62 protein-coding genes and 3 pseudogenes (1 of these 65 only partly in view) are annotated in these 53,985 nt (G+C 70.1%); 36 read left to right on the forward strand and 29 right to left on the reverse strand.

What is annotated here, in order from left to right:
* The first annotated feature begins 385 nt into the window (after positions 1-385).
* The 9 genes from ACIRHA_RS04585 to ACIRHA_RS04625 all read left to right on the forward strand — a co-directional run bounded on the left by ACIRHA_RS04585 (position 386) and on the right by ACIRHA_RS04625 (position 2,573).
* Positions 386-598 carry a hypothetical protein gene (locus ACIRHA_RS04585; protein WP_403839764.1) on the forward strand — a complete coding sequence of 71 codons (213 nt, stop codon included), beginning with the start codon at positions 386-388 and terminating at the stop codon, positions 596-598.
* 136 nt (positions 599-734) lie between these two features.
* A complete protein-coding gene (locus ACIRHA_RS04590) occupies positions 735-857 on the forward strand; it encodes a hypothetical protein (RefSeq protein WP_403839766.1) in 123 nt (40 codons plus the stop codon).
* Complete coding sequence (locus tag ACIRHA_RS04595; RefSeq protein WP_403839768.1) at positions 854-1,108, forward strand: hypothetical protein; 255 nt, start codon at positions 854-856, stop codon at positions 1,106-1,108. Before ACIRHA_RS04590 ends, ACIRHA_RS04595 begins: the two co-directional genes overlap by 4 nt.
* Positions 1,105-1,311, forward strand: a complete 207-nt coding sequence (locus tag ACIRHA_RS04600; RefSeq protein ID WP_403839770.1) for a hypothetical protein — start codon at positions 1,105-1,107, stop codon at positions 1,309-1,311. The genes ACIRHA_RS04595 and ACIRHA_RS04600 overlap by 4 nt, the downstream gene beginning before the upstream one ends.
* Positions 1,308-1,523, forward strand: a complete 216-nt coding sequence (locus ACIRHA_RS04605) for a hypothetical protein (protein WP_403839772.1) — start codon at positions 1,308-1,310, stop codon at positions 1,521-1,523. The genes ACIRHA_RS04600 and ACIRHA_RS04605 overlap by 4 nt, the downstream gene beginning before the upstream one ends.
* Complete coding sequence (locus tag ACIRHA_RS04610) at positions 1,520-1,771, forward strand: hypothetical protein (RefSeq protein ID WP_403839774.1); 252 nt, start codon at positions 1,520-1,522, stop codon at positions 1,769-1,771. Before ACIRHA_RS04605 ends, ACIRHA_RS04610 begins: the two co-directional genes overlap by 4 nt.
* 8 nt (positions 1,772-1,779) lie before the next feature.
* Complete coding sequence (locus ACIRHA_RS04615; protein WP_403839776.1) at positions 1,780-1,959, forward strand: hypothetical protein; 180 nt, start codon at positions 1,780-1,782, stop codon at positions 1,957-1,959.
* Complete coding sequence (locus tag ACIRHA_RS04620) at positions 1,952-2,233, forward strand: hypothetical protein (protein ID WP_403839778.1); 282 nt, start codon at positions 1,952-1,954, stop codon at positions 2,231-2,233. The genes ACIRHA_RS04615 and ACIRHA_RS04620 overlap by 8 nt, the downstream gene beginning before the upstream one ends.
* On the forward strand, positions 2,223-2,573 hold the full coding sequence (locus ACIRHA_RS04625; protein WP_403839780.1) for a hypothetical protein: 351 nt from the start codon (positions 2,223-2,225) through the stop codon (positions 2,571-2,573). The genes ACIRHA_RS04620 and ACIRHA_RS04625 overlap by 11 nt, the downstream gene beginning before the upstream one ends.
* 35 nt (positions 2,574-2,608) lie before the next feature.
* Here the strand turns inward: ACIRHA_RS04625 and ACIRHA_RS04630 are convergent, their stop codons facing one another.
* Together ACIRHA_RS04630 and ACIRHA_RS04635 are read right to left on the reverse strand one after the other, a co-directional pair.
* A complete protein-coding gene (locus ACIRHA_RS04630; RefSeq protein ID WP_403839782.1) occupies positions 2,609-3,271 on the reverse strand; it encodes a hypothetical protein in 663 nt (220 codons plus the stop codon).
* Positions 3,268-3,783, reverse strand: coding sequence for a hypothetical protein (locus ACIRHA_RS04635; protein ID WP_403839784.1), 516 nt, complete (start codon positions 3,781-3,783; stop codon positions 3,268-3,270). The genes ACIRHA_RS04630 and ACIRHA_RS04635 overlap by 4 nt, the downstream gene beginning before the upstream one ends.
* A 618-nt stretch (positions 3,784-4,401) precedes the next feature.
* Between ACIRHA_RS04635 and ACIRHA_RS04640 the strand changes: the two genes are divergently transcribed.
* Positions 4,402-5,529 carry an NAD(P)/FAD-dependent oxidoreductase gene (locus tag ACIRHA_RS04640; RefSeq protein WP_403839786.1) on the forward strand — a complete coding sequence of 376 codons (1,128 nt, stop codon included), beginning with the start codon at positions 4,402-4,404 and terminating at the stop codon, positions 5,527-5,529.
* A gap of 278 nt (positions 5,530-5,807) precedes the next feature.
* Here ACIRHA_RS04640 and ACIRHA_RS04645 read toward each other — a convergent pair.
* The 4 genes and pseudogenes from ACIRHA_RS04645 to ACIRHA_RS04660 all read right to left on the reverse strand — a co-directional run.
* Positions 5,808-6,299 (reverse strand): annotated as a pseudogene (locus tag ACIRHA_RS04645) (transposase); the annotation flags it as partial.
* 72 nt (positions 6,300-6,371) lie between these two features.
* On the reverse strand, positions 6,372-7,349 hold the full coding sequence (locus ACIRHA_RS04650; RefSeq protein WP_403839788.1) for a PH domain-containing protein: 978 nt from the start codon (positions 7,347-7,349) through the stop codon (positions 6,372-6,374).
* Between the two features lie 59 nt (positions 7,350-7,408).
* Positions 7,409-8,329 carry an excalibur calcium-binding domain-containing protein gene (locus ACIRHA_RS04655; protein WP_403839790.1) on the reverse strand — a complete coding sequence of 307 codons (921 nt, stop codon included), beginning with the start codon at positions 8,327-8,329 and terminating at the stop codon, positions 7,409-7,411.
* A gap of 366 nt (positions 8,330-8,695) precedes the next feature.
* On the reverse strand, positions 8,696-10,504 hold the full coding sequence (locus ACIRHA_RS04660) for a TerD family protein (protein ID WP_403842095.1): 1,809 nt from the start codon (positions 10,502-10,504) through the stop codon (positions 8,696-8,698).
* 393 nt (positions 10,505-10,897) lie between these two features.
* Between ACIRHA_RS04660 and ACIRHA_RS04665 the strand changes: the two genes are divergently transcribed.
* The gene (locus tag ACIRHA_RS04665; protein WP_403839792.1) at positions 10,898-11,689 is read left to right on the forward strand and encodes a VWA domain-containing protein; all 792 of its coding nucleotides are present in this window, start codon (positions 10,898-10,900) and stop codon (positions 11,687-11,689) included.
* A 169-nt stretch (positions 11,690-11,858) separates the two neighbouring features.
* Positions 11,859-12,047: a hypothetical protein gene (locus ACIRHA_RS04670; protein WP_403839794.1), complete on the forward strand. Its 189-nt coding sequence runs from the start codon at positions 11,859-11,861 to the stop codon at positions 12,045-12,047.
* Between the two features lie 253 nt (positions 12,048-12,300).
* Here the strand turns inward: ACIRHA_RS04670 and ACIRHA_RS04675 are convergent, their stop codons facing one another.
* The 6 genes from ACIRHA_RS04675 to ACIRHA_RS04700 all read right to left on the reverse strand — a co-directional run bounded on the left by ACIRHA_RS04675 (position 12,301) and on the right by ACIRHA_RS04700 (position 17,414).
* Positions 12,301-12,909: a sortase domain-bontaining protein gene (locus ACIRHA_RS04675; protein ID WP_403839796.1), complete on the reverse strand. Its 609-nt coding sequence runs from the start codon at positions 12,907-12,909 to the stop codon at positions 12,301-12,303.
* Positions 12,910-12,985: 76 nt separating this feature from the next.
* Entirely contained in the window at positions 12,986-13,795 is an 810-nt protein-coding gene (locus tag ACIRHA_RS04680; RefSeq protein WP_403839798.1) for a hypothetical protein, read from the reverse strand.
* A 430-nt stretch (positions 13,796-14,225) separates the two neighbouring features.
* A complete protein-coding gene (locus ACIRHA_RS04685; RefSeq protein WP_403839800.1) occupies positions 14,226-14,528 on the reverse strand; it encodes a hypothetical protein in 303 nt (100 codons plus the stop codon).
* Positions 14,529-14,702: 174 nt separating this feature from the next.
* Positions 14,703-15,161 carry a transposase gene (locus tag ACIRHA_RS04690; protein ID WP_403839802.1) on the reverse strand — a complete coding sequence of 153 codons (459 nt, stop codon included), beginning with the start codon at positions 15,159-15,161 and terminating at the stop codon, positions 14,703-14,705.
* Positions 15,162-15,697: 536 nt separating this feature from the next.
* Positions 15,698-15,862 (reverse strand): hypothetical protein, encoded by a 165-nt coding sequence (locus ACIRHA_RS04695; protein WP_403839804.1) that lies wholly within the window; start codon positions 15,860-15,862, stop codon positions 15,698-15,700.
* 565 nt (positions 15,863-16,427) lie between these two features.
* On the reverse strand, positions 16,428-17,414 hold the full coding sequence (locus ACIRHA_RS04700; RefSeq protein WP_403839806.1) for an erythromycin esterase family protein: 987 nt from the start codon (positions 17,412-17,414) through the stop codon (positions 16,428-16,430).
* Between the two features lie 249 nt (positions 17,415-17,663).
* On the opposite strand from ACIRHA_RS04700, the gene ACIRHA_RS04705 reads away from it, so the two are divergent.
* The 8 genes from ACIRHA_RS04705 to ACIRHA_RS04740 all read left to right on the forward strand — a co-directional run bounded on the left by ACIRHA_RS04705 (position 17,664) and on the right by ACIRHA_RS04740 (position 24,353).
* Positions 17,664-18,239: a hypothetical protein gene (locus tag ACIRHA_RS04705; RefSeq protein ID WP_403839808.1), complete on the forward strand. Its 576-nt coding sequence runs from the start codon at positions 17,664-17,666 to the stop codon at positions 18,237-18,239.
* Between the two features lie 39 nt (positions 18,240-18,278).
* Complete coding sequence (locus ACIRHA_RS04710) at positions 18,279-18,779, forward strand: hypothetical protein (RefSeq protein ID WP_403839810.1); 501 nt, start codon at positions 18,279-18,281, stop codon at positions 18,777-18,779.
* A 1,518-nt stretch (positions 18,780-20,297) separates the two neighbouring features.
* Positions 20,298-20,633: a MerR family transcriptional regulator gene (locus ACIRHA_RS04715; protein ID WP_403839812.1), complete on the forward strand. Its 336-nt coding sequence runs from the start codon at positions 20,298-20,300 to the stop codon at positions 20,631-20,633.
* Between the two features lie 483 nt (positions 20,634-21,116).
* Complete coding sequence (locus ACIRHA_RS04720) at positions 21,117-21,320, forward strand: cold-shock protein (protein ID WP_403839814.1); 204 nt, start codon at positions 21,117-21,119, stop codon at positions 21,318-21,320.
* Between the two features lie 235 nt (positions 21,321-21,555).
* Positions 21,556-23,067, forward strand: a complete 1,512-nt coding sequence (locus ACIRHA_RS04725) for a DEAD/DEAH box helicase (RefSeq protein WP_403839816.1) — start codon at positions 21,556-21,558, stop codon at positions 23,065-23,067.
* A 46-nt stretch (positions 23,068-23,113) separates the two neighbouring features.
* The gene (locus ACIRHA_RS04730; protein ID WP_403839818.1) at positions 23,114-23,518 is read left to right on the forward strand and encodes a CBS domain-containing protein; all 405 of its coding nucleotides are present in this window, start codon (positions 23,114-23,116) and stop codon (positions 23,516-23,518) included.
* Positions 23,519-23,574: 56 nt separating this feature from the next.
* A complete protein-coding gene (locus ACIRHA_RS04735; RefSeq protein ID WP_403839820.1) occupies positions 23,575-23,886 on the forward strand; it encodes an SCO5918 family protein in 312 nt (103 codons plus the stop codon).
* A gap of 38 nt (positions 23,887-23,924) precedes the next feature.
* Positions 23,925-24,353: a hypothetical protein gene (locus ACIRHA_RS04740; protein WP_403839822.1), complete on the forward strand. Its 429-nt coding sequence runs from the start codon at positions 23,925-23,927 to the stop codon at positions 24,351-24,353.
* Here the strand turns inward: ACIRHA_RS04740 and ACIRHA_RS04745 are convergent.
* The 6 genes from ACIRHA_RS04745 to ACIRHA_RS04770 form a co-directional block, all read right to left on the reverse strand.
* The gene (locus tag ACIRHA_RS04745) at positions 24,333-25,490 is read right to left on the reverse strand and encodes an MFS transporter (protein WP_403842097.1); all 1,158 of its coding nucleotides are present in this window, start codon (positions 25,488-25,490) and stop codon (positions 24,333-24,335) included. The two genes, ACIRHA_RS04740 and ACIRHA_RS04745, sit on opposite strands and share 21 nt — an antisense overlap.
* 35 nt (positions 25,491-25,525) lie before the next feature.
* Positions 25,526-26,089 (reverse strand): Chromate resistance protein ChrB, encoded by a 564-nt coding sequence (locus ACIRHA_RS04750; RefSeq protein ID WP_403842099.1) that lies wholly within the window; start codon positions 26,087-26,089, stop codon positions 25,526-25,528.
* A 23-nt stretch (positions 26,090-26,112) separates the two neighbouring features.
* A complete protein-coding gene (locus ACIRHA_RS04755) occupies positions 26,113-26,829 on the reverse strand; it encodes a hypothetical protein (protein WP_403839824.1) in 717 nt (238 codons plus the stop codon).
* 147 nt (positions 26,830-26,976) lie between these two features.
* Positions 26,977-27,852, reverse strand: coding sequence for a phosphatase PAP2 family protein (locus tag ACIRHA_RS04760; RefSeq protein WP_403839826.1), 876 nt, complete (start codon positions 27,850-27,852; stop codon positions 26,977-26,979).
* Positions 27,849-28,727 (reverse strand): VTC domain-containing protein, encoded by an 879-nt coding sequence (locus ACIRHA_RS04765; RefSeq protein WP_403839828.1) that lies wholly within the window; start codon positions 28,725-28,727, stop codon positions 27,849-27,851. Before ACIRHA_RS04765 ends, ACIRHA_RS04760 begins: the two co-directional genes overlap by 4 nt.
* A complete protein-coding gene (locus tag ACIRHA_RS04770) occupies positions 28,724-29,413 on the reverse strand; it encodes a DUF4956 domain-containing protein (protein WP_403839830.1) in 690 nt (229 codons plus the stop codon). Before ACIRHA_RS04770 ends, ACIRHA_RS04765 begins: the two co-directional genes overlap by 4 nt.
* 151 nt (positions 29,414-29,564) lie before the next feature.
* Between ACIRHA_RS04770 and ACIRHA_RS04775 the strand changes: the two genes are divergently transcribed.
* Together ACIRHA_RS04775 and ACIRHA_RS04780 are read left to right on the forward strand one after the other, a co-directional pair.
* Positions 29,565-30,257, forward strand: coding sequence for a response regulator transcription factor (locus ACIRHA_RS04775; RefSeq protein WP_403839832.1), 693 nt, complete (start codon positions 29,565-29,567; stop codon positions 30,255-30,257).
* Positions 30,254-31,693, forward strand: coding sequence for an ATP-binding protein (locus ACIRHA_RS04780; RefSeq protein ID WP_403839834.1), 1,440 nt, complete (start codon positions 30,254-30,256; stop codon positions 31,691-31,693). Before ACIRHA_RS04775 ends, ACIRHA_RS04780 begins: the two co-directional genes overlap by 4 nt.
* Positions 31,694-32,044: 351 nt before the next feature.
* Here ACIRHA_RS04780 and ACIRHA_RS04785 read toward each other — a convergent pair whose 3' ends face one another.
* A complete protein-coding gene (locus ACIRHA_RS04785) occupies positions 32,045-33,442 on the reverse strand; it encodes an ATP-binding protein (protein ID WP_403842101.1) in 1,398 nt (465 codons plus the stop codon).
* A 121-nt stretch (positions 33,443-33,563) separates the two neighbouring features.
* Positions 33,564-34,271: a response regulator transcription factor gene (locus ACIRHA_RS04790; RefSeq protein ID WP_403839836.1), complete on the reverse strand. Its 708-nt coding sequence runs from the start codon at positions 34,269-34,271 to the stop codon at positions 33,564-33,566.
* Between the two features lie 190 nt (positions 34,272-34,461).
* Between ACIRHA_RS04790 and ACIRHA_RS04795 the strand changes: the two genes are divergently transcribed.
* Together ACIRHA_RS04795 and ACIRHA_RS04800 are read left to right on the forward strand one after the other, a co-directional pair.
* A complete protein-coding gene (locus ACIRHA_RS04795) occupies positions 34,462-35,766 on the forward strand; it encodes a glycosyltransferase family 4 protein (RefSeq protein WP_403839838.1) in 1,305 nt (434 codons plus the stop codon).
* Positions 35,767-36,024: 258 nt separating this feature from the next.
* Positions 36,025-36,168, forward strand: coding sequence for a hypothetical protein (locus ACIRHA_RS04800; RefSeq protein ID WP_403839840.1), 144 nt, complete (start codon positions 36,025-36,027; stop codon positions 36,166-36,168).
* 579 nt (positions 36,169-36,747) lie between these two features.
* On the opposite strand, the gene ACIRHA_RS04805 is transcribed toward ACIRHA_RS04800, so the two are convergent.
* Positions 36,748-37,815 (reverse strand): sodium-dependent transporter, encoded by a 1,068-nt coding sequence (locus ACIRHA_RS04805; RefSeq protein WP_403839842.1) that lies wholly within the window; start codon positions 37,813-37,815, stop codon positions 36,748-36,750.
* Between the two features lie 199 nt (positions 37,816-38,014).
* Here ACIRHA_RS04805 and ACIRHA_RS04810 point away from each other — a divergent pair, with 199 nt between their 5' ends.
* The 3 genes and pseudogenes from ACIRHA_RS04810 to ACIRHA_RS04820 all read left to right on the forward strand — a co-directional run bounded on the left by ACIRHA_RS04810 (position 38,015) and on the right by ACIRHA_RS04820 (position 39,524).
* Positions 38,015-38,860: a hypothetical protein gene (locus ACIRHA_RS04810; protein WP_403839844.1), complete on the forward strand. Its 846-nt coding sequence runs from the start codon at positions 38,015-38,017 to the stop codon at positions 38,858-38,860.
* Between the two features lie 19 nt (positions 38,861-38,879).
* A pseudogene (locus ACIRHA_RS04815) lies at positions 38,880-38,936 on the forward strand (hypothetical protein); the annotation flags it as partial.
* On the forward strand, positions 38,937-39,524 hold the full coding sequence (locus tag ACIRHA_RS04820; RefSeq protein ID WP_403842103.1) for a hypothetical protein: 588 nt from the start codon (positions 38,937-38,939) through the stop codon (positions 39,522-39,524).
* Here ACIRHA_RS04820 and ACIRHA_RS04825 read toward each other — a convergent pair.
* Genes ACIRHA_RS04825 through ACIRHA_RS04845 form a run of 5 tightly spaced genes read right to left on the reverse strand, consistent with a single transcriptional unit; the run spans position 39,479 to position 43,482 of the window.
* Positions 39,479-40,834: a sensor histidine kinase gene (locus ACIRHA_RS04825; protein ID WP_403839846.1), complete on the reverse strand. Its 1,356-nt coding sequence runs from the start codon at positions 40,832-40,834 to the stop codon at positions 39,479-39,481. The genes ACIRHA_RS04820 and ACIRHA_RS04825 overlap by 46 nt on opposite strands.
* A complete protein-coding gene (locus ACIRHA_RS04830; protein WP_403839848.1) occupies positions 40,831-41,493 on the reverse strand; it encodes a response regulator transcription factor in 663 nt (220 codons plus the stop codon). The genes ACIRHA_RS04825 and ACIRHA_RS04830 overlap by 4 nt, the downstream gene beginning before the upstream one ends.
* Positions 41,447-42,178, reverse strand: coding sequence for a phosphatase PAP2 family protein (locus ACIRHA_RS04835; protein WP_403842105.1), 732 nt, complete (start codon positions 42,176-42,178; stop codon positions 41,447-41,449). Before ACIRHA_RS04835 ends, ACIRHA_RS04830 begins: the two co-directional genes overlap by 47 nt.
* An 18-nt stretch (positions 42,179-42,196) precedes the next feature.
* Positions 42,197-42,811 (reverse strand): phosphatase PAP2 family protein, encoded by a 615-nt coding sequence (locus ACIRHA_RS04840; RefSeq protein WP_403839850.1) that lies wholly within the window; start codon positions 42,809-42,811, stop codon positions 42,197-42,199.
* Positions 42,808-43,482, reverse strand: coding sequence for a DedA family protein (locus tag ACIRHA_RS04845; RefSeq protein WP_403839852.1), 675 nt, complete (start codon positions 43,480-43,482; stop codon positions 42,808-42,810). Before ACIRHA_RS04845 ends, ACIRHA_RS04840 begins: the two co-directional genes overlap by 4 nt.
* 128 nt (positions 43,483-43,610) lie before the next feature.
* Here ACIRHA_RS04845 and ACIRHA_RS04850 point away from each other — a divergent pair, with 128 nt between their 5' ends.
* Together ACIRHA_RS04850 and ACIRHA_RS04855 are read left to right on the forward strand one after the other, a co-directional pair.
* A complete protein-coding gene (locus ACIRHA_RS04850; RefSeq protein WP_403839854.1) occupies positions 43,611-43,982 on the forward strand; it encodes a BlaI/MecI/CopY family transcriptional regulator in 372 nt (123 codons plus the stop codon).
* Positions 43,979-44,914 carry a M48 family metalloprotease gene (locus ACIRHA_RS04855; protein ID WP_403839856.1) on the forward strand — a complete coding sequence of 312 codons (936 nt, stop codon included), beginning with the start codon at positions 43,979-43,981 and terminating at the stop codon, positions 44,912-44,914. The genes ACIRHA_RS04850 and ACIRHA_RS04855 overlap by 4 nt, the downstream gene beginning before the upstream one ends.
* Positions 44,915-45,060: 146 nt before the next feature.
* Here the strand turns inward: ACIRHA_RS04855 and ACIRHA_RS04860 are convergent, their stop codons facing one another.
* A complete protein-coding gene (locus tag ACIRHA_RS04860) occupies positions 45,061-45,696 on the reverse strand; it encodes a LysE family translocator (protein ID WP_403839858.1) in 636 nt (211 codons plus the stop codon).
* Positions 45,697-45,856: 160 nt separating this feature from the next.
* Positions 45,857-46,162 (reverse strand): annotated as a pseudogene (locus ACIRHA_RS04865) (YbaK/EbsC family protein); the annotation flags it as partial.
* Positions 46,163-46,297: 135 nt separating this feature from the next.
* On the opposite strand from ACIRHA_RS04865, the gene ACIRHA_RS04870 reads away from it, so the two are divergent.
* A complete protein-coding gene (locus tag ACIRHA_RS04870) occupies positions 46,298-47,389 on the forward strand; it encodes a DUF5937 family protein (RefSeq protein ID WP_403839860.1) in 1,092 nt (363 codons plus the stop codon).
* Between the two features lie 292 nt (positions 47,390-47,681).
* On the opposite strand, the gene ACIRHA_RS04875 is transcribed toward ACIRHA_RS04870, so the two are convergent.
* Complete coding sequence (locus tag ACIRHA_RS04875) at positions 47,682-48,299, reverse strand: TetR/AcrR family transcriptional regulator (RefSeq protein ID WP_403839862.1); 618 nt, start codon at positions 48,297-48,299, stop codon at positions 47,682-47,684.
* A 101-nt stretch (positions 48,300-48,400) separates the two neighbouring features.
* Between ACIRHA_RS04875 and ACIRHA_RS04880 the strand changes: the two genes are divergently transcribed.
* From ACIRHA_RS04880 to ACIRHA_RS04905, 6 genes are all read left to right on the forward strand, one after another.
* Positions 48,401-50,782, forward strand: coding sequence for a xanthine dehydrogenase family protein molybdopterin-binding subunit (locus ACIRHA_RS04880; RefSeq protein WP_403839864.1), 2,382 nt, complete (start codon positions 48,401-48,403; stop codon positions 50,780-50,782).
* A complete protein-coding gene (locus tag ACIRHA_RS04885) occupies positions 50,779-51,663 on the forward strand; it encodes an FAD binding domain-containing protein (protein ID WP_403839866.1) in 885 nt (294 codons plus the stop codon). Before ACIRHA_RS04880 ends, ACIRHA_RS04885 begins: the two co-directional genes overlap by 4 nt.
* Complete coding sequence (locus ACIRHA_RS04890; RefSeq protein ID WP_403839868.1) at positions 51,660-52,148, forward strand: (2Fe-2S)-binding protein; 489 nt, start codon at positions 51,660-51,662, stop codon at positions 52,146-52,148. The genes ACIRHA_RS04885 and ACIRHA_RS04890 overlap by 4 nt, the downstream gene beginning before the upstream one ends.
* Positions 52,145-52,762 carry an SRPBCC family protein gene (locus ACIRHA_RS04895; RefSeq protein WP_403839870.1) on the forward strand — a complete coding sequence of 206 codons (618 nt, stop codon included), beginning with the start codon at positions 52,145-52,147 and terminating at the stop codon, positions 52,760-52,762. Before ACIRHA_RS04890 ends, ACIRHA_RS04895 begins: the two co-directional genes overlap by 4 nt.
* A gap of 92 nt (positions 52,763-52,854) precedes the next feature.
* The gene (locus tag ACIRHA_RS04900; RefSeq protein WP_403839872.1) at positions 52,855-53,691 is read left to right on the forward strand and encodes a mycofactocin-coupled SDR family oxidoreductase; all 837 of its coding nucleotides are present in this window, start codon (positions 52,855-52,857) and stop codon (positions 53,689-53,691) included.
* A protein-coding gene (locus tag ACIRHA_RS04905) for a cytochrome P450 (RefSeq protein WP_403839874.1) crosses the window boundary here: on the forward strand, positions 53,688-53,985 show its beginning. It continues 893 nt past the right edge of the window; only the first 298 of its 1,191 coding nucleotides appear in the window; it begins with the start codon at positions 53,688-53,690; its stop codon lies beyond the right edge, outside the window. Before ACIRHA_RS04900 ends, ACIRHA_RS04905 begins: the two co-directional genes overlap by 4 nt.

Below are 53,985 nucleotides of genomic sequence, written 5' to 3' on the forward strand. Positions count from 1 at the left end.
TCGACGTGGTGCTGTCCATCTTCGGAGCCGTCTGGCTTCGGCGCCGTCTGGTTCGTGCACCCCGGCACGCTCCTGCCCCTGGTCCGCGAGCGTATGAACGCGGGCGGCCCCCTCGCCTTCTCCCACCTCCCGCCCGGCACCCAAGAACTCCAACCCGGCGCCAAAGCCGTATGCGCCACGACCACACGCCCGACGAGTGGGCCGGCCTCCTGCGCCACCACGGGTTCCGGGACGTGAAAGCCGAGATCATCGAACCGTCCGTGGGCCATGACGTCGGCACGGTGCTCGTGCGGGCCACGGCCTGGAACGGCGCGTCAACCGCAGCCCCGGTCCCGGAAGCCAGACAGGGCATAACCGGGGGCGCGTACGTGCCGTTGCACAGTGCATGAGTGAGGACGAGCGATTCACCGAACGGGACTTCGCACAGCTCACGGACGCCTACTGGCTCGACGCCCCACACCGTCCTGACGCTTCGTACGCCTGCCCTCTCGACCACACGCCCCAAGGCGACATCATGACGTGGCTGCGCCCGTGGCTCGTCGGCTTGAGCGCGGCGCTCATCGCGGTCGGCGGCACCGTCGCCATCCTGACCGGCTGAGTCGCCGGCCGGGTAGCCCCCGGCGTGAGATGCACAACGAACCCCCATGATCCATTTCCGTCCGCTCCGCACCGCCGCCTAACGTCCCCCGGACACATCGACAGCCGGGGGGGGCTAACAAAGCGGAGCGCGAACCATGATCCCCCTGGCAGGGCGAGTGCCGTACATCAGCGGCGAGCCGGTTTCGAACTGGGTGGGGATACCTCTGCTCGTCCTGATGGCCGGTGTCTGCGTCTGGGCCCTCTGGAAGCGCAAGTGAAGAGTGCAGGCCTCGAACGGTGGGCGGAATGGGCCGTGCTCGTCGGGGCGGCCATCGTCTTCATCGGCAACGCCATGGACACGGACGGCGCGACCGGCTGGCGGTTGTGGGACTTGTTCCTGCCCGCCTTCGTCGCCTTGACCGCCATCCGCGTGATCCGCCGCGACCGGCGTAAGCGCCTCGCCCGACGCCGGGCCCTGCTGACCCGTCTCGACCGGCTCATGCAGCGCGAGGTACGGAGGCGGCGATGAAGGTGCGCACGCAGCGACGGGTGTTTGTGGGCGGGCAGTCTCTGGTGCTGGTCTCGGGCCTCGGGCAAATCGCGACCAGCCCTCATCTGTCGGCCTGGAAGATTGCGGTGCTCGCCGTCGCCGGGACATGCATGGTCATCGGAATCGTCCTCGTGCTGCGCGACTTCCGGCGCCTGGAGCGGCGGGAAGAGGCGGGCGAATGAAGAAGCGGCTGAAGAAGATTGGGGCGGTGCCGGGCGCGGCCGCGGCGGGCTTCGGAGGGTACGGCGGCGCCACGGGCGGCAGCGACGTCGGCTGGACCGTACCGCTATGGGTGTGCGCGGTCGTGGGAGCCGTGTGCGCCGTCTTCATCGTGGTCATCATCAACGACGTCCGCGAGGCCGTCCGCCTCGACCGCGAGGGAGGGCCTCGATGAAGCAGTGGTGGCGAGGGTGGCGGGCGTTCTTGGGCGCCTACCCGGAGCCACCCAAGAAGCTCACCGTCCGGGAGGCCGTGGCGAGCGCCGTCGTGTACGCCGTCTTCCTCTGCGGCGTGGGGCTCATCACCGGATGGTGGACCTATGTGATCGGTGGAGGGCTCAGCGGCGCCGGAGGCAATCTGCTGTACCGGTGGTGGTTCTGCCACACCGACCGGCCCGAGCACGAAGACGAGGTCAGCGAATGAGGGCGGCTGTGCGGACTGCCGCAGGGAACGCCGCCCTGTCTGTGGTCATCTTCGGCGCCTACGGCCTCATCAGCGGCGATGGGGACAACGCCGTCCTCTACGGGCTGATGTGCACCGTCCTCTACTCCAAGCGCGACTGGCGGAAGGCCCGCCGCGCCGACAAGCGGAAGGAGAACGACGATGAGTAGCCCCGGCGGGTTTGGCGGGCCGCTCGGGCCGTTCCAGACGGACGATCCCGACGAAGCCATGGGCTGTGCGAGCGGCTGCTTCATCGTCGTCTTCGGCGCCGTTCTTGGGTTCGTCGTGGGGATTCTCGTACAGGCGGCGTGGAGCATGAGCTTGCTGACCCTCGCGGCCGGGCTGCTTGCCTCGTTCGCTGGGTTCTGGGCCGGTAACCGGCTCTGGCCGCGCGTGGAGCGCTACATGCCCGACCCGTACCCCGAGGACGAAGATGATCATTAACGTCCTGGTCCGGAGCATGTACGCGCTCATCTTCGGCGGCATGATCGCCTACGTCGCCCAGGGCCTCTTCCACGACGGCTGGGTGTCCGCGGCCTTCGGTGCCATCATCGTGGCCGCCTGCGCCGTCTGGAACCTGCGCCGAGCCACGGTGCAGCGCGACCGGCGCCTCGGCCGCACGGGTACCCGCTTCAGCCACTTCATGGTCTCCCGTACCGGCCTGGTGGTCGTCCTCGTCGCGCTGGCACTGTGCGCGGCGCTTGTCATCGCGATCGGCGACGATGACTGCCCCTCAATGGATGCCGCCGGGAAGTGCGGCATGCCCAGGCACATGAACTGGTAGCCACTGCCTTGACTGAGAGTTGGCCGCACGCGCCATCAGTTCTCCACCCTGCTCGCCAACTGGTAGGCGCCGCGCACGGCGGACAACAGCTCATAGAGGGAGGCCGGTTGCGGGTTCGGGTCGTCTTCGACGATCTCCGCCTCGTGAACTTGGCGCAGCGATGAACCGGTGACCTTGCCCGTGGCTGCCGCGCGCTCGTACTTGACGCGGCCGGCCTCCTCGCCGTGCTGCTTGATCACGGGGGCGATCTCGCGGGTGTGCGCGCCGGGCAAGAGTTCCAGCGGCTCGGCGGGTTTGTCGCCAGCCGGCGAGAGAGCCAGCGTCACTTGGTAGCGCTCGATCCCGCGGTAGGCCCACTGGCGGCCCTTGTCGAACCGCTCGTCGACGTACTCCTCGAACGTCGTGTGGGTGGCCCGGTACCGGCGCCGGTCACGCACGTTCGCCATGGCCTTCGCGACGACCACCGTGTCATCGAGCCAGGGCTGTACGGCCCGCTCGCACAGCCCCAGCAGCTCGCTCTCGTCCTGGTCGAGGGCGCCGGACTTGTCGCCGACGTCGACGGGGTCGGGGTCGGGGTCGGGGTCGGGGTCGGGGTCGGGAAGATCGTCGAGGCGTACGCGCTCGTAGTGGCGGCCCTGGGCGATCTGGCCGGGCGCGGGAGCAGCGGGCGCCGTGGAGCCGATCTTCGGGCGGCTCACAACAGAACCCCCTGATCCTTGAGTTCCGTGGCGAGGGCGGCATGGGCGGAGCCGCTCGGGTCGAGGGGGAAGCCGGCGCCGGTCTGCGCGTACCGCTGGACGGAGGGAATCATCGTCGACAGCACCGTGAACCCGGAGGCGGTCATGTCGTCGCGGGTCTCCTTGGTGGCGCGCGTGCCCGGCTGGCAGCGCGTCAGGAGCACCGTAGGAACGTCGCTGTCCCGCAGGCTGTTCACGTCGTCGAGGAACCCGCCGAGCGGCAGGTTCGTCAGGCGCTCGACGTCCGAGGCGGTCGGCACGAGGTTGACGAGGACGAGGTCGGCGATGCGTACGACGGACCGGGCAACGTCCGGATGCTCCTCAATGTGGCCCACGTCCACCACCGCGATGTCCTCGGCACCGAGGGCCTCGCGGATGTTCTGGTGGGCTATGCGGGACGCCGCACCGAACACGGGGAACGGCCAGCCGTTCGCGGCGTGCCAGTCCCTGCCACTGGTGCGAGAGGTCCGCATCGAACCCCTTGACCGGATAGCCGCGCGCGTGGAGCGCGTTGGCGAACCAGGCGGCCTTCGTGGTCTTCGACGACGTGCGTCGGTCGGCGGCGGGATCCCGGATGCCGGCACGGTGGGTGGCCGTGTCCGTCGCTGTCGGTGTTCTCCTCGACGAGCGGCTTGTCGTCGGTGGTGCGCGTGGTGGTCTGTGTCCAGCTGTGCAGGACGGCTGGAGGTACGGGCGGTCCTGACGGAACTTGAATGCGGCGCCCGAACTGATCGGCCTGGACAACGACAAGGCGCGGGATATCGTCCGCCGCCACGAGCGCTGGTGGCACGAGGTGCTCGCCGACCTCGCCCAGCAGGCAGGAGCGGACGAACCCGGCCCTATGGCAGAGGAGTTGCTGCTTCTGCTGGACGGCTCCAGTGCCCGTGTCATGGTGGAGGGCACGGCCGGTCCTTGTCGCGCGACGCATGGCCGAGAGCCTCTTGGCCCGCGCGGGATTGCGGGACCGGCGGTGACCCGACACGAGGACGCGCGAGCGAGCCAGGACCTACGGGCCGTCCGGGCCGCGGCAGTGGCCTCCGCCGGTGCATGCCCTCTGCAGACAGGGTAGTTGGGAACAGGAGGGGACGCGGATGAAGGTCGCAGTCGTCGGTGCCGGTGTCATCGGGAGCGCAATAGCGTGGCGGCTCGCGCAACGGGGCACGGAAGTGCTGTTGGTCGACTCAGGCCAGCCCGGGGAAGCGACCAGCAGGTGCAGCTTCGCGTGGGCGAACGCGAGCAGCGTAGAAGATCCCGCGTACTTCGCCCTGCGCGAGCACGGGCTGCGCGAGCTCAAGGGGCTGGCCGACCACCTCGGTACACGATGGGTGCTGGCCACCGGACACCTGCGCTGGGCCGCGGCCGAAGCCGACTCGGCGAAGCTCCGTGGCAGAGTCGCCGCCCTCGCCGCACGCGGCTACCCCGCCGAGATCGTGACCGCCCGGCACGCAAACGACGCCATCGAGCCACACGTACGGTTCCCGGACCCCCATCACCCTGTGGCGCACTTCCCGACCGAGCCGTCAATCGACGCTCCACGGCTGGCCAAACAGCTCACCTCGCTCGCTGTCGCACACGGAGCCACCGCCCTACTGGGAAGACCCGTAAAGGCTGTTGGGGTGAACCGGACCCGCATCACTGACGTCACGGTCGGGGCGACCAGCTACCCGGTCGACGCGGTCGTCAACGCCGCAGGCCCACACAGTGACCTCGTAGCAAAAATGATCGGACGGGAACTTCGCCTGATCGAAGAGCCCGGCCTCGTGGCCCGCCTCCGTTGCACGACCGCCCCCGTCCGGCAGGCCATGCACGCACCTTGCGTGGAGATCCGCGTAGACGGACGACACAAAGTCCTCATCCACAGCCGGATCGTCGACAACAAGCTGGGCCCAACCGGCTACGCACAGCCCTCGCACATCGAAGAACTACGCTCCCTGGCCGGAGAAGTTGTCCCGGAGCTGGCCGATGCGGAGCCGGCCGACGCGCGCGTCGGCTGGAGACCCATCCCCTGGGACGGTTTCCCCTCCCTCGGATCAGCAGCAGGAGTACACGGATACTACGAGGCCGTCACACACAGCGGAGTGACCCTGTGCGCAATCGTGGGCCTCCTCCTGGCCGACGAGATACTCACGGACGCGAAACACCCACTCCTCGCCCCGTTTCGACCCGACCGCAGCGACCACACCACCCAGGCCCCCAGCTCACCACCACTTCCGCTCTGAGACTCAGCAGGTCTGCGAGCTTTTGCGCCGGGGGAAAGAAGCAGGATGGTCAACCGGGCGGATCGGTGCTCGGCGCATGGGGCGGTCCGGTCACCATCGGGTAGCCAACTGTCTTTTGCGGTCAGGTCTGGAGTTGGATCTCACCGCAGGCGGACTCTCCGGATGACAGGCCCCGCCGACCACGGCCGCACGCTCAGTACGATCAGGGGCTACCGGTTCACCGCCCACCGGTGGCCCGCTGAACGTCGCCGCACCAGCATCTCCTTTGACCTGCCCCACTATTTGGGCTCCAGGCTCGGTGACCAACCGGCAGCCGGGATGGTGTCGTTCTCGGGGAGTAGTTCGTACTCGATGGGGGTGCGGCAGCCCAGAGCTGAGTGTCGTCTCTGGCGGTTATGGAAGATCTTGATGAACTCAAAGATCGCGTTGGCCAGTTCGACCCCGGTATTCCACCGCCTGCGGTTGAGCAGCTCGATCTGCATGGAGGACCAGAACGGCTCCATCATCGCGTTGTCCAAGCCGTCCCCGACGGTGCCGAACGGCGGCAGAAGGCCGGCGGACCGGATCCGCTCCCCGAAGCCCCAGGAGGTGAACTGGGCGCCGTGATCGGCGTGAATGATCCCGCCCGGCTCGGAGCGGCGGTTACGGATGGCCATGTCCAACGCGTTGACCACGGGAGTGGAGTCCTGTCGTGAATCGATGGACCAGCCCACGATCCTGCGGCTGACCGCGTCCAGGACCGCTGCGCAGTAGACCCACCCTTCCCGGGTGCGCTGTTGTCCTCGCACGATGCCGCGTCCGTGTCCGCGTTCGGTGGTGGGTAGGTCGAGAGGTCTCTCGAGTCAGAGGCGGGTGAGGAGTTCGGCTTTCTTGGTCTGGAACTCGGTGTCGTCGATGATGCGGGCGGCGTGGAGTTCCGACAGCTTGGTGATCTGCGCGAAGACGTCGGCCTGCGGTGCGGGCGGTGCCGGGGAGGCCGTGGGTGCCGGTGCTGTGGTCCGGGCCATGGCCGAGTCGGTGATCCTGCCCATTTCGGTGCGGATGGCGTCGGCCAGGGGGCCGAGATCGCGCGTGCTGATGTGCTTGATGGTGGAGATGTTGCCTGAGACGTGGATCGTCAGTGTGCCCAGGCCGAACGTGGAGCTGGTCTGCACTGAACTGATGCGTTCGAGCGGGAAGTCGGCCAGGCGGCTGCCGGTGAAGCCGTGGCGCAGCATCAGGACACGGCGGTCGGTCAGGACGACGAGGCCGGTGGCGTCGTCGTAGTTGCCGGAGGCCATGAAGTGGACGGTCTCGCCCGGCGTGAGGTGTTCGGGAAGCTTCTTGATCTCGCGTTTGCTGCCGAGGGTCCAGTTGAGGCGGGCGGCGGCTCGGAGGATGTCCTCGCGTTCGGCTGCTGTGCCGATCCGTGCGGCCATCTTGGTGGCCTTCTCGTTGTGGTGTGTGTGCAGGGCGTCGTCGCACTGGGCGTAGGCGGCGGCGCAGTCGACGGCGTGGGTGTCGTTGTGGTCCGTGACCGAGCGCAGATAGTCGTAGAGGCGGCCGAAGGCATGGCGCTGGCCGTGGGTGAAGATCACGGTGTTGGGCTCGGACGCGGCAGCGGCGGCGTCCAGGGTGGGCAGCGGTTGGCCGCCGAGGCCGAGGCGCAGCCGGCCGTTCTTCGCGATGTTGGCGCGCACCAGGTCGACGCTGCTGATTGCGGCCAGGGGGATGTTCCGGTGCTTTACGGTCTGGCGGCTGATGCGGGCCCCGGCCCCGGTGCGGGTGAGGACCAGCTGGTCGCCGTGGATCTCGATGGTGCCGTTGTGGCCCTTGTACATGTCGTGCATACCTCGCGGTCGGGGTTTGTTGTGTGAGAGCTCGGCGAGGGTGGGGCAGGTCAGGTGTCGCAGCCGATGCCGTCGCCGTCGCGGTCCAGGTGGGGTGCGTAGCCGGGCTCGCCACGGTGGATCGGAGCGGCGCCGGCCGCACGCGCGGCGGTGCAGTTGTCGTAGGAGACGCTGGGGGAGTCATTGGAGCTGGAGTCATTCGAGCCGGAGGAGCTCGTGCCGGTGTCCGTGTGCCGGTCCCTGTGCTCGTGGTCGTGCAGGTAGAGGTCATCGCCGGAGGGGCATGCCGTGCCTGCCTTGACGACGTCCAACTCCACGCTGGTGCTGTCCGGGCGGGTGACCTTGGTGTCGGCCTCGGGGCTCTGGGTGCAGACCTTCCAGGCATCCGGGTGGGCGGGGTCGTCGACGTCGAGATAGGCGCTGGGCGCGGAGATGGTGGTGATCGCCGTCTCGTCGATGATCTTCTTCTCGGCGTCCGCGTAGGTCATGCCGACGACGTCCGGCATCTCCTTGTAGTCGACGGCCTGATTGTCGGCGGCCGGGCACGAAAGGCCGGTGCGGACCACCCCGAAGTCGATAGTGGTGGACCCCGGCGTCGTGTCGGACTTGACCCTGGTGGGGCTCTGAAAGCAGACCGTCCAAGCACTGTCGTCCCACTGTCCGGCGTCCTGCTCGGAGGCGTCGTGCGAGGTCGTCGTGAGGCCGTCGTCGGTGGCGGCGCGCTTGGCGTCGTCCAGGGGCATGCTCGTGTAGTCGGCGAACTTCGTGTACGCGCGCTTCTCCTGCTGGGCTGCCGGGGAAGAGGCCACTGTGGGGGCCGCGTCACCCGTGTCGTTGTTGGGGGAGACGAGGGGCGCGATGAACCAGAGAGCGGCGACGGCTGTGGCGATGAGCTTCGCCGCCCGGCGCCACCCGGTGAGCCAGACCAGCACGACACCGAGGGGCGGGAGGACCACCAGCAGGGCGATCACCAGGACTGGGTGCTGCCACCACCGACGGGGGCGCGGGCCCGGTGCCGGCGGTGGAGCGTACGGATGGGGTGGGGCGGCAAACGACACGGAGGGACCCTCAAGGCGTCAAGTGGGGCAATGTATCTACCACTTCACCTGAGGAGTGGTGCGTCTTCATTGCTGGTTTACGGAGATCTGTTCCGCGTGTGGGCGGGAGTCGGCCACTCCACGTTAGGTATTCCGCATGCCGCCTCAGCGGGGCATAAAGGCCTGAAAGGCAGGTCTTTGGTCCCGTCTCCCCGTCAAATGGTTCGGTCGACACCTGCGCCGGAGGGCACTGGCGCAAGTAGGTGAGGCCAGGCCCGCGGGAGGTCGGGCTTGGAGGGGCTATTCGACGTCGACCCCGTGGGCTCGGGCGAGACCGTCGAGGCCGTCCGCCCAGCCCTGGCCCACGGCTCGTAGTTTCCAGGCGGTGCGACCGTCGAGGGGGTGCTGGTACAGCTCGGCGACGACCATGGCGCGGATGCCGGGATCGGCGGGTGGCTGGAACGACCAGGCCGTCCCGGTGGCGGCCTCGATGCGCAGGGTTGTGTGCGTGAGGGCGTCGCAGGTCAGCCCGGTGTCGACGTCCATGTTGATGGCCACGGCGACGCGGCGTACCCGGGGCGGGAGCGCGGCCAGGTGCAGGGTGGCGCGTTCCACGGTCTGCGGCCCGTCCTGCTGCTTGCCCAACAGTCGCGCGGCGCCACCGGCCGCGGCGGGTTGGTGGTAGAAGACGAAGTCGTCGTCCGCGGCAACCCGTCCCTCGGCGCTGGTCAGGAGCAGGGTCAGATCCGCGTCCGCGCCGGCGAAAGCGAACGTGATGGTCAGTCCCTGCCAGGCATCTTCGGGCAGCGGCACGGTCTGACCGGGGACGAGTACGGTCGCGGCGGGCCCGGGCGCCGGTTCTGGCAGCGGTTCGGACGACGCCGCGTGCTTCCACTCGGTGAACGACCTGATGCGGAACGGGTCGCCGGCCGGAACCTGGCCGCTGGCCGGGTCGATGGAGCCGAGGGCGATGTCGAGGCCCGCGAGCGGGCTCTCGGCGGAGTCGGATTCTTCCTGGGCGTGATCCAGTAATTCCTGGAGGCCTGCGACGCGGGCCGTGTCCAGGGGCTTGATGGTGCTGGAGAGATTGCCCGACGCGGTGGTGGCCACGGCGCAGGAGACGTCCTGGCCGATGTCGAGGAAGCGCAGCGCGTCTTCCGGTGTGCGCCAGGGCGTGGACTCGACGGCCTGACGGGTCCAGCGGCCGTAGGCGACAAATCCGAGGCGCTGGGTGTCGGGCAGGCGGGTCAGCACGGCAAGGTCGATGGCCGTGATGCCCGGCGCTGTGGCGAAGCCCTCCTTGAGAGTGGCGACGATGTTGGAACCCATGGCCGTCAGCCACCACAGGACGCGGTCCCGTTTGGCGAGCTTCTTCAAGGTAGGGCGCCCGGCGGGAGTCATCGCCGGAGTCTGGGTCGGCATCGCATCGAGATCCTGCTGCCGCATGACGACCGACATGACCGTGCCGTCCACGCCGACGGCGCAACCAGCGGCCGGGTTGTCCGAGAAGGCAGTGTTCACCGCTTCGCAGACCGTGTCCTCCTCGTTGGTGACAAGAGCCCGCCACCACTGCTCCGCTTCGGTTTCCAACTGCCGCTGAATCCCGTGCAGTCGGGCGAGCTCTGCGGACAGGTAGGCGGGCGCGTCCTGCTCCGCCCGTTGCCGGGCGGCGGCCCGCTGTGTGCGGGCCAGCCGGCCGACACCTTGGAGGTGGAAGGTGCGGGCTTCGGCGAGCGCCCACGGGAAACCCAGCTGAGGCGGCTCCGGGAGGACGGGCGGATGGGCTTCGGGGAACGACTGCAGATGCACACTGGTCGTCTGGCGCCGCAGCTCGCGCAACTGTGAGATCGCCGCGTCGCGTTCCGCTTCCTGCTGGGCCCGCTCCGCCTGCCGACGCGCCCGGTCCAGTGCGGTGGCCGACGGGGCGGTCGTCCGTGCACGCGGGGAGCGGTGCGTGCTGGACCGTCGTCGACCGTTGCTCAGTGAATTCGACGCGTAGAAGGGGCCGAGCCCGGACGAGATCCGGGCACCACCGCTACCGACGCTGACCCGCGCGACCCGCGGACCGACGGAGGTCCTCACACCGCGCGTCGAGACCCGCACGCTCATCCCTGGCACACCGACACGAAACCCGAACCCCATGATTCCCCTCATTTCTCCGCAGCCAGTCTGCATGACGCCTCTGGGCGGATGCTCAAGTTCAGACAGTGTCAGCGCATCAGCCTGCGGGTCTTACGAGACCGCGCCGTGGCCTCCGGAGTCTGTAAGACGATCAGGACGCCATGCCGCGCGACGCCCTCCACACCGTCGGCATTGAAGTCGGCGCCTGCGACGAACGCAACGCCGTCTGGCTCGCCGACCGACCATGGTCGACCGCGGCCTTCGGACGCCGTCATCGCGTCGGGGATCAACCGCGCCCGACAGGCGTGGAGCCGGCTTCACCACAACCATCCGGCCCTTCCAGGCGTCAACCACCCACGACCACGCAAGGAGCACACCCGTATGCCGATCGACTACGTGAAGATGCCCGCCGGACTCGTCAGCCTCACGAAGACGGCCGCCGTCTCCCTGCAGAAGCAGGGCCTCACTGGGCGACAAGCCGCCGTCTACCTCGTCCTCGACCGGTCCGGAAGCATGCGCCGCTACTACAAGGACGGCAGCATGCAGCACCTCGCAGAACAGGCCCTCGCCCTGTCCGCGAACCTGGACGACGACGGAGTTGTGCCCCTCGTCTTCTTCGACACCGAGGCCCACGACGCCGTCGACATCAGCCTCGACAACTACGTCGGCCGGATCGCGAAACTCCACGAAGCGCTCGGCCACTTGGGCACCACGAACTACGCCGCCGCCATGGACGCCGTCATCAACCACTACCTCGACAGCGACGCCAAGGCGCCCGCGTTCGTCATCTTCCAGACCGACGGCTCCCCCGACTCCCGCCGCGCTGCCGAACAGACCCTGTGCAAAGCAGCCAAGTTGCCGATCTTCTGGCAGTTCATCGGCTACGGCGACGACGAGTTCAAGTTCCTGCACAAGCTCGACGAGCTGGCCGTACCGAAGAAGCGGATCGTCGACAACGCCGGCTTCTTCCCGGCAGGCAAAGACCCCAAGCTCATCCCCGACGCAGTCCTTTACGACCAACTCATGGGCGAGTATCCGGACTGGCTGCGTGCCGCCTCCACGGCCGGAATCATTGACGGCGGCATCATTCTTTCGGAAACGGGCGGAACCCCCTACGGGGTGCCGACGAGGCAGGGTCCGTGGTCCGCGGCACCAGGACCTGCCAGGGCATGAACGCCTGGCACGTCGAGGACGAAGGGCAGCGCATCAGTCTGCGAATCTTGCGAGACCGAGCCGCGGCCTCCAGCTTTGTGACCGCACGCCGGCGCTCGGACATCCTCTGGGGCTCTCCAGACCTGAGACGATCAGTAAGACTGCAGGACTGGGCGCGGAGAGGTGGAACATGATTGTTCTGGTGCTGCTCGGCATCTTGGTGCTCACCGTCGGTGGGTGTGCATGTGTGGTGTGGGCGGGGCGCGGCGGGCCCCGCTGGGTCCGCGGCGTAGCGACAGTAACTCTCGCCGCGGGCGAGCTGGTGCGTCACTCCCAGAAAGACCGACGCCGCAGCCCCACCAGCAGTGCCGATGACTAGTCGCGCCGGCCGACGTGTCGCTGCTCCAGCCCAATGCCGTGCTTCCTGCCGTCATTGATCGCCGCCTTCACCTCATGACACCGCGCGTCCGTATCCGGCCCAATAGCTCCTTCGGGCGGCCGATGCGGTACGCCGGCGCTCCCGCTTCCCGTGGCCCGGACCACCGAAGTCGCCTCGCACCCCGGTGCCGCGCCTCACTAAGGTCGCGGATCTCCCGGTAGGCGTCGGGCCTGTCGTCGATGGTTTGAACGTGTCAGTGGGCACGGGGTGCTGGGCGGGCGATCGCGTCGGCGATGACGTTGGAGTCCCAGTGCCCCTTGCGGATCGCGCCACCGCAGGTGATGAGCCGCAGTTCCGGGCGCCGAGTGGGGCCGTAGACCTTGTCGGTGGGGAAGTTCCCTTTCCCGACGGTGCGGATGCGGGTGACGCTGAAGTTCCGCACCTGGCCTGCCCGGTCGGTGACGGCGACGGTCGCCCCGTGTTGGATTTCGTCCAGGCGGGCGAAGACCCCGTCGGCTCCGCCGGGCAGGTCCTTGTGCCCGACGAGGACGGCAGGTCCGACGGTGCCGGGGGCCGCTCCCAGGGAGTACCAGCCGACGTTGCCTCCGCGAGCGAACGGCGGGACCTGGAGGGTGTTGTCCTTGTTCAGGCCGAGCGGTTCGATGCGGGCATTGACCTTGAGGGAGGGCACCTTCACGCGGACCGGCGTCTGCGCGGCCGGCAGCCCGGCCGGTGATGCGGCGGGGGAAGGGCTCGGGCGGGGCGGCGCCGCGTCGTCGGTCGGGCCCGCTGCGGGCGGGTGCTGCGTGCCCGACGCGAACAGTGCCGTCAGGAGAACGGTGGCGGAGGCTACTCGTGCCACGGTCCGCAAGGGGATGGGGCGGGGACGGCGCGAAAGAAGGTTCGCACGTCCCCGCCCCGGAGGAAGGGTGGGCATGTCAGTGGCGCCTGGCACCCCTCCGGTGGCGCAGCACCCGCCACCCTCCGACCAGTGCGAGCGCGACTCCGCCGGCACCGAAGACCGCTCCGGCCGTGCCGGGTCCGGCCTCATCGGGGTGCTCGGCGCCGGCAGCCACCGCGCCGCTCGGTACGTGCGGCTTGGCACTGTGGTCGGGCTGCTTGCCGCCGTCGTTGGTGCTGGACGACGGCGTGGGCGTCGGGGTACTGGACTTGGGGGTGGCGACGTCGAGTGTGCCGGGAGCGACTGCGATGCTGCCTCCGTCCGCGTTCAGCGTGATCAGGCTTCCTCCGGGCTCCAGAGTGGTGCCCGTGGGCGCCTTGGCGTCGACGGTCACCTTCGGTGTGAACCGGTAGGACGTGTTCTTGGGCCAGGACCAACCCGAGCCGGTGGATGTGCCGAGGTCGCAGACCAGCCGCTTGCCGCCGTTGACCACGTCGCAACCGGTCAGCGAGGGGAGGTTGTTGCTGCCCCAGTCCGCGCCTTCGGACTTGAACGTCACCGGCACGGTGGACTGCGCGGGGAAGGTGCTGTCGCCCGGAGCGTTGAAGGAGGCCTTGGAGCCGGTGGGCTTCATGTTGATCATGGAGGGGGTCCGCGATCCGTCATAGTGCACGGTCCAGTTCGCGGTGCCGGTCTCGCCCGGAGCGATGGTGACTGTGGACGGCTGGTTCGTCATGCCGTTCGCATCGGCGGCGGCCGGGACGGCGGTGCCGAGCACCACCGCCGAGGCTGCGAGCGCGATGGGGGCCACGCCGACTGAGCGCCGGAGGGGTCTGCTCTGAAACACGAATGCTCCCTCACGTTTGTGTGAACTTCCGGCAAGCAGTTGAGGGGAATTGGACCCCCATCCGCGTCACGCCACACCCCACCACGCACGGCGACCACTCCGTCGGAGCACTTCGAGTTGAGCTCATGGGGGGAATCCGGCCGTCAGGATGTTTCACGGCCCTGGCGTGATGGCTGTTCAGCATGTGAAAACTTCACGGTCCCGCCGTCCGTCTGAGACGCCATCCGCGTACCGGTCGATGGACGCCTGGCCGGACGCCGCCGGGGCGCTTTCATCCCGCGACATACCGGCGTCGTCTCCGTTGCCACGGTGAACACGTTCGGCCGCACCTCCCGGACCCGGCCCCGCTCAGCAGGCCGCTTCACCCGCGAGCGCACCCCGTCGATACGCGACGGCGTCAACTTCCCGTCCAAGGCCACCGCCGACGGCTTCACTCGTATCCCGCCGACGGTCTACAGGCCGCCAGGCACCGTCGAGAGCTGCTGATACCCGGCGGCGAGTACGTCCACCGCGAGCCCTTCGGCGCAGCGCGGCACGATCGGCCGGCCACCGTGACCGGCAGTACGACGGCGGCTTCATCACCAGGCTCGGCCAGGACCTCGGCCGCCGTCATCCGCGCATCGGCCGGCCGCTCCAGTTGCCGTTCCGCCGCATCCGGTGCCGCCTTCAACCGCGCCACTTCCTCCCGGATCTTTTTCTCCCGGGCCTCCAGCAAACCGAGCACCGGCGCCACCCTCTGCCTCCACGAGCGAGACGAGCACACGAATGCTCGAACTCTCACGCTGCCGCCTGGAGTTCATGCCTGACCAACCGACACGCAACGATCACGTTCGGACAGCGGAGGGTCTGTGTAGGCGAGTGTAAAACCAACGGCCCTGGCTCACTTTCGGGATGCTGTTGGTGATCTCTATGAGTTGAGGTCTCGGCAGACTTGCCGGAACCGGCTGACGGGCCTGGCCTGGGCCGGTAATTCGCCGTCGGGCAGGCCGTGTTGGCTGAGTCGGATGATGTTGGCTCCGGCGGCGGTGAGGACGTGCTGCACGTGGGTCTTCGCCATGCCCCGGTAGCGGCAGTTGCGCGGGCCGTGGGCGCGGACGGTTTCGGAGACGGTGGCCTCGCAGCCGGCGCGGATGGCGTAGTGGCGCTGCCATCGCTCGGTGTCCTGCTCGCGTCGGACCCGGGTCTGGATCTCTTGCAGGGGCTGAAGCAGGAGGGTGATGTGGCGGGCGCGGCCGTCGGTATTTCCGGTGCAGTCGAGCCGGTCTTTACCGGCCCGGCAGGCGGGTTTGGGAAACAACACGGACAGCCGCTGATGTTCGTCACCAACGGTGGGATTCCATGGATGGCCGGCGATTCCGCGGGGCATGTCAGAGTGCGTGCCTGCCAGTCGGGGATGAAGTCGGCCTTGGTGAAGCCGGGATGGCCCTCGGCCCGGGGGTCGGCACGGACCGGACCGGTCAAGGTAATTCCATGGGCCCGGGCGGCCTGGTCTATGGACTCGGGCGTGACATAGCCGGCGTCGACGAAGTGCTCCAGGTCGGTGAACTGTTGTCGGGCCAGGCCCTGGTGGATGACGTCAAGCACGTCGATGTCCTGCTCGGGAGCGGGCCGGGTCATCACATGCACGATGACGTTCGGTCCGACATCGGCACAGATCTCGCTTTGGTGATCGCGGTAGCCGATCCAGCTCTTCGTCCCGCCCGCGGTCAGTTTCCAGCTGTATCGGGCTTGCGGGTCATGAGGAGAGACAATCTCGACGCTGGCCCACGGGACGCAGGCCGTGGCCGGGTCCGGCCGCCCGGCAGCCGACGGCGGCAGATCCGCACGGCGGGGCATGTTGCGCTTACTTAGCCGATCTTTGGTGGACTTCGCGCTCCGCCACCGCAGCCGGCCTTCAGAGTCTTACCAGTACTGCTGCAGCCACACCTGCCGCAGGACCTCGACCTGCGGCAGCGTTCGCAGCCGCGGCGGGGTGCTGTCACCGAACACGGCCCGCAGCAAACGGACGCCGTCCCTCGCCGACGTGCAGCGCGTGCGGTAGGCAGCGACCTGCTGGCTCTCGTCCACGAGCGCGACCTGTATGCCGCACCGGATGTGCCGCTGCGCCGTGTCGAGTTGCCGACCCGTATGCCGGTCCTCACCCAGGCCGCCTGGTGGCACCCCAGGCGTCAGCTGGACCCAGGGCACCGATGGCCGCTCGGTCTTCTTTCCGACACCGCTGGGACGCTGATCGTCTTGTGAACACCAACGGTCCTGTCCGTCGGGCGGGCCTTTTTCAAGCAGATCAACGAGATCGACCGCATGGAAGCCGCGTTCGACGCTCTTCGCTCCATCGGCGGGGCGGCCGAGCCGGCCGCCTGATTCAGACGAGTGACGACGCCGAGGCCCGGCCGCACTCCGTCCGGAGGAGTACGGCCGTTGATGGTCATGCGCCGACGTCCTCGCAGCCCGGCACGGTGTCCGCGAAGTGGGTGACGAGGCGCGGGGCGGTGAAGAACTCGCCGACCGCCGCACGCCACTCCTGGAAGAGGGCCGAACCGCGGAAGCGCGCGCCGAAGGGCAGCCGTGTTGAGCGGAACGTCGTCCGTGTTGAGCCGCACCGACGTCTGTGGAGTGCTCCGCCGCGCAGCCTTCAAGGCAAGGGCCGGGACGGTGTCACCTCTTGCGTGTGGACGACGACGTCGAACCAGCTCGCGAGTGACCCGCCCGACATGTGGAAGGCCGCGTCATCCCGGGGGTCGTAGGACGGGCCGATCAATCGCGTGCGCGTCGGGGCGTCCAGGAGGCGGCGGATCGGCTCAGGTTGCGGTGTGATCAGATCCAGGACGTATCCCGCCCTGTTCTCGGCGGCCGCATGCAGCAGGCTGTCGACGAAGTCCGGGCGTGGAGCGGGCAGTGGCCGGCCGATCGAACCATGCGCCATGGTCAGGCCCACGGACCGGTAGTCCGGTCCCAGTCGTTCCCGCAGGTATCCGCCCATATTCTGGTGCGACTCCAGGGGCTCAGAGGGGGACACGGTACGAGGGGCGCCCACGGCGGTGTGCGCCATACCGCCCCAGTAGACGACCTTGTCGCCGGTGAGCTGCTGCCACCAGCTCACACCGTCGGCCAGCGTGCGTTCCAGTTCGGCCAGACCTTCGAGCCGTGCGGTATGCCGCGCCGGTTCAGCAGGGAGCTGGGCGAAACGTACCGGGTCGCCTGGGTGACGCTTGTTGTAGGACCGCATCCAGTGGACGAGATCGAGGATCTCGGCGGTCTGCCAGAACGGCCGTGCGCTTCCCAGCAATGCACGAGGGTCTCCATCGCCGGTGGCGACATAGGCGTCCAGGCCGAGGCGACCAGGGTCGTCGCCCTCCAAAGCAAGGGAGCGGAACCCCTCTTCTTCCACCAGCAGCCGCACGATGCGATGCGCCACGTCCGACAATTCGCGTGTCTGTCGGGCAGCTGCTCCAAGCGCCACGATCCTGGCGTCCCGCACCAGTGGGGCCAGCGGCCGCAGATCGTCCAGTGGCTCGTCAGGCTTCCTGTTCACGAGCGCATGGGAGTTCTTCTTGATCCATTCGGTCACCGTCTCCATTGGCCTGCCCTTCATCCCCGAGCTCTGCTTCTTGCGGACCACTCCAGGAGATCGTCTGACCTCAAGCTTGGGTGAGGTCAAGAGTCCGTGACGTCGAGTTGGCGCTCATCGCTGGAGCGGCCTGTGGTGGCTCAGGCGCGGATCCAAAGGCGTATCGCGGCTCGGGGGTGGTGTGCTTGATCGCACGACGCCGGGGTGGCGCTGCGGCACGCACCGGAGGCGTAGTACGCAGCGCGCGGCCGCGAATGTGATCTTCTGGTATCCCGTGAGGCAGGGCGAAGGTACGTGGTGTTGAGGCAGGTGAAGAGGGCCGTGCAGAGCGGCTCGACAGGCCCCGTAGCCACCGGCTTTGCCGTACTGCTCGTCGGCTTCGGAGGGGTCAGCATCCTGATCGTCCCGCAGATCTCCGATCCCACCCGCGGCGCCCAGACCCTCTGGTACCTGATCATGCTGGTGGTGCCGCTCTCCTACGCCATCAGCGGGTTCCTCATCCGCAAAGCAGCGCGGCTCGGATCCGGCTACCTCCAACTTCTGCTGGCCACCAACCTGTTCCGCCTGGCCCTCTTCGCGATCCTCAACCGCGGCTTCCGCCTCCCGCCGGCCGCCCGGGCCTCGGACCTGGTCCTGTTCGCGGCAGGCATGGTCTTCAACGTCCTGGCCGTGGCCGCCATGATGCGCCTGTCACGCGTCCTCTCGCCGCTGGCCCTGAGCTTTTCCAACTACGCCACGGTCTTGTTCGCCTTTCTGCTCACCGCGCTCTACTTGCACGACCCGCTCGGTGCCCGCCCCATCGCGGCCGCAGCCCTGATCGTCGCCAGCTCCCTGCTGGTGGGGCGTACCCAACAGCCGTCCCCATCCGACTCCTAGACACCACCCAGGACCGTCCCCGTTGCAGAGGACTCGTCCATGAGCGACGGCGTCTACGACAAGGAACTCTTCTTCACCCAGTACGAGCGGACGCACCACTCCGACACTTCCGAGCGCGGCCACTTCGCCATCGGCTGCGGCTTCGGCGACTTCCTGAGCCACGCCATCGAGCACGGCGCTGTACAGGCGACCGGGATCGACGACTCGGTCAGGATGATCGACCACGCCCGCAGCCACACCACTTCGCCCCGGCGGCAGGCTCCTGTTCTCCGTCGAGCACCCGCTGTGCAGTGCCGAAGCTCTCAGTTGGACTCGCAGACGTTCTCATCGCCGGCTTTTCGCCGACCCCGGATGTGCGGACCGAAGGGTGGAGTTGTCAGCACCTCCACGAGAAGGGAAGCCCTCATGCGTATGGGCACTACGTCCGCCGTCCTCGCTCTGGTTGCCGGAGTTCTTGCCGCGGGTGCGGGACCCGCCGTGGCCGACAGTCGGCGCGAAGCCCGCGTTTCCACGCATGAGTTCGCGGCCCTCGGAGCCTGATTCATCAACAAGGGCCAGGCCAGGGCCTGTTCCCAACATCAGGTCACCGGTCTACGCTGGTCATTCGAGATGACGGGACGCTGCGAGCCGAGTCCTGACCCGTGCCCCGCCCGTCGCTCGGTCGAACTCCCTGGCCCCGAGTTCAGCAGTGCACAGACCTGCTGGAGCCGGTAGCGCCGACACGGCTCCAGCGGCCGTCCTCCCGGACGAGTTCGGCGGAGTGCTCCGCAGACTCCGCCCCCGAGGGGAGACCCGCGCAAGGAGGTGAGGGGGAGCATCCCTCCTTGCGCGACCGACGGCCGTCGTCACCCGAATCGGCGGCGGCCGTCCCCTACCCGGAGGCACCCTTTCCCGATCACGACCGGGAAGCTCACGACACCGACCGGATACGTCTCGACGCTACTCCCCGCGCCCACAAGTGGCCCTGTATATGCGGCAATGACCATGCCGCCCGTCAAGATTTTGGGCCGGCTCGAGGACCCACGACCGGGCAGGCGAGACGGCTGATGCCCGGCGGGGTTCGTCACATGCGGCTCGACAGAGCGGACATCGTTACGGTGCCGGCGGCAGGTAAGGAAGCGCCCGACTGCCGCACGCGGTACAGCCCCCGGCATGGACGCGTGAAGTCCCGGCGCGGTCGCACGCCATCAGCGGGCAGGCCGTGGTGCCGGCCGACGCGGCGAGGGCCTGCGCGCCATCCCTGGGCCGGCGCTTGAGGTTCGCTCGCCGCTTGATTCGTGGTCGGGCCGGGGAGCGCGCATGGGGAGCGCCAGTAGGGGACGAGGTCGACCATCTGTCTTCCTGGTGAACGAAAATCTGTGTCGGCTGGAGTAGACATTGGGTGGCGGGCTGGGTATGGTTTCTCTCGTAGCCGAGATCAAGAAGGGCCCGGCAGAGATGAACTGCCGGGCAGCGATACCCGCAAGTGCAGTTGCAGGACGGTGCGGTGGTGGAGTTCCGAAGCCAGGTTTTTGCAGGATGGTGACGGGGCTGACGACCGGACCGGGTGGCCCGCAGTGATCAGGGGCCGCCGTCAGCAGTACGGCAAGTGCAGTTCGCAGTACCAGCAGTGCAGTTGTCAGTGGTTCCTCGGTAAAGGCGTCGGCTGCGGGCGCGCGTACCGGGAGGTTCGGCAGTGGGGTTCCAAGCCAGGGCAGACGCAGGACGGGCGACGGGGCTGGCTGCCGAAGAGTGGCGCTGTTCGAGGCCACCAGTAGTTCGCAGTATCAGCAGTACGCAGTACCCGCTCAGTAAAATCAGAGGGAAAGAACGGAGGAGCCGAGCATCATCAGGATCGCCCAGGACGGAGTCCGGAGCCTGGGTACCGCAGGACATCGATAGTGAGGTGGTCTCCGGTCAAGCAACCGCGATCCCCGCGTACCCGACAGCTTCCAGGTCGGGTCGGCGGAAACAGAAGGCCGACGCAGTACTAGGGTCGGCAGATGGTGTAGCAGTTCCTTCGGGGCCCTGGTGCCATATGGCACCAGGGCCCCTCCACGCGTTCCACAGAGAGGTGCAATGACAGCAGACGACCCGTACGACCGTTTCGATGATGACGACTATCCCGCGTACACGATGGGCCGGGCCGCCGCGATGATCGGCGCCACCCAGGGCTTCCTCCGCGCTATCGGCGAAGCCCGCCTGATCACCCCGCTCCGCTCCGAGGGCGGACATCGTCGTTACTCCCGTTACCAGCTACGCATCGCCGCCCGCGCTCGAGAGCTCGTCGACCAGGGCACTCCCATCGACGCCGCCTGCCGCATCGTCATCCTTGAAGACCAGCTCGAAGACGCCCAGCGCATCAACGCCGAATATCGCAGGGCTGCCGAAGCGGCGGAACCGCCCGTGGCTTGAGGCAGTGCGCCTGCCGGTTACCGGCACCAGTACCGGAACCGGCACCGGCAGGTCGAGAGCGCGGGCGCGTACCGTCCGTGCCGGCTGCCATGGGCCGGAAGGCCACCTTCGCCCACGTCCACGGCGTGGGCGTTCCGCTGTGCCGGTCCGCAGGAATACCGGTCGCGGCGCATTCCTGAAACGCTGTGCTCCGGGTGGGGCAATATCTATGACCGCGCGATGAGGGTTTAACGCGCAGCGCGGGGAGCGTTTTTCCGGCGGCCGGTGGAGCGGGGTTATTTGTTGTACGCGGACAGTTACCTCGTGCTACCGTCGATCCCGGTTGCAGTTGTGGTACCCAAAACCATCAAGCTCCTTCGCCGGAATTTCCTGGCCGTTGGAAGCTTTTTTGTAGTGCCGGTCTTTTCCGGACGGGGCTTCATCGCGGCGACCCGGTATCCGCGCACCGCGGGTCCCGGCGTACTGCCCCAAAGGAGATGTGACGTGGCGTCAGGCACCGTGAAGTGGTTCAACGCGGCCAAGGGTTTCGGCTTCATCGAGCAGGACGATGGGGGAGACGACGTGTTCGCCCACTTCTCGAACATTGCCGCCCAGGGCTTCCGTGGGTTGCTCGAAGGTCAGAAGGTCACCTTCGACGTCGAGCCGACCCGGAAAGGCCTCACGGCCGAGAACATCGTTCCCGCCTGAGGCTGACGCGAACTTCGCGGCCGGGGTACGCACTCCTCGGGTGCCGGTCGGCAGCCGGTGATCTAACGTCCACGTGACATCGCCTCTTTTGTGCCTTGCGCCCCGCATTGAATTCGCCGCATTCCGCATTCTGTATTCCCTTTTTTTCATTCCATTCGGTTCGTTCTTGTGATTCCCTGTGCGGTTTTTCGCTGCGGAAATTCCTTGATGCGTGCCGTATCAAGGAAGGTTCTGAATGAACCCCACACGTACGAACGGCCGCTCCTCCCGCACCCGCCGGACCGACAGCTCTGCCGTCGGTTTCGGTGCCGGTTCGAGGCGTGGCGGCCGGTCCGGCTCGCCCGCTCAGGCCCGGTCAGGGAGCCCGAGGCGCTCGGGCGGCCAGGGGCGGCGACCCGCAGCGGTCCAGGGCGAGTTCGCCCCGCCGAAGACGATCACTCCCGCGCTGCCCGCGGTCGAGTCGTTCGCCGATCTCGACATGCCCGAGCCGTTGCTGGCCGCGCTGACCGCGCAAGGGGTGAGTGTCCCGTTCCCGATCCAGGGCGCGACCCTGCCCAACACCCTCGCGGGCCGCGACGTCCTGGGCCGCGGGCGGACCGGCTCCGGCAAGACCCTCGCCTTCGGCCTCGCGCTGCTCGCCCGCACCGCCGGACAGCGCGCCGAGCCCCGCCAGCCGCTGGCTCTGATCCTCGTACCGACGCGCGAGCTGGCCCAGCAGGTGACCGACGCGCTCACCCCGTACGCCCGCTCGGTGAGGCTGCGCCTGGCCACGGTCGTGGGCGGCATGTCGATCGGCAGGCAGGCCGGCGCGCTGCGCGGCGGAGCCGAGCTCGTCGTCGCGACGCCCGGCCGGCTCAAGGACCTCATCGACCGCGGTGACTGCCGGCTGAACCAGGTCGCGATCACCGTCCTGGACGAGGCCGACCAGATGGCCGACATGGGCTTCATGCCCCAGGTCACCGCGCTCCTCGACCAGGTACGCCCCGAGGGCCAGCGGATGCTGTTCTCCGCCACCCTCGACCGCAACGTCGACCGCCTGGTCCGCGGCTACCTCACCGACCCGGTCGTGCACTCCGTCGACCCGTCCGCAGGCGCGGTCACCACGATGGAACATCACGTGCTGCAGGTCCACGGCGCCGACAAGCACCGCACGACCACCGAGATCGCCGCGCGCGAGGGCCGCGTGATCATGTTCCTGGACACCAAGCACGCCGTCGACCGGCTCACCCAGGACCTGCTCAACAGCGGGGTGCGGGCCGCCGCGCTGCACGGCGGGAAGTCGCAGCCGCAGCGCACCCGGACCTTGACCCAGTTCAAGACCGGGCACGTCACCGTGCTCGTGGCCACGAACGTCGCCGCCCGTGGCATCCACGTCGACGACCTCGACCTCGTCGTCAACGTCGACCCGCCGACCGACCACAAGGACTACCTGCACCGCGGCGGCCGCACCGCTCGCGCCGGTGAGTCCGGCAGCGTCGTCACCCTCGTCACCCCCAACCAGCGCCGGGACATGACCCGCCTCATGACAGCTGCCGGCATCGTGCCCCAGACCACCCAGGTCCGCTCCGGCGAAGAGGCGCTCAGCCGGATCACCGGCGCCCAGGCCCCCTCCGGCATCCCCGTGACGATCACCGCGCCGGTGGCCGAGCGGCGTAAGGGCAGTTCGTCCTCGCGTGGCCGACGCAGCTCCGCTTCGGCTGCCCGGCGCACGGCAGCGCGCCGGACCTCTTTCGACGCGGCGGCCTAGAAACTTCGTGATCAGGAAACTGACCCACCACTGCAGGAGGCACCTTTTGACGCTGGTTCAGATGCAGCCCCGCACGACGCGTGCCACCCCCGTGCGCGAGACGGCGGCCGACGCCGTGAACACCGACGCACCGCAGGTCCCCGACGACATGACCGTCGAAGTCGCCCTGTCCCTCGTGGCCAGTGCCCGCACCGGGCACCTCCTCGTCTGCGACAACGACGGCCTGTGCACCGGGATCCTCACCCGGGCCCAGCTCACCGCGGCCCGTGACAACTCCGCGTACACCGACCGGATCCAGCTGCGCGACATCCTCGGTGACCCAGGGCCCCTCACCCCTCCCACGACCACCCTGGCCGAAGCCCAGCATGCGATCCGCCACAGCCGGCTCGATGTCCTGCCTGTCGCCGACGAACAAGACAGCGCTCCGGGCGTCCTCGCCCTTGCCCGCTGAACCGCCTCCTCCGCGACAGAACCATTCCCCCTTCAGCCCTCTCCCTGTGAGGCATCATGCGCTGTGTCATCGCCCGCTTCCCGTTCGATCTCACCAAGAGCGGCGTCCTGGAATCGATGAAGGGCATCAAGCCCGAGCAGGTTTCCGGCGAGTCCGTGATCATCGGCCGCCGTACCTACCCCATCAAGCAGGTGGGCCAGGTCGTCACACGTCAGGACCGCCGAGACTTCAGCGCCGGTGAAGTCCTGCGGGCCATGACCCGGCTCGGGTTCACCTGCCACGGCCTTCCCCAGGCCGCCGCGCCCACACGCGTACTCACCCCGTTGCAAGAGGCTTCCGCGATGCTCGGCGCGCCTGCGACGGCCTGACCGCAAGACGGCAGTCCCCTGGCGTCACGATGCGCACCGTGGTCGCCACCGATTCCGTGGTCCCGCGGGCGTCCATCTACGACCACCAGGCCCTGGTCGACGTCCTCGCGGGGCTCATGGCCTCCTGTCGCCCCAGCGTCATCCACACCATGGACCCCGATCCCGACTACCAGGTGTACGACGCGGCCTATCCGCAGAACAATGACCAGCCGCACTTCTCCGATCACCGGGACCACGCCCCGACGGCTCTGTTCACCTGGAAGGCGATCTCCCAGTGGGTGGCCGACTCCATGAGGGAGGGCGGGCATACTCCGGGCTTCGTCCGGAGTGCTCGGCACCCAGGCTGTCCGCTGGCGGGAGACCGGCCCCGGCAGCGGACGTTTGTCATGCGCGCATGTAGGTCCGCATTCGGAATGTCCCGTTTCGTTGTCGGCCTGGAGCCCGGGTTACGTCGGTGGGCCTTGTGAATGTGGAGTTGTCTGTCGGCGTGCGATGAGCGCGATCGTCGGTCCCACGGCCAGGATCATCGCGAGGGCGGCGTATCCGTAGGTGAGGGTGGCGAGCGTGGCCACTGCGGCGACGAGCAGCGGGCCGCCCGCGTCGCCGAGTTCGCGTCCGAGTTCGGCCGATCCCATGGTCTGGCCGAGCCGCTCGGGCGGCGTAGAGGCTGCCAGGGAGGCGAAGCCGAGGGGGGTGATCAGGCCGGTGCCGACGCCGATGAGGGCCGCGGCGAGCAGTACGCCGGGCAGGCCCGGCAGCATCGCGCAGGCAAGGCCCATCGCCGTGATCGCCAGGCCGGTCGCGATGCCGGTGCCCGCGCTGATGCGACCCGCGTCCAGGGCGCGTCCTGCCTTCGGTTGCACGATCGCGGCGCTCGCGGCCAGGACGGACACGGCGGCGCCGGTGGCGACGGTGCCCAGGCCGGCGGCAGCGCCGGAGACGGGCAGGAAGCCGACGCCGACGGAGAGCGCGGCGGTGGCGCCGGCGAGGGCGGCGGTCGGCTTGAGGAAGGCAGGGTCGGTCAGTCGCCTGGCCAGGTCGGCGACGGTCTGCCGGGCGCGCGGCAGCGGTGGTACGTGCGGGACGGCGAGGGCTGCCCAGACGGCGACGGCCGCGGCGAGCAGCGCCATGACGGTGAACAGCAGCCGCAGCCCGCCGGCCCAGACGAGTACGCCGCCCAGGAGCGGGCCGAGGGTGTAGCCGATGGACTTGTAGAAGCCGTAACTGCCAAAGGCCCGGCCGTGTTTGGCCGCCGGGTTGAGCCGGGCGACCAGGGCGGAGGCCGAGGGTGAGAAGGCGGAGGCGGCGGCGCCCTGACCGAGGCGGGCGGCCCACAGCCAGCCGGGGCTGTCCGCCACCGCGTACACGCAGGAGGCGGCGGCGAAGGCGGCAAGGCCCCCGAGCAGGACGGGGCGGGCACCGATGCGGTCGGCAAGGGTCCCGAAGACCGGCTTGAGGAGCACCTCCGCCCCGTCGTACAGGGCGAGCAGGCCGCCAAGGACGAGCATCGAGGTGACCGCGTCGTCGGAGAAGCCGCCCAGGTTGGCGGCGATGCCGTGGGCGCCGAAGGCGGTGGTGAACGCGGCCGCGTACAGCGGCCACATCTGCCGCTGCGGTGCAGTGGCCTGCTGGGCCTCGGTCATCGCTCGCCCTCCGGGCTCTGGTGCAGGGCGTGGAAGACGCGTTCCGCGTAGTCCTCGCAGGCGGCCGTGCACTGCTTGAGGCGCTCACCGGCCTCACCCGCCCCGGGCGCGCCGAACACGTCGCGTGCGGTCAGGTCGCGGTGCCAGCGCCGCAGCCGTTCCAGGCTCTGTTCCTCCTCTTCCAGTTCGGCCAGGGTGAACTTGGCGATGCGGATTTCCTTGGCCAGCTCCGCCTCGTACTTGTCGCAGTCGGAGAGGAACTCCGCCCAGTCGGCCTGCCGGGCCGCACTGAACATCGCCGCGAAGCGGGCCGCGTCGTCCGGGCTGCGTCCGGCGGCCTCCAGGACCACGGCCTCGCCCTCGGCCCGCCCGGACAGTTCGAGGGCACGCCGTACGCCGCCGGCGAAGGCCGGCACGTCCGGCACCGCCCAGACCCCCTGCCCCAGTGAGAGCGCTCCGACCTTGCGCAGTTCCCGCCAGACGGCCACCCGGTGTCGCGACGGCTCGGCGGCCAGCTTGATCACGAGCACCAACCAGCGCGTCCGGGCTTCATCATTCATCACACGGGTGAATGTATCAAGCGTTACATTTTCAGGTGTGCAGGTTGGGATCCGGCCCTGGGCGGGCCAGGGCAGACGCGCCGGCACGGTTCGTGGGCGTTCATCCTCTGGAGGCCGGTGGCGAGAGGTAGACCCGGTAGCCGTGATGGACGTGCAGGCCGGGCAGCGGGTGGGCGCTCCAGTGGCGAGCGCATGGGGGCGCCTGGTGGTGCGGGCGGACGTGGGCGGCGAGCGGGCTGCTGTCGAGGGGGCAGGGCCCGGGGTACGGAGGCGAGGGCGTCCGCTACCGGGATGGCCGGCAGTGCGTAGGCGGGGAGCAGGAAGCGCGGCGCCGCGTAGTCGATGAGCAGCAGGTAGGGGACGGCCAGCGACAGGCCACACAGGACGGGCAGCAGCGCGGGGCGCCGCCACCTGCGTACGCACAGGGCTGCGGCGACCGACGGCAGCGCCAGCCACACCGCGTCGGAGGGCCGCATCAGGGCGCCCGTCGCGAGGGCCGTCCCCAGTCCGGCCAGGCCCCGCCGGCCGGGCAGTGCGAGCACCGGTGCCGGCCTCAGATGACGCCAGACCCGCAGCGCGAGGAAGAGCCCCGAACCGGACAGCACGGCGAGATGGATCCGGAAGGGGAGCGGGGAGGAGGTCACGAAGGTGAGCGGTGCGATCAGCACCGAAATGCCACGCGCGCGTGGTGCGCTGAAGTAGGCGGCCGGGATGTGCGGCGTGACCTGGCTGACGTACACGCTCTCGTCCCAGCCCAGGTGTGGCCCGGGGCCACGAAGAGGAGTTGGGCCAGGGTGAAGGCGAGTGCGATCGCCGCCAGTGGAAGCGGGCCCCGGGCCGTGTCGCCCGCCCGAGTGGGTCGTGTCCAGGGCGAGCATCGCGGAGGGCTACTTGCCTGCGGCGGGTGCGGCGGCGTTCTGGTAGTAGTCGCCGACGAGGTCGCCGACCAGGGTGCCTGCGGTGATGTCGCTGCTCACGTGGCCGGCCATGTAGAGGCGGGAGTAGACGATCTGGGCGGACATCGCCGTGTAGTCGGCGGCGCGGTGCGGGGCCCAGCCGCTGAGCAGGGTGACGGCGGTGGCCGCCTTGGCGGCGTGCCGTGAGGGGTAGGAGTAAGGGCCCTTCTGTCCGGCCGTGATGTGCTTCTCGGGGCGCAGGGACGGGTCGAGGACGTAGGGGGCGGGCTGCCTGTCGCGCGCGGCCACCTTCTCGGTGACGGCCTTGGCGAGCTTGAGGGAGGTCTTCAACTCATCCTTGTTCACGGCCCCTTGCTCCTTGGGGAGCAGTTCGCGCTGGTCGTGTCCGTACAGCTTCCAGATGTCGCTCTTGCCGTGGGTCTCCAGCCACGTCGCGGCCTTCTTGCCGGCGGCGGTACGGGTCTTGGCCAGTTGCTGCACCTGGTGCAGTTCGGCGGTGCGCTTCGCCTTGGACGGCGGGGTGGGTACCTGCGCGGCGGCCCAGGTGGTGAAGGCCTTGTCGTCGCGGGTGGAGCCGTGCGTGGCTTTCCACTTGGCGAACAGGGCGTCCACGGTGTGCTTCTGGGCGGCCTGCTGCTTCGCGATGTCGGCGACCTGTGCGTCGGTGAACAGCTCGGGCGGCGGGTCGCTCTTGATGGCGTCGGTCGCGCCGGGCTTCTTCTTCGCCGACGCGGCGGAGGACGCGGGGGCTGTGCTCGTGGTGTGGACAAGGCCGAAGCCGGCGGCTCCTGCGGCGATCACGGCGATGACGGGGTACTGCCACTTCGTGCGGCGGGTGACGTTCATGCAGGGGTGTTCCTTCCGGCGCGGGCGGTGCGGGTCGGCTCGGTGCGCGGCCCCGTGCGGAAGCGGGTGCGGGCGAGCCGGCGGATGTCGTTGTCGGGCAGCCCCGGCACGAGCAGGGAGAGTCCGACGAGGTACTTGCTGATGGAGACCGGCCGCGCGCCGAGGGCGAGCAGGGCCCGGTCGGCCGGGGCGGGACGGGCGGCGCCCTTCGTCTCGACCAGCACGTAGCCGGGATCGAGGGTGGCCGTGCGGCCTCCCCGGTGGCAGGCCAGGACGCCGTCCACGGTGACGCGGCTGCCCGCGTCGAGATCGGCGAGGGCCGCGCGCAGGTAGCAGACCTCCGCGGACGGTGTCAGGTCGGCGCCCGTGACGTCGATCCCGCGGCCGGACAGCGTCCGGTCGACGAACGCGGCGGCCTCGGTGCCGGGATCGAGACGACCGTAGGCCTCCGTCGGCACGCGGTGCGCGTGCTTGACGGTGGCGCCGCGGCCGTCCTTGGTCTTGACCTCCATCCGGCACAGACCGTCCTCCGCGTAGAGCCGGGTGCGCACCTTCCACCGGCGTCGCCGCCCCTGGGCGTGGGCGCGCCAGGCGGCCAGCCGCGGGGTGTCGAAGTAGGTGCTGCGGTACGCGGTGGTGCGCCGCCCGTGGATGTCCAGGACGTGGTGGGTGGCGGCCAGTCGGGGTATCAGTTGGGCCGCCGATGCGGCGGGGATCAGGTACTTGCGGTCCACCCGGTGCTGGAGCGCGGCCGCGGCGTCGACCTCGGTGAGCGAGGCGGGCCGCAGCTCGTCCAGGAGCAGCAGTTCGGTGAATCGGGCCCGGGCGAGGACCTCCGTCCCGAGGGCCTCGGGCGTGTCTGAGGTGAGGGTCACAGTGACTGCCCCTCGCCGACGGCGGGGCCGGGCAACCGCTCGGCCCCCTGGCCGTCCCGCGGGCGGGGGAGCACGACGCGCGCCTCGTCCGGTGCGGCGTAGCGGGCGGATACGTGGGTGGTCTCCCGTACGTAGTCGATCTCGTCGACCTCGATCGCGAGCGGCGCGCTGCCCAGACGTGCGGTCAGGTCGGCGCGGATGTCGTCGGCGTCGCGGTAGACGCGGTCGAGGGTGACCTTCGTAACGCGGGTGGCCTGGTGGGCAGACGGGTCATCGACCAGCAGGACCGCCACGAGCAGCAGCACATCGATACCGATGACCATCCAGGTCTCGCGCTGCGGCAGCCCGTTGGCGAGTGCGACGACCAAGGCGATGAACGCGTAGGCGACATCCCGGACGGTGAAGGCGGCGCTGCGCAGGCGGACCAGGGACAGGATGCCGAACAGGCCGAAGCCGACGCCGGAGGGGAACTTGCCCGCGCTGATCGCGGTCATCGCGGCGAAGAGGCCGAGATTCAACGCGACCAGCGCCAGCGGCATCTCCGGCACCGGACGGCGGCGCCGGTACAGCCAGCCGACCAGCACCAGCAGCACCAGCACGTCAAGGCCGGCACGCGCCGTCAGGTCGCCCACCGTGAGCGCCGAGGCCAGAGACTTGTCGGCGAGCAGCAGCGTGGGTTCGTTCATGAGCGTGGTCTCCGTTCCCGGCAGTGGCCGCCGCCGATGGCGGTCGGGGTCGGCTGCTGCCGTCAGGTGACGCACGCTAGGCAGGACGCATTAACAGACCATGAAGCCTTTCCGCACTCCCGGAGCGTCCGGGTCAGACCGGCGAGAAGGCGTGGAGAGCTACGCTTCCGAGGTGCACTTTTTGGTCGTCGAGGACGAGGTACGGCTGGCCGACCTGATCGTCCAGTACCTGAGCGAAACCGGACACACCGCCCAGGCGCGCCATGATGGGCCCGGCGGGCTCGAAGCGGCCCGTGATCCGCGCGTGGACGCGATCGTCCTGGACGTGATGCTGCCCGGTATGGACGGCGTCCAGCTGTGCCGCACCCTGCGCCGCGAGGCCAACGACGTCCCCGTCGTGCTACTGACGGCCCGCGGCGCGATCAGCGAACGGGTCGCAGGACTCGACGCCGGCGCGGACGACTACCTGGTCAAACCCTTCGCCATGGAGGAGCTCAGCGCCCGCCTGCGCGCCGTCTCCCGCCGCCGGCCCCCGCAGGGCGGCCGGCTCGAAGTCGGTGACCTGCTGCTCGACCCGGACGAACGGCGCGCCTGGCGGGCCGGCGTCGAACTGGACCTGTCCCGGCGCGAGTTCGCCGTCCTGGAGATGCTCATGGAGAACGCCGGCTGGGTCGTGAGCCGCAGCCGGCTCCTCGAGGAGGCGTGGGACGGCGAGGCCGACCTGAACAGCAACTCCGTCGACGTCCACATATCCAAGCTCCGCTCGAAGATCGACAAGCCCTTCGGCCGGGACACCATCACCACCCTGCGCGGCACCGGCTACCGCCTGGAGATCCGACAGTGACATGGCCGAAAGCCGCCGCAGCAGTCATGGGCGAGCCCACCACCGCGATACCGGCGCACGAGGCCACACGGTCCACGCGCCGCCTGCGCTGGCACCGTCTGCCCATCGTGGCGCGCCTGGTCGTCTCGGTCGCCGTCACCATGTCCCTCGTCCTCAGCGCCGCGGCCGCCCTGGTCTACGACCGCGTCGAACACGCCCTGGACCAACAGCTCGACGCCGACCTCGCCACCTACAACCACGACCTGCGCAGCGACGTACGCGCCGGAAACCGGCTCGGCGGTCCCGACGGCAGCGCCTACCAGGTCCTGGACACTCACGGACGGATCCTCCAGGCCAGCAGCCTCGTCCGCACCAGGCAGCTCCTCACCCCCGACCAGGTCGCCGCCGCCGACGACGACGGCACCACCATCCACCGCGACATCGGCAAGCTGTTCCCGCTCGACCCGCACACCCTGAGGATCAGGGCCCAGCGCGTCGAACGGCCCGACCACCGCATCGTGATCACCGTCGCGGCCCTGCGCCGCGGGCACCGTGACGAGGCACTGCGTGAGCTGGCCGCCCAGCTCGCCGTCGCCGCCGGCCTCACCTTGATCGCCGCCTCTTACGTCGGCTACCGCACCGCCCGCGCCGCCCTGGACCCGGTGGAACGCTACCGGCGCGGCGCCGCGGCCCTGGCCGACAACACCTCCGGCACCCGCCTGCCCGTCCCCGATGACCGCGACGACGAGCTCACCCGACTCGGGCACACCCTGAACCAGATGCTTGGCCGCCTCGAAACCGCCGCCGAACGCGAACGCCGCTTCCTCGCCGACGCCAGCCACGAACTGCGCACCCCGCTGGCCCTGCTGCGCGCCGAACTCGACGTCGCCCTGCACCGCACCCGCACCGCAGGCGAACTCACCGACACTCTCCGCTCGGTGGACACCGAGGTCCAGCGCCTCATCGACCTCACCAACGCCCTGCTCGACCTCGAACAGCTCGGTGCCACCGACCACCTCACCCGCGCCTCCGCCGACCTGCCCGAACTGATCGCCTCCGCCGCCGACCCGCACCGTGCCACCGCCGCCCGCGACCGGCGCACCCTCACCGTCGATGCCGCGCCCGGCACCGTCGATGTGGACGCGGCATGGATCCGCCCGGCCATCAGCAATCTCGTCGACAACGCGCTGCGCCACAGTCACGGCGACATCCACATCACCGCGACCACCCACGACGCCACCCTGGTGATCACCGTCACCGACGAGGGCCCCGGCTTCCCCGCCGACTTCCTCCCCCGAGCCTTCGAACGTTTCGCACGGGCCGAGACCAGCCGTACCAGCCCCGGCTCCGGCCTCGGCCTTGCCTTCGTCGCCGCGGTCGCCGCCTCCCACGGTGGCACGGCCCGCGCCGAGAACACCGGACACGGCGCCTCGGCCAGCCTCACCATTCCCCACTGACAACGCTCCGCCGCGTCAGAAGGTGCCACCCGCAGTGCCCCTCAGGCCTTCCAGGTCGCTGACCGGTGGCACCACTGGCACAACCTTGGCGAGGCTGCGACACAAGCCCGGTGGCGACGACGCACCAGGTGCCTGCGTTCAGGCCGAGTCCGTACGGCTCTACCGTGCGGGGGTCCGTGGAAGACGGCGTGCTGTCGGGGCGCGGCCGCGCGCCCGCCCGCGCTCCGACCGGACGGGAATGCCGGCTTCCCAGTGGGAGAGAACAGCCTCGTCGAAGCTCCCCATCTGTGATGCGGGCCCCACGCCATCGCGTCGTGCCGCTGGGTGGTTCCGGCTGCCGCCGGGCGGAGTTCATTCCGGCGGGCCGGATGAGGGATGGGCTCCTCGGGCGGTGAATCCGATGACGGCTCCGCCGCCGTCCCGGCCGGCCGCGAAGGGAGCGCCGTCGTGGGCGGCGGCGACGTCCCGGACGATCGACAGGCCCAGACCGGAGCCGGGGAGGCTGCGGGCATCGGGGGCACGGTAGAAGCGGTCGAAGATCCGGCTGGTGTCGGTTTCGGTGAGGCCCGGGCCGCGGTCCAGGACCTCCACGCGGACGGTGCCGCCCGGGACGCCGGTGATGACGATCTCGATGGGGGCGGTGCCGTCGGCGTCGAACTTGGCAGCGTTGTCGACCAGGTTGGACAGGGCGCGCTGGAGCTGGGCGGGACGGCCCGCCATCGTCGTTGTGCCTTCGGCGCGGACGGTGATGGTGCGGCCGGTGCGGCGGCGGGCCAGGATGGCGACGTCCTCGGCGGTGTCGGCGAGCGCGAGCGTGACGACGGGCTCGTCGTCCTGGTTGCCGGCGGCGAGTTCGACCAGCTCGTTGACGAGGTTGGTGAGTTCGCGGGATTCGCCGGTGAGGTCGGCGACGAGCTCTTCGCGGGCCTCGGGCGGGAGTTCGTCGATGCGGTGCAGCAGGGAGATGTTCGTGCGCAGTGAGGTGAGCGGCGTACGCAGTTCGTGGCCCGCGTCCTGGACCAGGCGGCGCTGGTCGTCTTGAGACCGGGCGAGGCGGCCCAGCATGCGGTCGAAAGAGCGGCCCAGGCTGGCGACCTCGTCGCCGCCGGCGACGGGCACGTCGACGTCGAGGCGTCCAGTGGTGGCGACGTCCTCGGCGGTCTCGGCCAGGCGCACCAGGCGGGAGGTGACGCGGCGCGCCAGCCACCAGCCGCACAGGCCCGCCGCCACGATCACGGCAGTGGCGAGCAGCGCGGTCCGTTTCTGCAGCTGGCGCAGCAGGTCCTCGGTGTCGCTGAACTCCTGGGCGACCTGCACCGCGCCCCGGCCGTCGCCGAGTGCGACGGTTGCCATCCGGTACTCGTCCCCGTCGATGTATACGTCGTCGTCCTCTGCTTTGGTGCCGGCCACTGTGGCGTCGGCGACCTGGCGGGCGCGGGTGTCGACGGGGAGCGGAGGGCTGCCCTTGTCCGCCGTCGTGCCGCCGGGGCCGAGGATCTGGACGTCGGTGCCGACGGGGCGGGTCAGGTCGTCGCGGGGGCCGTCGTGGTCCGGGTCGCCGGAGCTGAAGTCGTCGGGGGTGAGCGGCTGTTGGCGGACCTGGACGCGCAGGTCGTGGACGACCTCGTCGAAGACGGCTTCCTGGTCGACCCGGACCAGGCGAGCCGCGGCGTCGTAGGACAGGAAGCCGACCAGGGCGGTGACGCCGACCGCCACCCCGGTGAACGCGAGAGCCAGGGTGGTGCGCAGGCTGGCGGTCCGCCGCCTGGGGGTTGGTGCGAGGCCGCCGGGGCCGGACTGGTCGTGGTGGCCCCCGGTCCGCGGCGCCTCGTGGGAATGGGGCTGCCTGGCGTTCGCGCTGGAGCGCACCTCAGTCCTCTCGCAGGACGTACCCGACGCCCCGGACGGTGTGGATGAGGGAGGGGCCGGGGCCATCGGGTTGGTCGACTTTGCGGCGCAGGTAGCCGACGTAGACGGCGAGGTTCTTGGAGCCGGGGCCGAAGTCGTAGCCCCAGATGCGGTCGTAGATGGTGGCGTGGTCGAGGACGATGCCGCTGTTGCGGGCGAGGAGTTCCAGGAGGTCGAACTCGGTACGGGTCAGTTCGAGTTCGCGGCTGCCGCGCCAGGCACGTCGCGCGGCCGGATCGATGCGTAGGTCGGCGGCGGTGATCCGGTGGTCGGCCGGTTCGTCGGGGGCGGGCGCGGTGCGGCGCAGGAGGGCGCGCAGGCGGGCGAATACCTCTTCGACGTCGAAGGGCTTGGCGACGTAGTCGTCCGCACCGGCGTCGAGTCCCGCGATCCGGTCGGGGGTCTCGACGAGAGCGGTGAGCATGAGGATCGGTGTGCGGTCGCCCTCGGCGCGCAGTACGCGGCAGACCTGGAGGCCGTCGATGCCGGGCATCATCACGTCGAGCACGAGGATGTCGGGACGGGCGCGATGTGCGGCGGCCAAGGCCTCGACGCCGTCGGCGACCGCTGTGACGGCGTAGCCCTCCAGGGACAGAGCGCGCGCGAGCGAGTTCCGGATCGCCCGGTCGTCCTCGGCGAGCAGCACGGTGGAGGCGGGAGAAGGGGACACGCAGTTCAGTGTGGACCGCAGGCCTGCGTGCATCGCCTGTTCGACGGCCGTACGGAAGGCTTCTTACCCGCCCCTCACCCGACCGGGGCCCTGGACTTACCTGACCCGAGCAGGATGTTCGCGGATATCGAGGGATATCGACGGATGACATGGGCCCACGCCGTGCGCCCGCCGGGGAAGGCCACTGCACATGAAGATCGCGTTTTTGCTGCACAACGTGTACGCCATCGGTGGCACGGTGCGCACCACGCTCAACCTTGCCGCGGCGCTCGTCGAGCACGGCGGCCACGAGGTGGAGATCGTGTCGCTCAACCGGCACCGGGAGACCCCCAGGTTCGCGGTCGACCCACGGATCACCCTCGTACCGCTGGTGGACACGCGGGCGGAGGGACCTGACATCCACCAGCCCGGGTACAGCAAGCCGGCGCGGGACTTCCCGGCCGCGGAGAAGCGGTACAAGCAGTACACGCGCCTGCACGACCTGCGTGTACGCGGATACTTGGAGCACCGCTGCGACGCGGACATCGTGATCGGAACCCGGCCCGGCCTCAACGTCTACCTGGCACTGTGGGGCCCGCGCCGGGCGCTGCGGATCGCTCAGGAGCATCTGCGGCACGACGCGCACAGCATGAAGCTGCGGGCGGTGCTGAGCAGGCACTACCGCACGCTGGACGGGCTCGTGACGGTGACAGAGGCGGACGCGGCCGTCTACCGCAAGCGCATGCCCTTGCCCGGAGTGCGGATCCTCTCGGTGCCGAACATCGTGCCGCCGGTCGCATTGCCGCCCTCGGACGGCACGGCCAAGGTGATCGCGGCGGTGGGACGCCTTGTCCCCGGCAAGCGCTACGACCTGTTGCTGGAGGCGTTCGCCGCGGTGTCGTCGAAGGAACCGGACTGGCAGCTGCGGATCTACGGTGGCGGCGCGCAGGAGCCGCACCTGCGGGCCCTGGTGGACGGGCTCGGCCTGACCGGCCGGGCCCGCCTGATGGGGGCGGTGTCGCCGATCGAGCCGGAGCTGGCGAAGGCGTCGATCGTGGTCAGTGCGTCGGACGCGGAGTCGTTCGGGATGACGCTGGTGGAGGGGATGCGCTGCGGAGTCCCGGCCGTCAGTACGGACGCGCCGCTTGGTCCCGCTGAGATCATCACCGACGGCGTCGACGGGCGCCTCGTGCCGGTGGGTGACATGCGCGCGCTCGCGGAGGCGCTCATCGACCTGATCAGGGACGCGGCGGTTCGCAAGGAGATGGGTGCGGCGGCCTACGCGTCCGCCCACCGCTTCGACCTCGAGCCGATCGTGGCACGCTACGACGCCCTCTTCGAGGAACTCGACGCGTCCCGACGGCGCCGTGCCTGGCAGCGCTCCCTCGCTCAATCCCTCAACTGGGCCCACAGGGTGGCCAGTTCGCTGCCCATCCCACGGCCACGAAGGCCAGAGGGAACTGTGGACGGCCGACGCCGTCCCACTCCGGGCACCACACGGCCCCGGCTTCCGTAAGGCTGCCGCGGTGCCCGACGAACCGCCCCCGCCATCGGGGAACACGCCCCCCGAATTCACCCGGTGGCGGCGGGCGGCCGAGGGCGGGGAGGCGGGCCGGACGTGTCGGCGGCGGCCCGCTTCCCGGCCCACCGCGGCGCCTGTGGTGTGACGTCCAGGTAGACCTCATACCGCCCTCCTGCACTTCTGTTGCCTAGGAGTCCTAGGTTCGGGGCCGTGTGGAAGATGCGAACTGCGGTACTGGCCGGACGACTTTGCGTGCTGATCGGGCTCCTCGACGTAGCCTCCGCGGTGGCCTGCTCGCTGCGCAGCGGCCGGCCGGCCGCGCTCAGCTTCTACGTTCCGGGCCTGGCCGACGACGCTGCGCGTGCCGGGAACTGGTGGCCGGTGTGCTCCTGGTGATGCCGGCCCGGGGCCTGGCCCGGCGAAAACACCGTGCATGGCAGGCAGTCGTCGCCCTCCTTGTGGCCGGCGCGGCACTGCATCTGCTGCTGCGTCATGGCCTGCCCACGGGCGCGAGTGCTCGCTCCAGGGTGAAGAGGGGCTCCTCATGGTTGTCCACGAGGAGGACTGTGAGGCCGGCCGACATGGCACCACCCCTTGCGTACGTCCCCAGGGCTACGCGCCTGCTGTGACCTGTTGGAGGTGGCGAAACGTCTACGTGGCGAAGGCTTTACTCAACACACCTGTCAGGTACGTGAGTTGTGCATTCACTCTGCGGGTCGCGGCGCTTAACGTGGCTCTGCCCCATCGCGGGAACTGCGTATGGCCTGGGCGGAGTCGGCGCCGCCCAGGCGACCCGCGGCGCCGATGCGGCGTACACGGCCCGCCGGCCGCTCCCCTCCTTGCGCTCGGCGGGCCGTGGTCGGGTACCTCGAATCTCCCGTAGCGGTGCCGGGCATGAGGATGCAGTAGGCGCAGGTGGGGTGCGCCCTGGTGGGCACAGCCTCTGCCCGGGCCCGCCCTGCTGTTGACGGAGTGTCAGAGGGAGGCGGTAGGGCGGGGAGCGCGGATACGTACGACACGGTTCGCGGCTGTCTTCTGCAGCAGTCCGTAGGCGAGTACGGGCAGCAGCAGGTGTGGCTTGTCCGGGAGCGTCGTGGTGAGCAGGACGGCGCTCGCGCTGCTGTTGTTCATGCCGCAGGCCAACGTCAGTGAGGACGCGGCCGGGGCGTCCAGTCGCAGCACGCGTGCCGCGAGCCGGCCCACGGCGAAGGACAGTGCGCACACCGAGGCCGCCACGACGACGGCGGCGACGAGCAGCAGTGGTCGCGGGTGGGTGAGGAAGGAGGCGAGGGCGCCACTGGCGTTGGCGTAGGTCAGGACGAGCGAGCCGAGGAGGGCGGTCGGGACGACGCAGGCCATCAGGTGGTGCAGCCATGCCTTGGGGAGCGCGAGGTGGCACAGCACGCCGGCCGCGCACGGCAGTACCACCCCGGCGAGGGCGAATCCGCTGCTCAGGGAGTGTCCGGCCGAGGTGAGGGTGGTGGCGTATGCCCCGCTGAGCAGCGGGGTGAGCGCGTGGACGGTGACGGGAACGGTGAGGGGGCTGAGCAGGGTGGAGGCGAGGACGAGGCCGACCATGGTGGGTTGGTCGCCCTGGCCCTTGCCGGTCCACACGGTGGCGCCTGCGGCGACCGGCATGGCCACGATGAGGATCATCGCCGTGATCAGGCCGCTGCCGCCGTCGGTGTCCGGTGTGTGCTGCAGTGCGAGTGCGACGAGCGGCACGATCAGTAGCGGGACCGCGAGGTGCAGGGCGAGCCCGGCGAGCAGCGCGCGCGGTCGGCGCAGCAGCCGGCCGAGCGCGTGTACGGGGACCTGGAGGCCGGCCGCGTAGAGGACGAGGCCGAGTAGTAACGGGGTGGTGTGCACGGGGAGTTGGAGCCCATTGCCGAGTGGCAGGGGGTGCGGGTGGCGCAGCCACAGTCCTGGCCGGGGCAGCAGCAGTGCGAGCAGGTAGGCGAGGACGACGGCCGTGCCGAGCCGTCGGCGCAGCCACGCGGTCGCGCGGTCACCGGGGTTCGAGGGTGTGGTGGGGGCGGCCATGGCGGTGCTCTTCCGTCGTGGGGGCAGTGGGCGGGGGCGGCGCCGCTATGACGGGAAGGACGGGAAGCACGGGACCAGAGCCTGAACCGGGTACGCAGGTGCACATGCCGAACATGATCCTCGGCTCGTCCGCCCCGGGCGCGGCAAGCCGCACGGCAGTCAGGATGCGTTCAGGTTCCCGCTGGCAGGGTCCGGGCCCATGACATACGAGACGCACGAGACCGCCGAGGTCTCACCTGTCCTACCGGCCACCGATCCCGCGGCTTCCGGTCACCGCCTGCGGTGGAACAAGGTCCCCGAAGTCACCGTGTACTTCTGGGTGATCAAGGTGCTGTGCACCACGGTCGGCGAGACCGCGGCCGACCTCCTGAACGAGAACCTGGGCCTGGGGCTGACCCGGGTGTCGCTGCTGATGAGCGTGGCGTTGGTGGCCGCGCTCGTCCTCCAGTTCCGCACCCGTGCCTACCGGCCCGGCGTGTACTGGCTGTCGGTGGCACTGATCAGCGTCGTCGGCACACTCATCAGCGACAATCTGACCGACAACCTGGGTGTGCCGCTGACCACCAGTACGACGGTGTTCGCGCTCGCTCTCGCGGTGGTCTTCGCCGTCTGGTTCCGGCGTGAGCGCACGCTGTCCATCCACAGCATCGACACCGTCAGCCGCGAGGCGTACTACTGGCTGGCCGTGCTGTTCACGTTCGCGCTCGGCACTGCCGCGGGTGACCTGCTCGCCGAGCGCATGGACCTGGGCTACTGGCTGTCCGCCCTGCTGTTCGCGCTGGCCATCGCCGCCGTCGCGGTGGCGCGTTTCGCGCTCGGCCTGAACGCCGTGTGGAGCTTCTGGATCGCCTACGTGCTGACCCGCCCGCTGGGCGCCTCCATCGGCGACTACCTCTCCCAGCCGACCCACGGCGGCGGTCTCGGTTTCGGCACCGTGGTCACCAGCGTGCTGTTCCTCGCGGTGATCCTCGGCCTGGTGGTGTTCCTGACGGTGACCCGCCGGGATGTCACCGAGACGGAACGGCGGGCCGCGCACGCCGGTTGAGGGCGGCGGGTGATCCGTCTTCTACTGGACCGTCATCCTGTCGACGTCCATGGCGGGCACCACGATGTCCGACTTCATGAACCGGGACGCGAGCGCCGAGTTCCTGGCCCCGGGCACCACATCGCTGGGCCGGGGTCCGCAGGGTCTCGGGCTCGGCTATCCGGCCGGGGCCGCGATTCTCGTCTCGGTCCTGGTCGTCGTCTTCGCCGCTTGGAAGGCGAGCGGGATGACCTTCGTGATCCGCGACATCACCAGCTTCCGCGCCGAGGCCCTGTTCTGGACGGCGATCCTCGTCTCCAACACGCTGGGCACGTCCGCGGGCGACTGTCTGTCCGACAGCTCCGGACTCGGCTACGCCGGCGGCGCGCTCCTGGTTTCCGGCCTGCTCGCCGCTCTGGCGCTGCTGATGCGGGTGCCGGTCGTGCCCAACGTGCTGCTGTTCTGGCCGGCGTTCGTACTGACGCGGCCGCTGGGCGCTACCGCAGGTGACTTCCTGACCAAGCCGGCCGCCAAGGGCGGTCTCGATCTCGGTACGGCGGGTTCGTCGGCGGTGCTGCTCGCGGTCCTGGTCGGCCTCATGGTGGTCGCCCGGCTGCGCGAGACGCGTTGGGGAGCCGGTCAGCCGGGCGGCAGTGTGATCACGAACCGGGCCCCGGAGGCGTAGTCGGCGTCGTGGGTGACGTCGCCGCCGGCGGAGCGGGCCAGGCGCCGTGCGAGCGGCAGGCCGAGGCCCGCTCCGCCGTGTCCGTCGTGCGGATCGGCGCGACGGCCGGGCTGGAAGAGTTGCCCGGTGAACGATGCGGGTACGCCCGGGCCGTCGTCGGTGAGCGTCAGGCGGATGTGGCCCTGCTCCCGGCGGATGTGTACGACGATCCCGGTGCGGGCGTAGCGCACGGCGTTGGTGAGCAGTGGACTGGCGATGCGTTCGAGGAGTGCCTCCGGGACACCGGCCCGGGGCGCGGGCCCGGCCGTCTCGAGGGTCACTGTCACCTGTCCGAGTGTGTCGGCGTGTTGGGCGAGGCGGCGCAACACGGTCGGTGCGTCACAGGTGCCGGTCGGCGGGGTGGCGGCGGCGTCGCGGGCAGCGTCGAGGAGGGTGTCGCAGATGGTGCGCATCGACTGCGCGGACGCCGCGATCCTGGCGTGCCCGGCCTCGACCTGAAGCGGTGAACGGGGGCGAGAGCTGAGCCAGTCCAGTTCGGCGACGACACGGCTCAGCGGGGTGCGCAGTTCGTGCGAGAGCTCCCCGGTCAGCTGCTGTTCGTGACGTAGGAGGGCGCGGATCCGGTCGAGGAGCGCGTCCAATGAGCCGCCGAGACAGGCGAGTTCGTGAGGGCGGGTGACGCCGGTGAACCGTTCGTCGGAAGCTGTCGCGCTCCACTGGGCGGCCTGCTCGGTCATGGTGTGTACGGGGCGCAGCGCGCGCCGGACAGCAAGGCGGGTCAGTGCGTACGTGCAGGCGAGCATGACGACATCCAGAGCGAGCGACCCGAACAGCAGGGCGTCGGCGGAGCTTTGGTAGGGCGACAGGTCCAGGGCCGCGACGACGGTTGCCGCGCCACCGGTGTGCGCCACGGGCCGCGCACACAGCCGTACGCCGTCGGGCTGCCCGGTGGTCGCGCAATGCGGCCTGCCGGTGTCGGCGAGCGAGACGGCGAGTCGCGCCAACGCCGGGTTGGTGGACGGGGGTTGCTCGATCAGGCGAGAACCGTCGAAGACCCATACGTTGGTGTCGAGGAACTGGTCGTCCGGTGTCTCCAGGACGCGTACGGGCCTGTGTCTGGTGTCGAGGGTCGCGGTGACGGCGGCGGCGCGGGTACGCAGTTCGTCGTCGGCCTGGTGCTGCAGGTGTTCGCGCACGACGGCGTTGAAGACGATGGTGAGCAGCGCCATCACGAGTGTCGCCGTGGTGAGTGCCACCAGGGAGAGCCGGCCGCGCAGCGTGCGCGGTGCCCATCGCGTACGGGATGTCATGACAGGCGGTGGCCGACCCCGCGGGCCGTGCCGATGGTCAACTCGCTGCCCGCGTCGCGCAGTTTACGGCGCAGCCGGGTCAGATACTGGTCGAGCGTGTTGTCGCTGACATGGGCGCCCTCGGGCCATCCCGCGCGCACCAGTTCGCGGCGGCGCACCAGGTCTCCGGACGCGGCCAGGAGCGTGGCAAGCAGCCGGAACTCGGTGGGGGTGAGGTCGACCGGGTGGCCGCCTACGGTGCAGCGGTGTCGGACGGGGTCCAGGGCGAGGTCGCCCGTGGTGGCTGCGTCCTGCCCTCCGGCGCGGCGGATCACGGCGCGCAACCGGGCCGCGAGCTCGGCGAGGTGGAAGGGCTTGGGCAGGTAGTCGTCGCCGCCCGCGGAGAATCCGGCGAGCCGGTCCGTGAGCCGGTGGTGGGCTGTCAGGAAGACGACGGGGGAGCGGAAGCCGTTCGCGCGCAGTGCCTGGCACACGTCACGCCCGTCGGCGTCGGGCAGGCCGACGTCGAGTACGGCTGCCGCGACGCCGGTGGTGGGCAGTCGCAGGGCGGTGGCGCCGTCGGGTGCGGGCACGGCGTCGAAGTCCTCGTCGTGCAGGCCGCGCACGAGGACGTCACGCAGGGCGTGATCGTCCTCCACGACCAGGATCTTGTGGCGCATGTTCCTCCAACGAGCGCGTGGCGGGCGGGTGTTCACCGGTAAGAAGGTGATCGGGCAGCCACCAGGCGGCCGCGCACAGGCACAGGCCCAGCCAGCCGATGCCCAGCAGCCAGCCGCCGAGTACATCGGTGAACCAGTGCACACCGAGGTAGACACGCGTCACGCCGACCAGCAGGCCCCAGCAGACGACCGCCACCGCGAGCGGCGCCCGGCCGCGCGGGGCGCGCGCCAGCAGCGCGATGACGAGGATCCCGGCGCTCAGGGCCGCCGTGGTGGTGTGCCCGGAGGGGAAGGAGAAGCCGGAGGCGTGTGTCTGCCAGTCGGCGTGCGGCGGCCGCTGCCGGTCGACCAGCGTCATCAGGCCGTACCGGACGGCCTGGCCCGCCGCCAGGCAGCCGACCGTGAGTGCTGCACATGCCAGGCGGTGACGGGCGCTGCGGCCCGCGACGAGACCGGCCAGGACCGCGAGCATGTACGGAACGACACCTGTCCCGGTCGCGGTCAGTCCGCGGGCCAACGCCACGACGACCGGCGGCCTGTGACCGGCCGACCAGGTCAACGCCTGCTCGTCGAAGAACAGCGGACTGTCCGGATGGGCGATCACCACCATGGTCAGCACGCCGAACACGACCCATGCGGCCAGGCCCGTGCCCCCGGCGAGGTCGGCGATCCTTCTGCGGCGCACCAGGTCCTGGGCCATGGCTCACGCCGCAAGGAGCAGGCGCAGCCGGCCGGCGGCGAGGCGGCGGGTCAGCCGGTCCTGCCACCGGCGCACCCCTGCCATCAGCAGCACGCCGGCGACGGCGCCCACCAGCAGGCCCGCCGCCACGTCGTGCGGATAGTGCGCGCCGACCCAGACCCGCGACGCACCCATCGCGCACGCGGCCACCACCGCGACGGCACCGATCCGCCGTGAGACGAACAGCAGCGCCACCGCCGCGGCGGCCGCGATCGCCGCATGGTTGCTGGGAAAGGACCAGTCACCGGGCGCCGGGCACGCCTCCAGGGTGGCGACGTGCAGGCTCTGGCACGGCCGGTCCTCACGCACCAGAAGTTTCACCACGTCGTTCAGGGCGAACGCCACGACGACCACCACCGGCACCGCGAGGGCCGCGAGCGCCGCACCGGCACTGGCCCGGCGCGCCTGCCACCAGGTCGCGACCATCAGCACGGCGAACACCGCGAGCCCGTACGCCGACCAGACCGTCACGGCGGAGTCCAGCCAGCCGGGGGCGTGAGCGGCCAGGCGTGTCACGTCCCGGTAGGCCGAGCCGTCGATCGACGACCCATCGAAGGCGAGGGTGGTGGGCGCGGTCATCCGCGGGCCTCCTTGGTCCTGGTGGCGCGACGGGTGCGCAGCAGTTCAGCGGCGAGCGGGATCAGTGAGAGGACGACGATGAGGGCGATCAGCGGCAGCAGATAGCGGTCCACGTTCGGGATCGAGGAGCCGAGCGCGTATCCAGCGAGCGTCAGCCCCAGGCTCCACGCCAGACCGCCCACGACCTGCCACAGAGTGAACGTTCGCGCGGGCACGCCCAGAGTGCCGGCCAGCGGGTTCAACACCGTGCGCACCACCGGAACGAACCGTGCGAGGACGATCGCCTTGGCATGCCCGTACCGCCCAAGGAGGTCCTCCGCGCGCTGCGCACCCTCCTTCAGCCGCGCAGATCGGCTGCGGGCGAGCAGCGCACCCCCGGCCCTGCGCCCCAGGAGATAACCGCACTGCGCGCCCGCGAGCGCGCCGACGGCCGCGGCGGCCAGCAGCGGCGCGAGGGAGAGGTGCGCACCCGAGGTGGCACTGCCCGTGCACAGCAGCCCCGCCGTGAACAGCAGCGAGTCGCCGGGCAGGAAGAACCCGATGAGCAGCCCCGTCTCGGCGAACATCACCACGCCGACGCCCAGCACACCGAACGCGGACAGCAGCGACTGCGCGTCCAACACGTTCACGGCGAGCTGCGACGATAGAGAGAGCGCAAGCGGTGTGGTCATCGGCGAGAGTCCTTCGCCTCGGCGGAGCGGACGCCCTGGCAGGGGCGTTCCGCTCACGGCGGCTGGTGACTACAATTCTGTAGACGGTCTACTGCACTGTAGACGATGGCGGGGTGAGGATGGTTCCCATGGCCGATGGAATGGACGAGCGCAGGCCGGCCGGCGAGCTGGAAGCCGCCGTAATGGCCGCGCTGTGGGCCGCGGACACTCCGCTCACCGCGGGCCGGGTCCAGGGCGAACTGGCCTCCGGCCTCGCCCGCACGACCGTGACCACGATCCTGTCCCGCCTCTACGAGAAGGGGATCGTCGACCGGAACCGGCAGGGCCGCGGCTACGCCTACTTCCCCGTCCAGGACGCGGCGGGCCTGACCGCCCGCCGCATGCACACCGAACTCGACCGGGACACCGACCGCAGAGCCGTCCTGGCCCGCTTCGTCGCCCAGCTCGAACCCGACGACGAAGAGATGCTCCGCCTCCTCCTGGAGGCCGACGAGAAGTGACCGCCCTGCTGCTCGCCGTGGCCCTCGTGCCACTGCTGCTGCCGTTCGCGGCGCCGCCACTGGCCCGGCGCGCCCTGGACCGTCTCGCGCCTGCCCGCGCGCTGTGGGCGCTCACGGCCTGCGCGCTGGCCCTCGCGGCCTCGTGCGTGGCGGCGCTCGGCGCACTGGTCCTGACCGGACTGCTCAAGCTGCCGCTCTTCGCGGCCCTCGAAGACCTCATCCACCCCCTGCGCACCCCCTCCGACCTGCTGGTCCTGCCCGCCGCCGCACTGGCCACCGGGGCGCTCGCGGTCAGCGCCTGCATGCTGGTGCGCTCCGCGCTGCGTCAAGCGGGCGCGTTCCGCACGGCCCACACCGAGGCGGACCGCCGCCCCGCCGCCGGCGACCTCTGCGTCGTCGAATCTCCCCACCCCGACGCGTACGCGCTGCCCGGCCGCCCGCACCGCATCGTCGTCACCACCGCGATGCTGCGCAGCCTCGGCGCCGCCGAGCGCGAGGCACTCTTCGCCCACGAACGGGCCCACAACCGCGCGGGCCACCACTACTTCCTGGCCGCCGCCGAACTCGCCGCGCACTGCCACCCCGCCCTGCGCGCGCTGCGGGCCGACATCCGGTACGCCGCCGAACGCGCCGCCGACGAGGCCGCCGCCTCCGCCGTCGGGGACCGCCGCCTCACCGCACGCGCCATCGCCAAGGCCGCACTCGCCGGCCGCGCCACCGCGTCCCCGCGCCCGGCCTTCGCCCCGGCCGCGACGACCGGCCCGGTACCCCGCCGGGTCACCGCACTCCTCACTCCCGGCCGACCGCGCGCCGCCCGCTGGGTCGCCCTCGCCCTGACCGCGGGTGTGATGCTGTCCGCGGGGGCCGCCACCACCGCTCTCCTCGGCGTGCACCACCAGGTCGAGGTCGCCCAGGGCGAAGAACGCACTTGACGTCCTTGTCTGCGCCTCGCGGTAGATGCCGGTGACGCGTACGGTCCAGGGGTGCGGTAAGCGATCGCTTAGCCGCGTCGGTGCAGGACGGCGGATGGGTGTCTTCCCTGACAATGCGCGGCCGATTTCGTTACCGGTCTGAACCGTCAGTGGCGGGTGGCGGCGATGATGACGCCCAAGCCGATCAGCGCGGCTCCGCCCACCGCGCCGATCATCGAAAGGCGGCGGTCGGATCCGGCGAACCAGGCGCGGGCGGCCGAGGCGCCCAGGCCCCAGACGGTGTCGCAGATCAGGCCGATCCCGGCCGGAATCAGGCCGAGGACCATCATCTGCAGCGGGATGTTCCCGGCGTCGTGGTTGACGAACTGCGGGAGGACGGCGGCGAAGAACACCAGGCCCTTGGGGTTGGTGGCGCCCACCAGCAGGCCGTCCAGGACGGTGCGCAGATCGCCGCGCCGTTCGCCCTCCTCGGTCGTCAGGCCGGCGTGCAGGCGGCCGCGGTGGCGGTAGGCCTGCACGCCGAGATGGACGAGGTAGCAGGCGCCCGCCAACTTCAGACCGGTCAGCGCCTGGGGCGCGCTCTGGACCACTGCCCCGAGCCCCAGCGCCACGATGACAACGAGGGCGTAGCACCCCAGAAGGTTGCCGAGCACGGTCGCGAGGGCGGTCCGCCGACCGTGCGTGAGGGCGCGGCCGACGACGAACAGGACGCTGGGCCCAGGAATCGCGATCACCACGAAACACATCGCCGCGAAGGCCATGAGGCTCGATGCGGACACCATGACGGAACGCCTTTCCTGAGAAACCTGGGGGGAGGGTCAATGCCTGGGGGGAGTCACTGGTGGAGTCGTGCGACCAGGGATCGCGGCAGCCGGGCGAGGACCTCGGCCTTGACCTGGAGGGTCCGGGCGGCGGACCCCGCACCGCAGAAGACCTGATGGGCGGCACCCCTCCGGGAGTCAGTCCCTCCGCGCGGAGCACATCGACGCCAGCGGTGCGCAGTTGTGAGCGACTGCTGCCGGTGGCGGCCGCCAGGCGAGCGAAGTCGACGCGGTCTTCGGCGCGCAGGGCCACGAGCAGGAGAGCGCTGTCCGACGTGGTGAAGACCAGCGTCTTGACCGCCTGTGCCCAGGGAAAGGGCAGTGCCTGACGCTCGGCGATACTGCGGGCCGGCGCGTGCTCATGGATCGTGTACGCGCCGCCGTCGGCTTCCAGCGTCTCCTGCCACGGCTCCGTGGACGCACTCATGTGGAACCTGCGGCTTTCACCAGGCGGGAGGTCATGACGATGCTCATCGGTCTACCCAGAGGCTCGGGGGCGGGACTGGTGTGAGCCTGGGGCACCAGGAGAGATCCGATCAACTGATTGTGAAATCCTGCAATCGTGATCACCCTGGCCTTCACCGAGACGGCCGAGGAGGACATCGCCTTCTCCGTCTCACCGCTGCTCGAAGCCGTCCACTCCTGGCACGTGCTGACCGACCCCGGACACCACGCCCTGCACGTGCCGTGGGTGCGGCGGTGCCGTCGGCTGCCCGCCGCCCTGCGCCGCCGGATCCGCGAGCACGGCTTCGTCGTGGCCGACTACATCCCCGCGTTCTTCGAAAGCCGCGCCGGCGATCACGACGCCGACTTCGCGGACCAGCTCACCGCCGTACGGGCACTGCCGCCCGCTCTGCTGGCCGCCGAACTCGCCCAGACCCTCATCGACACCACCCGCCACAGCGGACACGACCTCGTCGAAGACCCCGCCACCCGCGACGAAGTCCTCGCCGAACTCCGGCACACCGACCCCGGCCGGGCGGCACGGCTGGACGCCATCCTCACCGACCCCGTCCCCGTCCTCAACGACGCACTCGCCGTCCTGGAGGACTACTGGAGCACCGCCTTCGCCGAGGAGTGGGAGCGCATCGAACCCTCCCTGTACGAGTCGATCGCCCGCGCGGGAGCCCGGATCGCCCACCAGGGCCTGTTCCCGATGCTCCGCACCCTCGCCCCTCAGATCCGCATCGACCCCGGCCGGCGGACCCTGCGGCTCGACCGCCCGCACGACCACGACATCACCATCACGCGGGAACACCCCGTGACGTTCACGGCCAGCCACTACGTCTGGCCCCACGTCCGTGTCACCTGCGACAGCCCCTGGCCCGTGCGGATCACCTACCCTGCCCTGCCCCTCGCGCCAGCCCGGCCCACCAGCCAGGAAGACACCCTCACCGCCCTACGCGCCCTGGCCGCCGCCCCACGCCTGCAGATCATCACGCACCTGGCCGCCCAGAGCCGCAGCACCCAGGAACTCGCCACCCTCCTCGGCCTGTCCGCCTCCGTAACCTCCCGCCACCTCCACCAACTCACCCAGGCAGGACTCACCACCACCCGCCGCGAGGGCTACTACGTCCTGTACTCCCTCGACCGCACCCGTCTCGACGAGGTCTCCGAGGCTCTCGCCGCGCTCACCGCCGCACCCTCGGCCTGACGCGGCGGCTCGGACCTGCGGCACGGGCCTCTCACCCTCCAGGGCCGATTCCAGGGCCGATTCCAGGACCCGCCGGGTCAACTCGGCCAGCAGACCGCCCTCCCCGGCCTCGATATCACTCACCACGTCAGTCCTCAACTGTCGTCGACGGCAACCGCAAGGGAGTCTTCACGCGCGACCGCAAGGCAAAGGCGGCGGCGAACGAACTTCGGGGGTGTTGGCGGGGGTTGGGCGACAAGCGACCGGCGGAGGAGGACTGACCGGACTTGCGGAGGAGGGCTGACCGGGCTTGTCACTGACCTGGCGTCCTCTCCTGCGCGGGAGCGCCTTCGTGCCGCTGGAGCTTCTGCTCCACGAATGCGAGGGCCTCCTCGTGCCGGGTCGTCATGCCCATCGCGTTCTCCATCATCAGGTTCCGGCCGAGCGCGTTGGTCAGGACGAGCAGTACGGCGGGGGAGAGATCCTTCGGCAGCTCCGTGCCCTGCTCCGCGAGCCCGCGCGTGAGTGCCTCCAGTTGGGCCTCGCGATAGCGCTCCGAGGTGGCGGCCAGCTCGGCGCGGATCACCCTGCGGTGATTGGCCAGAGCCGCGAACTCCGTGGTGAGCGCGTTGCCGGGGTGGCTGCTCAGCCGCCACAGGGCCCGCAGCGGTTGCGGCCCCGACAGCAGACGGGCCTGCCGCTCCAGTTCCTCGTCCCCGCGCCGCCGCAACACGGAGAGGAACAGGTCGTCGAGCGTGCGGAAGTAGTAGAGCACCAACGCCGGGGCCACTTCGGCCTCGCGCGCCACCCTGCGTACGCCGACGGCGGCGTACCCCTCGGCCAGCATCAGCCGCTCGGTGACGTCGAGGAGCAGCAGGCGCGTCTTCGAGGTTTCGGTGCCCATTCGGCGAGGCGCAGGCGCAGCAGTCATGCGGTCATTGTGCTTGACGCTCCTCGCGAGCGGGTGTTAAACAGTCGTTCAGCACGCTCGGTTAAACACTCGTTCAGCGTATGAGCGGAGGGGCACGACCGATGGCGATGGCTCGAACCGGGGACTTCCCCGCTGGTGCCTCCGATGGCGCCCCCTATGCCGGCACACGCACCTTGCGCGTCGAGGACGCGCGACTTCTGACGGGGGCCGGTACGTACGTCGATGACGTCGTGCGGCCGGGCATGCTGCACGCCTGCTTCGTCCGCAGCCCGATGGCCCGGGCCCGCATCCTCGGCGTCGACGTGGACGAGGCGCTCCAACTCGACGGTGTCCATGCGGTGTTCGTCGCGTCCGACCTCAATCCGGGTGTCCGTGAGCAGTGGTACACGCTGAACGGGCGCGACGAAGCCGACACCCCGAGGCCGCCGCTCGCCGAAGGGGAAGTCCGGTTCGTCGGCGACCCCGTCGCCATGGTCGTGGCCGCGGACCGGTACATCGCCGAGGACGCGGCCGAGTTGGTGGTCGTCGACTACGAGCCGCTGACCCCCGTCGTCGACTACACGACGGCCCTCGACTCCACCGAAGCGGTGCACGCCGACCACCCCGACAACCTCGTCGGCCGGCTCGGCGGGCGCCCCATGGCCGACCTGGAACCGGTCTTCGCGAGCGCGCCGCACGTCGTCGGGCAGACCCTCTACCAGCAGTCCCACGGACCCGTCCCGATGGAGACCCGCGGCATCGTCGCCGAATGGACCGCGGCCGGCGGCGAGATGGCGATCTGGACGGCGACGCAGTCCCCGCACGAGGTCCGGGCCTTCTGTGCGCGCCTGCTCGGCATCGACGAGCACCGGGTGCGCGTGGTGATCCGGGACACCGGAGGCGGGTTCGGGCAGAAGGTGCTACCGCAGCGCGAGGACATGTGCGTCATGCTCGCCGCCGCCCAACTGCCCGCCGCGCTCAAGTGGATCGAGGACCGGCAGGAGCACCTCCTGGCCGCCGGACAGGCCCGCCACGAACACGGCGAGGCCCGCATGGCCATCGACGACGACGGCCGGATCCTCGCCGCGACGCTCGACCATGTGCAGGATGCGGGGGCCTACCCGACGCCGTCGCCCGTGCAGAGCGGCATCGCCGTCGGCATGCTGTTCCCCGGCCCGTACCGGATCCCGGAGGGCACGTTCTCGTCGCGGTTCGTGTTCACCAACACCAGCGGACGCGTCGCCTATCGCGGTCCGTGGCAGTACGAGTCGATGGCCCGCGAGACACTCCTCGACACTGCGGCCCGTCAACTCGACCTCGATCCGGTGGAGTTACGCCGCCGGAACATGCTCGGCACCGACGAGCTGCCCACCGCGAACTTCAACGGCATGCCCTACGACCACATGTCCCCGCGCGAGACCTTCGAGAACGCCCTGACGATGCTCGACTACGACGCGTTCCGCCGCGAACAGGAACGCGCCCGCGCGGCGGGCCGCTACCTCGGCGTCGGCACCTGTACGTACGTCGAACCGACCGCGGGCGCCACGCCGTTCCACGCCACCGAGGGCGCCACCATCCGCATCGAGCCGTCCGGCAAGGTCAACGTGTACGTCGCCGGTGGCTCCTGCGGCAACAGTCTGGAGACCACCGTCGTCCAGCTGACCGCCGACGCGCTCGGCGTGGCGATCGAGGACGTCAGTACCGTCCAGGGCGACACGGCCGTCACCCCGTACGGGGCGGGCACGGGCGGGAGCCGTTCGGGGTCGATGACGGCCGGCGCCGTCGCCGAGACCGCGAGGGGGCTACGAGAACGGATCCTGGCCATCGCGGCACATCGCCTCGAAGTGCCCGTGGAGGAGGTCGAGTTCGTGCGCGGCCTTGCGACCGCCAAGGGCAGTGACACCTCCCTGACGCTCGCCGAGATAGCCGACATCGCGTACTACCAGGTGCACGCCCTGCCGCCCGGCGTACCGGCCGGCCTGGAGGCGAGCGGCCGCTACCACACCCCGCACCTGATGATCTGGGCCAACGCGACCCACGTCTGCACCTGCGAGGTCGACGTGACGACCGGCGAGGTCAAGCTGCTGCGGTACATCGTCAGCGAGGACTGCGGTCCGATGATCAACCCGAGCGTCGTCGAGGGCCAGATCTGTGGCGGCACCGTCCAGGGCATCGGCGGCGCCCTCTACGAGGAACTCGCCTACGACGAGGACGGCAACCCGGTCACCACCACCTTCATGGACTATCTGCTGCCGACGGCGACCGAGGCACCGGTCATCGAGATCGGGCACGTGGAGACACCGAGCGCAGGACCCGGCGGATACAAGGGAGTCGGGGAGGGCGGCGCGATCGGTTCCGCGCCTGCTGTCGTGAACGCGGTCGCCGATGCACTCGCGCCGCTCGGAGTCCGGATCGGCCGGCTGCCCCTGACCCCGTCATCAATCATCTCCCTCATCGAGGAGCAGGAGCAGGAGCAGGAGCTGAAAGGGGTGACGGTCAAGTGAAGCCCGCTCCGTTTGCGTACCACGCGCCCACCAGTGCGGATGAAGTTGTCGCCCTGCTCGGCGAGTTGGGCGATGAGGCGAAGGTCATCGCGGGTGGACAGAGCCTCGTACCCATGCTGGCACTGCGCCTGGCGGCCTTCGGGCACCTCGTCGACCTGCGTCGCCTGGACGACCTGCGCGGCATCGAGCGGCGCGAGGACTCCGTGAGGATCGGGGCGGGCACGACCCAAGCCTCCGTGCAGCGCTCCGACGAGGCGCGCGTTGCCGTGCCGCTCCTCGCCCGTGCGACGCCTCTCATCGGGCACTTCCAGATCCGCAACCGAGGCACCATCGGTGGCTCACTCGCGCACGCCGACTCGGCTGCCGAATACCCGGCAGTGGCTCTGACGTTGGACGCCGAATTCGAGGCGCTGTCACCGCGCGGCCGCCGCACCATCCCGGCCTCTCGGTTCTTCACCGGTACGTTGAGCACGGCGCTGGCCGAGGACGAGCTGCTGACCGGAGTGAACTTCCCTGTGTGGCAGGGGCGTTGCGGCTTCGCGATCGAGGAGTTCGCGCGCCGTAGCGGCGACTTCGCCATCGCGGGGGCGACGGTCGCTCTCCGGGTGGACCAGAGCGGCCGTCTCGACCGGTGCGCCATCGGCCTGTTCGGCCTCGGTCCGACCGCGGTCCGTGCCCGGGAGGCGGAGGCCACGCTGGTCGGCTCCGAGGCGCTCGGGGCCGATGCCGAGGACGTCGGGCGGTCCGCCACCACGAATCTCGACTCCGTCCCCTCCGATCTGCACGGATCGGCCCCCTACCGTACCCGCGTGGGCGCTGCCATGGTCGCCCGCGCCTGGCGCCGCGCCGTACAGGAGGCACTGCATGGAGGCATGGCATGACTGACACGTCCACCATCGACATCCACGTACGCGTCAACGGGACCGGCCGGCAGGCGACCGTGCCGCCCCGGCTCACCCTCGCCGACTTCCTGCGCGTGAACTGCGGACTCACCGGCACCCACCTCGGCTGCGAGCACGGGGTGTGCGGCGCGTGCACGGTGCTGCTCGACGGGGAGGCCGTCCGCGCCTGCCTCGTCTTCGCCGTGCAGGCCGACGGTACGGAGGTCACGACTGTGGAGGGGATCGCCGGGCCCGATGGCCAACTCTCCACGGTCCAGACGGCGTTCCGCGAACACCACGGGCTGCAGTGCGGGTTCTGCACGCCGGGCTTCGTCGTGTCGGTCACCGCCTTCCTCGCCGAGAACCCCAAGCCCACGGACGACGAGATCCGCGAGGCCCTGACCGGGAACCTGTGCCGGTGCACCGGATACCAGGGGATCGTCAACGCGGTGCGCGCTGCCGCGGAAGAGGGGACGTCGGCATGAAACTGGAGAACACGATCGGTATTCCGGTCCCGGTGGCGGACGCCTGGAAGGTCCTTCTCGACGTCGAGCGCGTCGCCCCCTGCGTTCCCGGAGCCACACTCACCGCCAGCGACGGCGACGCACACCGCGGCAGGATCAAGGTCAAACTGGGCCCCATCGCCCTCACCTACCAGGGCACCGTCACCTTCCTGGAACGCGACGAGGAGAAGAGGACCGTGGTCCTGGAGGCGGGCGGCCGCGAGGCGCGCGGCAACGGCACCGCGAAGGCCCTGGTGACCTGCCGGCTGACCGAGGCCGACGCCGGCGGCGCCCACACCGACGTACACGTCGAGACCGAACTCACCATCACCGGCAAGCCCGCCCAGTTCGGCCGGGGCACGCTCGCCGAGGTGTCCGGCGCGCTCATGGACCGGTTCGCCGAGAACCTCGCCGTCGAGCTGACCGCCGACTCGCCCCAAGACGAGACCGTCTCCCCGCCCCCTGCCGCCGCCCCGCTCGACCTGGTCGACGCGGCGGGGGCGGGCGCGCTCAAGCGAGCCGTGCCGATCGCGGTGGCCGCAGCGCTGTTGCTGCTCCTGGCCCTCGGGCTGCGCGGCCGACGCCGATCCCGCTGACCGGACCTGCCTGACATTCGCCCCTTCGACCCCTCCGACTCTTCGGCCCCTTCACCCCTTCGACCCCTTCAACCCAGGAACGAGGTACACCCATGCCCGGACGTGTAGAAGGCAAAGTCGCATTCATCACCGGCGCGGCGCGAGGCCAGGGCCGCAGCCACGCGGTGCGGCTCGCCGAGGAGGGCGCCGACATCATCGCCGTCGACATCTGCAAGCCGCTCGACGGCGTCTCGTTCGCCATGTCCACCCCTGAGGACCTGCAGGAGACGGTCAGTCAGGTGGAGAAGCTCGGCCGCCGGATCGTCGCCGCAGAGGCCGACGTCCGCGACCACGACGCGCTGAAGGGTGCTGTCGACGACGGTGTGCGGCAGCTCGGACGGCTCGACATCGTGTGCGCCAACGCGGGGATCGGCAGCACCGGCGGGCGCATGCACGAGATGGACGAGAAGACCTGGCGCGACACGATCGACATCAACCTCACCGGCGTCTGGCAGACCGCCAAGGTGTCCATCCCGCACCTCATCGCCGGCGGCCGGGGTGGCTCGATCATCCTCACCAGCTCCGTCGGCGGCCTGCGCGGCCACGCCAACATCGGGCACTACATCGCCGCCAAGCACGGCGTCGTCGGACTGATGCGCACCCTGGCCTGGGAGCTCGGCGAGCACAACATCCGCGTGAACTCGCTGCACCCCTCCCAGGTCAACACACCCATGGTGATGCACGAAGGCACGTACAAAATGTTCCGCCCCGACCTGGAGAACCCCACCGTCGACGACTTCGCCGAGGCCTCGCAGGTCATGCACCTGCTGCCCGTCCCGTGGGTCGAGGCGCGCGACGTCAGCAACGCCGTCCTCTACCTCGCCTCCGACGAGGGCCGCTACGTCACCGGAAGCACGCAGACCATCGACGCGGGAGCCATGCTGAAATGACCACGGCAGAGACCCTCTCCTGGGACCCCTTCGACGCGACCCTCGCCCAGGACCCGTACCCACTCTACGCCCGCCTGCGCGAGGAAGCCCCGCTCTACCACAACGCGGAGCACGACTTCTACGCCGTCAGCCGGTACGCCGACTGCCAGAGCGGCCTCGCCGACTGGCAGACGTTCTCCTCCCGGCGCGGCGACATCCTGGAGATCATCCAGGCGAACGTCGACATCCCGCCCGGCACCCTCATCTTCGAGGACCCGCCCGTCCACGACATCCACCGGCGTCTCCTCGCCCGCG

The organism is Streptomyces sp. NPDC102360 (genome assembly GCF_044766085.1).
Taxonomy (GTDB): Bacteria; Actinomycetota; Actinomycetes; order Streptomycetales; family Streptomycetaceae; genus Streptomyces.

Bases quoted from the DNA above. Each gene is read 5' to 3' on its own strand.
- ACIRHA_RS04665 (WP_403839792.1), top strand. From the start codon at position 10,898: ATGCCGATCGACTACGTGAAGATGCCCGCCGGACTCGTCAGCCTCACG.
- ACIRHA_RS04600 (WP_403839770.1), top strand. From the start codon at position 1,105: ATGAAGGTGCGCACGCAGCGACGGGTGTTTGTGGGCGGGCAGTCTCTG.
- ACIRHA_RS04625 (WP_403839780.1), top strand. From the start codon at position 2,223: ATGATCATTAACGTCCTGGTCCGGAGCATGTACGCGCTCATCTTCGGC.
- ACIRHA_RS04860 (WP_403839858.1), bottom strand. From the start codon at position 45,696: ATGGTGTCCGCATCGAGCCTCATGGCCTTCGCGGCGATGTGTTTCGTG.
- ACIRHA_RS04715 (WP_403839812.1), top strand. From the start codon at position 20,298: ATGACAGCAGACGACCCGTACGACCGTTTCGATGATGACGACTATCCC.
- ACIRHA_RS04750 (WP_403842099.1), bottom strand. From the start codon at position 26,089: ATGAATGATGAAGCCCGGACGCGCTGGTTGGTGCTCGTGATCAAGCTG.
- ACIRHA_RS04760 (WP_403839826.1), bottom strand. From the start codon at position 27,852: ATGAACGTCACCCGCCGCACGAAGTGGCAGTACCCCGTCATCGCCGTG.
- ACIRHA_RS04850 (WP_403839854.1), top strand. From the start codon at position 43,611: ATGGCCGATGGAATGGACGAGCGCAGGCCGGCCGGCGAGCTGGAAGCC.
- ACIRHA_RS04725 (WP_403839816.1), top strand. From the start codon at position 21,556: ATGAACCCCACACGTACGAACGGCCGCTCCTCCCGCACCCGCCGGACC.
- ACIRHA_RS04620 (WP_403839778.1), top strand. From the start codon at position 1,952: ATGAGTAGCCCCGGCGGGTTTGGCGGGCCGCTCGGGCCGTTCCAGACG.
- ACIRHA_RS04640 (WP_403839786.1), top strand. From the start codon at position 4,402: ATGAAGGTCGCAGTCGTCGGTGCCGGTGTCATCGGGAGCGCAATAGCG.
- ACIRHA_RS04770 (WP_403839830.1), bottom strand. From the start codon at position 29,413: ATGAACGAACCCACGCTGCTGCTCGCCGACAAGTCTCTGGCCTCGGCG.
- ACIRHA_RS04900 (WP_403839872.1), top strand. From the start codon at position 52,855: ATGCCCGGACGTGTAGAAGGCAAAGTCGCATTCATCACCGGCGCGGCG.
- ACIRHA_RS04635 (WP_403839784.1), bottom strand. From the start codon at position 3,783: ATGCGGACCTCTCGCACCAGTGGCAGGGACTGGCACGCCGCGAACGGC.
- ACIRHA_RS04670 (WP_403839794.1), top strand. From the start codon at position 11,859: ATGATTGTTCTGGTGCTGCTCGGCATCTTGGTGCTCACCGTCGGTGGG.
- ACIRHA_RS04710 (WP_403839810.1), top strand. From the start codon at position 18,279: ATGAGCGACGGCGTCTACGACAAGGAACTCTTCTTCACCCAGTACGAG.
- ACIRHA_RS04820 (WP_403842103.1), top strand. From the start codon at position 38,937: ATGAACCGGGACGCGAGCGCCGAGTTCCTGGCCCCGGGCACCACATCG.
- ACIRHA_RS04840 (WP_403839850.1), bottom strand. From the start codon at position 42,811: ATGACCGCGCCCACCACCCTCGCCTTCGATGGGTCGTCGATCGACGGC.
- ACIRHA_RS04875 (WP_403839862.1), bottom strand. From the start codon at position 48,299: ATGACTGCTGCGCCTGCGCCTCGCCGAATGGGCACCGAAACCTCGAAG.
- ACIRHA_RS04745 (WP_403842097.1), bottom strand. From the start codon at position 25,490: ATGTGGCCGCTGTACGCGGCCGCGTTCACCACCGCCTTCGGCGCCCAC.
- ACIRHA_RS04585 (WP_403839764.1), top strand. From the start codon at position 386: ATGAGTGAGGACGAGCGATTCACCGAACGGGACTTCGCACAGCTCACG.
- ACIRHA_RS04890 (WP_403839868.1), top strand. From the start codon at position 51,660: ATGACTGACACGTCCACCATCGACATCCACGTACGCGTCAACGGGACC.
- ACIRHA_RS04830 (WP_403839848.1), bottom strand. From the start codon at position 41,493: ATGCGCCACAAGATCCTGGTCGTGGAGGACGATCACGCCCTGCGTGAC.
- ACIRHA_RS04610 (WP_403839774.1), top strand. From the start codon at position 1,520: ATGAAGCAGTGGTGGCGAGGGTGGCGGGCGTTCTTGGGCGCCTACCCG.
- ACIRHA_RS04690 (WP_403839802.1), bottom strand. From the start codon at position 15,161: ATGCCCCGCGGAATCGCCGGCCATCCATGGAATCCCACCGTTGGTGAC.
- ACIRHA_RS04660 (WP_403842095.1), bottom strand. From the start codon at position 10,504: ATGAGCGTGCGGGTCTCGACGCGCGGTGTGAGGACCTCCGTCGGTCCG.
- ACIRHA_RS04810 (WP_403839844.1), top strand. From the start codon at position 38,015: ATGACATACGAGACGCACGAGACCGCCGAGGTCTCACCTGTCCTACCG.
- ACIRHA_RS04590 (WP_403839766.1), top strand. From the start codon at position 735: ATGATCCCCCTGGCAGGGCGAGTGCCGTACATCAGCGGCGAGCCGGTT.
- ACIRHA_RS04650 (WP_403839788.1), bottom strand. From the start codon at position 7,349: ATGTACAAGGGCCACAACGGCACCATCGAGATCCACGGCGACCAGCTG.
- ACIRHA_RS04735 (WP_403839820.1), top strand. From the start codon at position 23,575: ATGCGCTGTGTCATCGCCCGCTTCCCGTTCGATCTCACCAAGAGCGGC.
- ACIRHA_RS04795 (WP_403839838.1), top strand. From the start codon at position 34,462: ATGAAGATCGCGTTTTTGCTGCACAACGTGTACGCCATCGGTGGCACG.
- ACIRHA_RS04845 (WP_403839852.1), bottom strand. From the start codon at position 43,482: ATGACCACACCGCTTGCGCTCTCTCTATCGTCGCAGCTCGCCGTGAAC.
- ACIRHA_RS04805 (WP_403839842.1), bottom strand. From the start codon at position 37,815: ATGGCCGCCCCCACCACACCCTCGAACCCCGGTGACCGCGCGACCGCG.
- ACIRHA_RS04895 (WP_403839870.1), top strand. From the start codon at position 52,145: ATGAAACTGGAGAACACGATCGGTATTCCGGTCCCGGTGGCGGACGCC.
- ACIRHA_RS04605 (WP_403839772.1), top strand. From the start codon at position 1,308: ATGAAGAAGCGGCTGAAGAAGATTGGGGCGGTGCCGGGCGCGGCCGCG.
- ACIRHA_RS04880 (WP_403839864.1), top strand. From the start codon at position 48,401: ATGGCGATGGCTCGAACCGGGGACTTCCCCGCTGGTGCCTCCGATGGC.
- ACIRHA_RS04825 (WP_403839846.1), bottom strand. From the start codon at position 40,834: ATGACATCCCGTACGCGATGGGCACCGCGCACGCTGCGCGGCCGGCTC.